Annotated in this window: 60 protein-coding genes and 2 tRNA genes (2 of these 62 only partly in view); 34 read left to right on the top strand and 28 right to left on the bottom strand. The window is 60.4% G+C overall.

Going from position 1 to position 53569, the window contains the following annotated elements; all coding sequences use genetic code 11:
• On the top strand, positions 1–1791 hold the 3' portion of the coding sequence (thiC, locus tag AC0V6X_RS00795) for a phosphomethylpyrimidine synthase ThiC (protein ID WP_486182690.1). It extends 72 nt beyond the left edge of the window; only the last 1791 of its 1863 coding nucleotides appear in the window; its start codon lies beyond the left edge, outside the window; its stop codon occupies positions 1789–1791.
• A 103-nt stretch (positions 1792–1894) separates the two neighbouring features.
• On the opposite strand, the gene AC0V6X_RS00800 is transcribed toward thiC, so the two are convergent.
• On the bottom strand, positions 1895–4243 hold the full coding sequence (locus tag AC0V6X_RS00800; RefSeq protein WP_486182691.1) for a YadA family autotransporter adhesin: 2349 nt from the start codon (positions 4241–4243) through the stop codon (positions 1895–1897).
• A gap of 338 nt (positions 4244–4581) precedes the next feature.
• Between AC0V6X_RS00800 and AC0V6X_RS00805 the strand changes: the two genes are divergently transcribed.
• Positions 4582–5622 carry a hypothetical protein gene (locus AC0V6X_RS00805; RefSeq protein WP_486182692.1) on the top strand — a complete coding sequence of 347 codons (1041 nt, stop codon included), beginning with the start codon at positions 4582–4584 and terminating at the stop codon, positions 5620–5622.
• 185 nt (positions 5623–5807) lie between these two features.
• On the opposite strand, the gene AC0V6X_RS00810 is transcribed toward AC0V6X_RS00805, so the two are convergent.
• Positions 5808–5972, bottom strand: coding sequence for a hypothetical protein (locus AC0V6X_RS00810; RefSeq protein ID WP_486182693.1), 165 nt, complete (start codon positions 5970–5972; stop codon positions 5808–5810).
• A 112-nt stretch (positions 5973–6084) separates the two neighbouring features.
• On the opposite strand from AC0V6X_RS00810, the gene AC0V6X_RS00815 reads away from it, so the two are divergent.
• The gene (locus tag AC0V6X_RS00815; protein ID WP_486182694.1) at positions 6085–6924 is read left to right on the top strand and encodes a hypothetical protein; all 840 of its coding nucleotides are present in this window, start codon (positions 6085–6087) and stop codon (positions 6922–6924) included.
• Positions 6925–6941: 17 nt separating this feature from the next.
• Here AC0V6X_RS00815 and AC0V6X_RS00820 read toward each other — a convergent pair whose 3' ends face one another.
• Both AC0V6X_RS00820 and AC0V6X_RS00825 read right to left on the bottom strand, forming a co-directional pair.
• The gene (locus tag AC0V6X_RS00820; protein WP_486182695.1) at positions 6942–7439 is read right to left on the bottom strand and encodes a YaiI/YqxD family protein; all 498 of its coding nucleotides are present in this window, start codon (positions 7437–7439) and stop codon (positions 6942–6944) included.
• On the bottom strand, positions 7436–8008 hold the full coding sequence (locus AC0V6X_RS00825; RefSeq protein ID WP_486182696.1) for a lipocalin family protein: 573 nt from the start codon (positions 8006–8008) through the stop codon (positions 7436–7438). Before AC0V6X_RS00825 ends, AC0V6X_RS00820 begins: the two co-directional genes overlap by 4 nt.
• 120 nt (positions 8009–8128) lie before the next feature.
• Here AC0V6X_RS00825 and AC0V6X_RS00830 point away from each other — a divergent pair, with 120 nt between their 5' ends.
• The 4 genes from AC0V6X_RS00830 to AC0V6X_RS00845 all read left to right on the top strand — a co-directional run bounded on the left by AC0V6X_RS00830 (position 8129) and on the right by AC0V6X_RS00845 (position 9514).
• Positions 8129–8665, top strand: a complete 537-nt coding sequence (locus tag AC0V6X_RS00830) for a hypothetical protein (RefSeq protein ID WP_486182697.1) — start codon at positions 8129–8131, stop codon at positions 8663–8665.
• Positions 8666–8827: 162 nt separating this feature from the next.
• Positions 8828–8903 (top strand) — tRNA-Met (locus tag AC0V6X_RS00835).
• Between the two features lie 17 nt (positions 8904–8920).
• Positions 8921–8997: transfer RNA gene (locus AC0V6X_RS00840), tRNA-Arg, on the top strand.
• 172 nt (positions 8998–9169) lie between these two features.
• Positions 9170–9514: an HPF/RaiA family ribosome-associated protein gene (locus AC0V6X_RS00845; RefSeq protein WP_486182698.1), complete on the top strand. Its 345-nt coding sequence runs from the start codon at positions 9170–9172 to the stop codon at positions 9512–9514.
• A gap of 56 nt (positions 9515–9570) precedes the next feature.
• Here the strand turns inward: AC0V6X_RS00845 and AC0V6X_RS00850 are convergent, their stop codons facing one another.
• Positions 9571–10827: an FAD-binding domain-containing protein gene (locus AC0V6X_RS00850; RefSeq protein ID WP_486182699.1), complete on the bottom strand. Its 1257-nt coding sequence runs from the start codon at positions 10825–10827 to the stop codon at positions 9571–9573.
• A 153-nt stretch (positions 10828–10980) separates the two neighbouring features.
• Here AC0V6X_RS00850 and AC0V6X_RS00855 point away from each other — a divergent pair, with 153 nt between their 5' ends.
• The 3 genes from AC0V6X_RS00855 to AC0V6X_RS00865 all read left to right on the top strand — a co-directional run bounded on the left by AC0V6X_RS00855 (position 10981) and on the right by AC0V6X_RS00865 (position 12722).
• Positions 10981–11538, top strand: coding sequence for a fasciclin domain-containing protein (locus AC0V6X_RS00855; protein ID WP_486182700.1), 558 nt, complete (start codon positions 10981–10983; stop codon positions 11536–11538).
• A gap of 143 nt (positions 11539–11681) precedes the next feature.
• A complete protein-coding gene (locus AC0V6X_RS00860; RefSeq protein ID WP_486182701.1) occupies positions 11682–12149 on the top strand; it encodes a COG3650 family protein in 468 nt (155 codons plus the stop codon).
• Between the two features lie 162 nt (positions 12150–12311).
• Complete coding sequence (locus tag AC0V6X_RS00865) at positions 12312–12722, top strand: response regulator (protein ID WP_486182702.1); 411 nt, start codon at positions 12312–12314, stop codon at positions 12720–12722.
• A 51-nt stretch (positions 12723–12773) separates the two neighbouring features.
• On the opposite strand, the gene AC0V6X_RS00870 is transcribed toward AC0V6X_RS00865, so the two are convergent.
• Positions 12774–14294, bottom strand: coding sequence for a S41 family peptidase (locus tag AC0V6X_RS00870; protein WP_486182703.1), 1521 nt, complete (start codon positions 14292–14294; stop codon positions 12774–12776).
• A 253-nt stretch (positions 14295–14547) separates the two neighbouring features.
• Between AC0V6X_RS00870 and AC0V6X_RS00875 the strand changes: the two genes are divergently transcribed.
• Both AC0V6X_RS00875 and AC0V6X_RS00880 read left to right on the top strand, forming a co-directional pair.
• Entirely contained in the window at positions 14548–15138 is a 591-nt protein-coding gene (locus AC0V6X_RS00875; protein WP_486182704.1) for a YbhB/YbcL family Raf kinase inhibitor-like protein, read from the top strand.
• 39 nt (positions 15139–15177) lie between these two features.
• Positions 15178–15420 (top strand): SWIB/MDM2 domain-containing protein, encoded by a 243-nt coding sequence (locus tag AC0V6X_RS00880; RefSeq protein ID WP_486182705.1) that lies wholly within the window; start codon positions 15178–15180, stop codon positions 15418–15420.
• Positions 15421–15524: 104 nt separating this feature from the next.
• On the opposite strand, the gene AC0V6X_RS00885 is transcribed toward AC0V6X_RS00880, so the two are convergent.
• The 5 genes from AC0V6X_RS00885 to dapD form a co-directional block, all read right to left on the bottom strand.
• A complete protein-coding gene (locus tag AC0V6X_RS00885; RefSeq protein WP_486182706.1) occupies positions 15525–15917 on the bottom strand; it encodes a DoxX family protein in 393 nt (130 codons plus the stop codon).
• A complete protein-coding gene (locus AC0V6X_RS00890; protein WP_486182707.1) occupies positions 15914–16390 on the bottom strand; it encodes a cupin domain-containing protein in 477 nt (158 codons plus the stop codon). Before AC0V6X_RS00890 ends, AC0V6X_RS00885 begins: the two co-directional genes overlap by 4 nt.
• The gene (locus AC0V6X_RS00895) at positions 16374–17003 is read right to left on the bottom strand and encodes a hypothetical protein (protein WP_486182708.1); all 630 of its coding nucleotides are present in this window, start codon (positions 17001–17003) and stop codon (positions 16374–16376) included. Before AC0V6X_RS00895 ends, AC0V6X_RS00890 begins: the two co-directional genes overlap by 17 nt.
• Before the next feature lie 37 nt (positions 17004–17040).
• A complete protein-coding gene (locus AC0V6X_RS00900; RefSeq protein WP_486182709.1) occupies positions 17041–17199 on the bottom strand; it encodes a hypothetical protein in 159 nt (52 codons plus the stop codon).
• Positions 17200–17265: 66 nt separating this feature from the next.
• Positions 17266–18102: a 2,3,4,5-tetrahydropyridine-2,6-dicarboxylate N-succinyltransferase gene (gene dapD / locus AC0V6X_RS00905; RefSeq protein WP_486182710.1), complete on the bottom strand. Its 837-nt coding sequence runs from the start codon at positions 18100–18102 to the stop codon at positions 17266–17268.
• Positions 18103–18401: 299 nt separating this feature from the next.
• On the opposite strand from dapD, the gene AC0V6X_RS00910 reads away from it, so the two are divergent.
• Positions 18402–20768, top strand: coding sequence for a S8 family peptidase (locus AC0V6X_RS00910; RefSeq protein WP_486182711.1), 2367 nt, complete (start codon positions 18402–18404; stop codon positions 20766–20768).
• An 8-nt stretch (positions 20769–20776) separates the two neighbouring features.
• Here the strand turns inward: AC0V6X_RS00910 and AC0V6X_RS00915 are convergent, their stop codons facing one another.
• From AC0V6X_RS00915 to AC0V6X_RS00925, 3 genes are all read right to left on the bottom strand, one after another.
• The gene (locus tag AC0V6X_RS00915; RefSeq protein ID WP_486182712.1) at positions 20777–21871 is read right to left on the bottom strand and encodes a phosphotransferase family protein; all 1095 of its coding nucleotides are present in this window, start codon (positions 21869–21871) and stop codon (positions 20777–20779) included.
• Positions 21872–21944: 73 nt separating this feature from the next.
• A complete protein-coding gene (locus AC0V6X_RS00920) occupies positions 21945–23279 on the bottom strand; it encodes an acyl-CoA dehydrogenase family protein (protein ID WP_486182713.1) in 1335 nt (444 codons plus the stop codon).
• Positions 23280–23365: 86 nt separating this feature from the next.
• On the bottom strand, positions 23366–24931 hold the full coding sequence (locus tag AC0V6X_RS00925) for an MFS transporter (RefSeq protein ID WP_486182714.1): 1566 nt from the start codon (positions 24929–24931) through the stop codon (positions 23366–23368).
• 115 nt (positions 24932–25046) lie between these two features.
• On the opposite strand from AC0V6X_RS00925, the gene AC0V6X_RS00930 reads away from it, so the two are divergent.
• The 4 genes from AC0V6X_RS00930 (at position 25047) to pip (ending at position 29353) form a co-directional block, all read left to right on the top strand.
• Complete coding sequence (locus tag AC0V6X_RS00930; RefSeq protein WP_486182715.1) at positions 25047–26240, top strand: acyl-CoA dehydrogenase family protein; 1194 nt, start codon at positions 25047–25049, stop codon at positions 26238–26240.
• Positions 26241–26323: 83 nt separating this feature from the next.
• A complete protein-coding gene (locus tag AC0V6X_RS00935; RefSeq protein WP_486182716.1) occupies positions 26324–27463 on the top strand; it encodes an acyl-CoA dehydrogenase family protein in 1140 nt (379 codons plus the stop codon).
• A 115-nt stretch (positions 27464–27578) separates the two neighbouring features.
• A complete protein-coding gene (locus tag AC0V6X_RS00940) occupies positions 27579–28382 on the top strand; it encodes an SDR family oxidoreductase (protein ID WP_486185492.1) in 804 nt (267 codons plus the stop codon).
• 17 nt (positions 28383–28399) lie between these two features.
• Complete coding sequence (gene pip / locus AC0V6X_RS00945) at positions 28400–29353, top strand: prolyl aminopeptidase (protein WP_486182717.1); 954 nt, start codon at positions 28400–28402, stop codon at positions 29351–29353.
• On the opposite strand, the gene AC0V6X_RS00950 is transcribed toward pip, so the two are convergent.
• Genes AC0V6X_RS00950 through AC0V6X_RS00965 form a run of 4 tightly spaced genes read right to left on the bottom strand, consistent with a single transcriptional unit; the run spans position 29350 to position 31438 of the window.
• The gene (locus AC0V6X_RS00950) at positions 29350–29748 is read right to left on the bottom strand and encodes a dihydroneopterin aldolase (RefSeq protein ID WP_486182718.1); all 399 of its coding nucleotides are present in this window, start codon (positions 29746–29748) and stop codon (positions 29350–29352) included. The genes pip and AC0V6X_RS00950 overlap by 4 nt on opposite strands.
• An 11-nt stretch (positions 29749–29759) precedes the next feature.
• Complete coding sequence (gene gmk, locus AC0V6X_RS00955) at positions 29760–30428, bottom strand: guanylate kinase (protein WP_486182719.1); 669 nt, start codon at positions 30426–30428, stop codon at positions 29760–29762.
• A 52-nt stretch (positions 30429–30480) separates the two neighbouring features.
• Entirely contained in the window at positions 30481–30891 is a 411-nt protein-coding gene (locus AC0V6X_RS00960) for a hypothetical protein (RefSeq protein WP_486182720.1), read from the bottom strand.
• A 25-nt stretch (positions 30892–30916) separates the two neighbouring features.
• Complete coding sequence (locus AC0V6X_RS00965) at positions 30917–31438, bottom strand: SspB family protein (protein ID WP_486182721.1); 522 nt, start codon at positions 31436–31438, stop codon at positions 30917–30919.
• A gap of 162 nt (positions 31439–31600) precedes the next feature.
• Here AC0V6X_RS00965 and hisB point away from each other — a divergent pair, with 162 nt between their 5' ends.
• The 13 genes from hisB to pal all read left to right on the top strand — a co-directional run bounded on the left by hisB (position 31601) and on the right by pal (position 40604).
• Positions 31601–32206, top strand: a complete 606-nt coding sequence (hisB, locus tag AC0V6X_RS00970) for an imidazoleglycerol-phosphate dehydratase HisB (RefSeq protein WP_486182722.1) — start codon at positions 31601–31603, stop codon at positions 32204–32206.
• Between the two features lie 119 nt (positions 32207–32325).
• Complete coding sequence (gene hisH / locus AC0V6X_RS00975) at positions 32326–32952, top strand: imidazole glycerol phosphate synthase subunit HisH (RefSeq protein WP_486182723.1); 627 nt, start codon at positions 32326–32328, stop codon at positions 32950–32952.
• A 109-nt stretch (positions 32953–33061) separates the two neighbouring features.
• Positions 33062–33790: a 1-(5-phosphoribosyl)-5-[(5-phosphoribosylamino)methylideneamino]imidazole-4-carboxamide isomerase gene (gene hisA, locus AC0V6X_RS00980; RefSeq protein WP_486182724.1), complete on the top strand. Its 729-nt coding sequence runs from the start codon at positions 33062–33064 to the stop codon at positions 33788–33790.
• A 262-nt stretch (positions 33791–34052) separates the two neighbouring features.
• Positions 34053–34358 carry a hypothetical protein gene (locus AC0V6X_RS00985; RefSeq protein ID WP_486182725.1) on the top strand — a complete coding sequence of 102 codons (306 nt, stop codon included), beginning with the start codon at positions 34053–34055 and terminating at the stop codon, positions 34356–34358.
• On the top strand, positions 34355–35137 hold the full coding sequence (gene hisF / locus AC0V6X_RS00990) for an imidazole glycerol phosphate synthase subunit HisF (protein ID WP_486182726.1): 783 nt from the start codon (positions 34355–34357) through the stop codon (positions 35135–35137). Before AC0V6X_RS00985 ends, hisF begins: the two co-directional genes overlap by 4 nt.
• 52 nt (positions 35138–35189) lie before the next feature.
• Entirely contained in the window at positions 35190–35510 is a 321-nt protein-coding gene (locus AC0V6X_RS00995) for a phosphoribosyl-ATP diphosphatase (RefSeq protein WP_486182727.1), read from the top strand.
• Between the two features lie 5 nt (positions 35511–35515).
• Positions 35516–35896, top strand: coding sequence for a histidine triad nucleotide-binding protein (locus AC0V6X_RS01000; protein ID WP_486182728.1), 381 nt, complete (start codon positions 35516–35518; stop codon positions 35894–35896).
• A gap of 101 nt (positions 35897–35997) precedes the next feature.
• Positions 35998–36471, top strand: a complete 474-nt coding sequence (locus AC0V6X_RS01005) for a YbgC/FadM family acyl-CoA thioesterase (RefSeq protein ID WP_486182729.1) — start codon at positions 35998–36000, stop codon at positions 36469–36471.
• A gap of 3 nt (positions 36472–36474) precedes the next feature.
• On the top strand, positions 36475–37197 hold the full coding sequence (gene tolQ / locus AC0V6X_RS01010) for a protein TolQ (RefSeq protein ID WP_486182730.1): 723 nt from the start codon (positions 36475–36477) through the stop codon (positions 37195–37197).
• 133 nt (positions 37198–37330) lie between these two features.
• Positions 37331–37780, top strand: a complete 450-nt coding sequence (locus AC0V6X_RS01015; protein WP_486182731.1) for an ExbD/TolR family protein — start codon at positions 37331–37333, stop codon at positions 37778–37780.
• An 11-nt stretch (positions 37781–37791) separates the two neighbouring features.
• Positions 37792–38598 (top strand): cell envelope integrity TolA family protein, encoded by an 807-nt coding sequence (locus AC0V6X_RS01020; protein WP_486182732.1) that lies wholly within the window; start codon positions 37792–37794, stop codon positions 38596–38598.
• On the top strand, positions 38599–40008 hold the full coding sequence (tolB, locus tag AC0V6X_RS01025; RefSeq protein ID WP_486182733.1) for a Tol-Pal system beta propeller repeat protein TolB: 1410 nt from the start codon (positions 38599–38601) through the stop codon (positions 40006–40008).
• 62 nt (positions 40009–40070) lie between these two features.
• Positions 40071–40604: a peptidoglycan-associated lipoprotein Pal gene (pal, locus tag AC0V6X_RS01030; protein ID WP_486182734.1), complete on the top strand. Its 534-nt coding sequence runs from the start codon at positions 40071–40073 to the stop codon at positions 40602–40604.
• 47 nt (positions 40605–40651) lie between these two features.
• Here the strand turns inward: pal and AC0V6X_RS01035 are convergent, their stop codons facing one another.
• Entirely contained in the window at positions 40652–40807 is a 156-nt protein-coding gene (locus AC0V6X_RS01035; RefSeq protein WP_486182735.1) for a hypothetical protein, read from the bottom strand.
• A 180-nt stretch (positions 40808–40987) separates the two neighbouring features.
• Here AC0V6X_RS01035 and AC0V6X_RS01040 point away from each other — a divergent pair, with 180 nt between their 5' ends.
• On the top strand, positions 40988–41521 hold the full coding sequence (locus AC0V6X_RS01040; protein ID WP_486182736.1) for a J domain-containing protein: 534 nt from the start codon (positions 40988–40990) through the stop codon (positions 41519–41521).
• Positions 41522–41526: 5 nt separating this feature from the next.
• Positions 41527–42054, top strand: a complete 528-nt coding sequence (locus AC0V6X_RS01045; protein ID WP_486182737.1) for an NADPH-dependent FMN reductase — start codon at positions 41527–41529, stop codon at positions 42052–42054.
• Here AC0V6X_RS01045 and AC0V6X_RS01050 read toward each other — a convergent pair.
• From AC0V6X_RS01050 to AC0V6X_RS01075, 6 genes are all read right to left on the bottom strand, one after another.
• The gene (locus tag AC0V6X_RS01050) at positions 42051–42896 is read right to left on the bottom strand and encodes an SDR family NAD(P)-dependent oxidoreductase (protein WP_486182738.1); all 846 of its coding nucleotides are present in this window, start codon (positions 42894–42896) and stop codon (positions 42051–42053) included. The two genes, AC0V6X_RS01045 and AC0V6X_RS01050, sit on opposite strands and share 4 nt — an antisense overlap.
• A 41-nt stretch (positions 42897–42937) precedes the next feature.
• Positions 42938–44257: a cystathionine gamma-synthase family protein gene (locus AC0V6X_RS01055; RefSeq protein WP_486182739.1), complete on the bottom strand. Its 1320-nt coding sequence runs from the start codon at positions 44255–44257 to the stop codon at positions 42938–42940.
• Positions 44258–44418: 161 nt separating this feature from the next.
• On the bottom strand, positions 44419–45855 hold the full coding sequence (locus AC0V6X_RS01060; protein ID WP_486182740.1) for an SLC13 family permease: 1437 nt from the start codon (positions 45853–45855) through the stop codon (positions 44419–44421).
• A gap of 15 nt (positions 45856–45870) precedes the next feature.
• A complete protein-coding gene (locus AC0V6X_RS01065) occupies positions 45871–47025 on the bottom strand; it encodes a DUF547 domain-containing protein (protein ID WP_486182741.1) in 1155 nt (384 codons plus the stop codon).
• 154 nt (positions 47026–47179) lie between these two features.
• Complete coding sequence (locus AC0V6X_RS01070; RefSeq protein ID WP_486182742.1) at positions 47180–48256, bottom strand: DUF547 domain-containing protein; 1077 nt, start codon at positions 48254–48256, stop codon at positions 47180–47182.
• A 255-nt stretch (positions 48257–48511) separates the two neighbouring features.
• A complete protein-coding gene (locus AC0V6X_RS01075; RefSeq protein WP_486182743.1) occupies positions 48512–49645 on the bottom strand; it encodes a DUF547 domain-containing protein in 1134 nt (377 codons plus the stop codon).
• 350 nt (positions 49646–49995) lie between these two features.
• Between AC0V6X_RS01075 and AC0V6X_RS01080 the strand changes: the two genes are divergently transcribed.
• Complete coding sequence (locus tag AC0V6X_RS01080; RefSeq protein ID WP_486182744.1) at positions 49996–50595, top strand: GNAT family N-acetyltransferase; 600 nt, start codon at positions 49996–49998, stop codon at positions 50593–50595.
• A 3-nt stretch (positions 50596–50598) separates the two neighbouring features.
• On the opposite strand, the gene infC is transcribed toward AC0V6X_RS01080, so the two are convergent.
• Both infC and pdeM read right to left on the bottom strand, forming a co-directional pair.
• Entirely contained in the window at positions 50599–51117 is a 519-nt protein-coding gene (gene infC / locus AC0V6X_RS01085) for a translation initiation factor IF-3 (RefSeq protein ID WP_486182745.1), read from the bottom strand.
• A 97-nt stretch (positions 51118–51214) separates the two neighbouring features.
• Entirely contained in the window at positions 51215–51937 is a 723-nt protein-coding gene (gene pdeM, locus AC0V6X_RS01090) for a ligase-associated DNA damage response endonuclease PdeM (RefSeq protein ID WP_486182746.1), read from the bottom strand.
• A 106-nt stretch (positions 51938–52043) separates the two neighbouring features.
• On the opposite strand from pdeM, the gene hemF reads away from it, so the two are divergent.
• The gene (gene hemF, locus AC0V6X_RS01095; RefSeq protein WP_486182747.1) at positions 52044–52901 is read left to right on the top strand and encodes an oxygen-dependent coproporphyrinogen oxidase; all 858 of its coding nucleotides are present in this window, start codon (positions 52044–52046) and stop codon (positions 52899–52901) included.
• A 4-nt stretch (positions 52902–52905) separates the two neighbouring features.
• Here the strand turns inward: hemF and AC0V6X_RS01100 are convergent, their stop codons facing one another.
• Positions 52906–53569: the end of an ATP-binding protein gene (locus AC0V6X_RS01100; protein WP_486182748.1), read on the bottom strand. Its footprint extends 1121 nt past the window's final position; 664 of the gene's 1785 nt are visible here — the last part of the coding sequence; the start codon falls outside the window, past its right edge; it ends in the stop codon at positions 52906–52908.

Consider the following 53569-nt stretch of genomic DNA (forward strand, 5'->3'; position numbering starts at 1 on the left):
GTCGGCGCGCGCACTGGCTCTGGCGTTCAGGTCGCCATGCGCGAGATTGATCTGGAGGGCGGCGAAGCGCCTGTGCGCGTCTACGACACCTCCGGTCCCTATACCGATCCCAATGTCGCGATCGACATCAATGCCGGCCTCGCCCCCCTTCGCTCTGACTGGATCAAAGCGCGCGGCGATGTTGAGGAATATGACGCGCGTGAAGTGAAGCCCGAAGATAACGGCCAGCTCGGCCCGGACCGCTCTGGCGGCGTTCCGCAATTCCCCAACACGATTTCGCGCCCCTTGCGCGCCAAAGCGGGCATGAACGTCACGCAAATGCACTATGCCCGCAAAGGCATCATAACACCGGAGATGGAATACGTCGCCGAGCGTGAGAATCTCGGCCGTGAAATCGCCAAGGATTTCGTGCGCGACGGGCAGGATTGGGGCGCGTCGATCCCAGACGTGATCACGCCCGAATTTGTCCGCGATGAAGTCGCTCGGGGCCGCGCGATCATTCCGAACAACATCAACCACCCTGAATCAGAGCCCATGGCTATCGGGCGCAATTTCCTGGTCAAGATCAACGCCAATATCGGCAATTCCGCCGTCGCCTCTGACGTCGCGACTGAAGTCGACAAGATGGTCTGGGCAACCCGCTGGGGCGCGGACACGATCATGGATTTGTCGACTGGCCGCAACATTCATGACACGCGCGAATGGATCATCCGCAACTCCGCCGTGCCGGTCGGCACTGTGCCGATCTATCAGGCGCTCGAGAAAGTCGGAGGAGTCGCCGAAGACCTCACCTGGGACATCTTCCGCGACACTTTGATCGAGCAGGCCGAGCAAGGCGTCGACTATTTCACGATCCACGCTGGCGTCCGCCTGCCTTACGTGCCGCTGGCGGCCAAGCGCGTCACCGGCATCGTCAGCCGCGGCGGGTCGATCATGGCGAAATGGTGCCTCGCGCACCACAAGGAGAGCTTCCTCTACGAACACTTCGACGAGATTACGGAGATCTGCGCCGCATACGACATCGCCTATTCGCTCGGCGACGGCCTGCGCCCCGGCTCCATCGCCGACGCCAATGACGAAGCGCAATTTGCCGAGCTCTACACTCTGGGCGAGCTGACCAAGCGCGCTTGGGCGCAGGACGTGCAGGTGATGATCGAAGGGCCGGGCCACGTGCCCATGCACAAGATCAAGGAGAATATGGACAAGCAGCTGGAAGCCTGCGGCGAAGCGCCGTTCTATACGCTTGGGCCGCTCGTGACCGATATTGCGCCGGGTTATGACCACATCACCAGCGGCATCGGCGCGGCTCAAATCGGCTGGTACGGCACCGCGATGCTCTGCTACGTGACGCCCAAGGAGCACTTGGGGCTTCCTGACCGCGACGATGTGAAAGTGGGCGTTGTGACCTACAAACTCGCCGCCCACGCCGCCGACCTCGCCAAGGGCCACCCGGCCGCGCAAGTGCGCGACGATGCTCTGTCAAAGGCGCGCTTTGAGTTCCGCTGGAGGGACCAGTTCAATCTCTCCCTCGACCCCGACACGGCCGAGCAATATCACGATCAGACGCTCCCGGCAGAGGGTGCCAAGACAGCCCACTTCTGCTCCATGTGCGGACCGAAATTCTGCTCGATGAAGATTTCTCAAGAGGTGCGCGAATTCGCCGCCAAGCAGAACAGCGATCCCGATGCGTTCATCGCAGCAGAGGACGCTGAGAAGGGTATGGAAGAAATGTCCAAGCTCTACGAAGAGAAGGGCAAACAGCTCTACCTGCCTGAAGACGCAGCAGAGTAAGCGAGAGACTGCGCAGCGCGCCCGCCATGCGGACCAACAAAAAAGGGGGAGGCAACCGTTACTGGTTGCCTCCCCCCTTCGTTCGGATGGCCTGTCGCAAGGCTTAGAACTGGACGCCGATCCCGGCATTTGCGCCGGCATTGCCACGGCCATCAAAGGTCGCGCCGACCTTGATCACGGTGTCTCCCGTTGCATGCGAAGCACCGAAGGAGAAGGCGACTTCGCCGCCCCATGTCGCCGTGCCCATGCCCAGCATGGTCCCGCCCGCATTCATCGGTTGCGGAATGCTGGCAACGGCCATTGCGCCCGCGATACCGGCATTGGAGTCATTGATCGCATCTTCGAGCCGGAAGTCGAGGTCAGCAACGCTTGTCGACAAAGTGGCAAACTGGGTGTTGAACGCATCCTGCAATTGCAGCGTCTGCGCATCGAGCCCGGCCTGGAGCTGACCCAGATTGACAGCGTCGGTGGCAGCAGTGCCTGCCGCTACATTGACGACCCGGCGCTGATTGGTGGTCGATCCGACAGAGACGACATTCTCTTCGTCCGCGACAGAACCCGCTCCGATGGCAACGCTGGAAGCAGCCAAGGCCTGAGCGTTGTCGCCAATCGCCAAAGCGCTGTCTGCTGATGCGACCGACTGGTTACCGATGGCAGCAGAGTTGAGCCCAGTGGCTTGGTTCCCGCGACCGTTGGCGAGGCTGTTCTGCCCGCTCGCCGTGTTCGCCCAGCCAACTGAGGTCGCAAATTGCGCGGTTGCCTCGCTCTCTCCACCAACAGCGGTCGCGCCGAAATCGCTGGCGACGACCTCATAGCCGAACGCCGCAGATTCGAGACCGGATGCGGTTGCACGCACGCCGACCGCGGAAGCTTCTTCCCCGCTCGCCACAGAGCCTGTGCCCACTGCCGTGCTGCCCTCGCCGGTGGCCGCAGCATTGTCGCCTACAGCAAGTGCGCTCGCGCCGGACGCGACCGACTGGTTGCCGATCGCAGCAGAGTTGAGGCCCGTGGCTTGGTTCCCGCGACCGGTGGCGAGGCTGTTTTGCCCACTGGCAGTGTTCGCCCAGCCGACCGAGGTTGCGAACTGCGCAGTAGCCTCGCTTTCGCCGCCCAGTGCGGTCGCGCCAAATCCGTCTGCAACGACCTCATAGCCAAAGGCTGCGGATTCGAGCCCGAGAGCGGTAGCGCGTACACCGACCGCTGAGGCTTCCTCGCCACTTGCAACCGAACCTGTACCAACAGCGGTGCTGCCTTCGCCGGTCGCCTGCGCGTTGTCACCCACGGCAAGAGCGCTTGCGCCGGATGCCACGGACTGATTGCCGATGGCAGCAGAGTTGAGGCCGGTCGCTTGGTTGCCGCGTCCTGTCGCAAGGCTGTTCTGCCCGCTGGCGGTGTTGGCCCAGCCAACCGAGGTTGCGAATTGCGCAGTAGCCTCGCTTTCGCCGCCCAGTGCGGTCGCGCCAAATCCGTCTGCAACGACCTCATAGCCAAAGGCTGCGGATTCGAGCCCGAGAGCGGTAGCGCGTACACCGACCGCTGAGGCTTCCTCGCCACTTGCAACCGAACCTGTGCCAACAGCCGTGCTGCCTTCGCCGGTGGCCTGAGCGTTGTCACCCACGGCAAGAGCGCTCGCGCCGGATGCGACCGACTGGTTGCCGATCGCAGCAGAGTTGAGGCCCGTGGCTTGGTTCCCGCGACCGGTGGCGAGGCTGTTTTGCCCACTGGCCGTGTTCGCCCAACCGACCGAGGTTGCGAATTGCGCCGTGGCCTCGCTTTCGCCGCCAATAGCGGTTGCGCCGAAATCGCTGGCGACGACTTCATAACCGAATGCAGCGGATTCGAGACCGGATGCGGTTGCGCGCACGCCAACTGCTGAGGCTTCTTCCCCGCTGGCAATAGATTCAAGCCCCACAGCCGTGCTGCCTTCGCCCGTTGCCTGAGCGTTGTCGCCCACCGCAAGCGCACTGTCTGCTGATGCGACGGACTGATTTCCAATCGCAGCGGAGTTGAGGCCAGTCGCCTGATTGCCGCGACCTGCGGCAAGGCTGTTTTGCCCGCTCGCGGTGTTCGCCCAGCCCACTGCGCTGGCAAATTGGTTGGTGGCTTCGTTCTCCCCGCCCAGTGCCGATGCGCCAAAGCCATCGGCGAGGTTTTCATAACCGATGGCTGAGGATTCCAGCCCATTTGCGGTTGAGCGTACGCCCACTGCCGTCGTTTCTTCGCCAGTGGCGGTCGTGCCGGAGCCCACTGCGACCGTTTCGTCTCCATCCGCGACGGTGTCGGGGCCGCACGCGAGGCTGTTCGCACCGGTTGCGCTTGCCGGAGTTCCGCTGCCGGTGGTGTCGCAGGTCTGTTGTGCCTGTGCGGGGGCCGCAATCACTGCAGCGGTGAGGATGGTCGAGCCGAGCAGCGCAAAGCGCGCCATAGACGTGTGAAATGTCTTGAGTTGCATGATGAATTTCCTTGAGTTGGACCGTTGATGCGATCCGGGCCGCAGACACCCATGCTTTTGCTCTTCGGTCCAAAGAACCAGAGCGCCCGCGACCCTTCACGCGCCGCGACCCGAAAGGTCAGCAGCACGGCTTGGCTAGCGGCAGGCTGTGGTAACGAGCGTTGGAGCCAGCGTGGAATCGACGCGAGGCGAGCGTTGTATTTGAGGTTGGGGAAGGGAGTGGTGGCTATCGGTTGTCAGCCAAGGCCTCAGCCTTTCCGGTTCAATTGATTCTTGACCTCAACTTCGCCACCGACGATGATTTTTCGCAAGAAGATCCAGTGAGGGGTTTGGAAGAAATGGCCGAGAAGATATTGGCTAGCGGCATGGCCGCCGCTTTTTCGATTGTGGCGCTGGCCACCAGTACCACCCCCGCCGCCGCGCAGCAGATGACCGGGCATCTCGACCCGCAGCTTTACGCCAACATCATCATGCAGATGAACCAGGGCAACAACGCTTGCGGCCCTATGTCCGAGAGCGAGATTGATGAGGCGCGGTTGCCGGCTCCGGGGATCATGCAGGGTTACTTTGACGCGGCGCAGGCAGGCGAGCCGATCTCCCCGCATTTCAAACTCAACCGCCGGACCAGCTGGGCGGCGCGCAATGGGCGCGGGGACCAGGATACGCTGGATGCGCAGAGCGATCCGCTCGCGGTGCCGGGCAATCGGCTCGATCCTGAAACGCTGCGTTTTTTCCGTGCGGGCACGCATCAGACAGCGCAGGGGCAGTGGCTGGTGCTCGGCCCGGATGATAGCGTGGTGGGCGTCTACACCGCCATGTTTGAACGGGAGCGGGGGGAGTGGAAGCTGCTCAAGCTGACGGTCCATGATGCCGATCATAGCGTCTCACCGATCCTGCATTATTGCTCCGAGCCGGGGGACTTGGTGCAGCGCCGAACGCAGGGTCTCAGATCGCGGGTCGATCAGCTTAGGCAGCGCGTCACAAGCCGTCGGGACCGGCTGGAACGCGCCAATGAACGGTTGGGAGAAGCTCTTGCGAGCGCCGCTGAAAACCCCAATTCCTCGCGCCGAGAACGCCGCGTTGCAGAACGCCGAACTCAGGTGCGCGAACGCCAGGAAAGTTTGTCCGAAGCGTTGGTCGAGTGGGCGGAAGCGCGCCAAGACTTGAGCGAAGCGGTCGCTGAAAGGTTCGAGATCATCGCGCAAACGACGCAGGCCCGCAACGCCCGCTCTTTCCGTCTGCTCGGCGATGACGGCCTGCCGATGGAGGGTTTAGAGGTGCCAGCAAGCGCGGATCGGGTGCCGAGTGAGACCCAATACCAGGACCCAATCTCAACCAAGGCGTGGGAAGAGCAACAGCGACTGAAATCGAAGCAGTGAGCTGAGGGTATGCCGGGCGACGTTGGGGCATCAAGAAACGCGCAAAAGCCAACAGAAAAGCCACGCCAAGTTGGACTTGGCGTGGCTTTCTTTTGGCTTCCTTGTCACGAATTGCCGCCTTTGGGGTCACATCGGGGCGTATCCCAAAGGCGTAGTGCAATTCGCGAGTTCGGCCTGGTTCCGGCTTACTTCCGGCGCGTCACATTGACCAGCTTGCCGGGCCCGAACATGCCGCCTTCACGGCGTGTCACCGACTTGCTCGACCCATTGTTGTAGCGCGTGGTGCGCGTCTCATAGGTCTTGCCATCGCGGCCCTTGTGACGAGTGTAAGAACTGCTTCCCATTTTCATTACCTTTCTTCTTTGCGACGTCTTGTTGACGACGAGGCTTTTATGGGGGGAGTGCCCGGCAATGGTCATCCATTTGAGTTGACAATTTTCTGGAACGATCCAGAAAAACCGTATGATTTCTGGATTTCGCGTCGACCGTCTGTTTTTTGACAGAAGCCGGGTCAACACTGTCCTCGATGGGCTTGATATCAAGCTTGAGCGTCTGGCGGCGGATTGGGAAGTCCGGGCCGAAGACCTTCAAGGTGGCTACCCTCCAGCTCCCTCGCGCGCATCGATCAACAGTTGGTTGGCTGACGGCTTTCCCGGCTTCAAGCGGGAGCGCAAGAACCCCGACACGAAGCTGACTGAAATCAACCCTCGCTTCTATCAGGCGCTGGCCTTTTGCGGGCTGCTTGATGTGGACCCACTGGCGATCTTCGACCTCGACCGCAACGGTTACAAATCAAGCTTTGCTAAGCTGCGCAAGCTTTTGCAATATGGCGTAGGTGGCCTGGGTGCCTATGCGCCATTGTTTGATCTCTACGCGCCCGATGAAACTTGGCCCAACGACATCTTGGCTCAGAAGTTTTGGGGCCGCGACTGGTGCTCGGCTGAGTTCAGCAACGAGAAGGAGTTTCAGTCCGACGACTACGCTCTTGTACAGGTCAGTTTTGATGAGCCGTCACGCGGCAGCCCGCGCGCTGTGCACATCGCTTACCGGCGCTGGGACGTGCATCGCAAGGACACGATGTGGCGCTTCTATGGAACCGTGATCGCCAATGGCGACAATTTGGAGCTGTTCAATGAAGGCGGGCTCTATTGGCCCATGCAAAGATTGCCGGGCTCTGACATTCAGTTCCGGACCTATTTTGGGGGGCGCAAAGTGGAGTTTCGGCTGGTCAGCTTGCACCCTTTTAAATGGGATTTGGAGTTTCCCTTCAACGACAAGGAAGTCATCGGCTTCAATTGGTGAATAGCGACGCGCCCCCACTAACCCCGCGCCAGCTTCACCATCACCCGGTCGAGCTCTTGCAAGAAGCGGGATCGGTCGGCTTTTGAGAAGGGCGGCGGTCCGCCCCCTATGCTTCCATCCATTCCGGCCATCCCCGCGCGCAGGTCTTCCATGATCGCGCGGGTTGCGATGGCGCTGCCGATGCTCGCCTGGTCGAACGGCTTGCCATTATGGGCGAGCACCGTGGCGCCCGCTTTCAGGCAGCGCTCGGCGAGCAGAATGTCTGCGGTGATGACGACGCTGCGGGTGTTGGCGTGGTCGGCGATCCAGTCGTCGGCTGCGTCAAAACCATCGTCCACCACAACGCGCTTCACCCGCTCGCTGACAGGCACACGGAAGGGCGAATTGCTGACGATCCGGACCTGCACATCGTGAGGGGGCGCCTTGTAGCGATCTGCGACGCGATAGACCTCGTCCTTCACCGGACAGGCATCGGCATCGACGAGGATGGTGACGGGATCGGGCGCTGAGTTCATGCTGGTGGCTGCTGAGTAATCCGCACGAGGCTCCAATCATAGCCCAGCTCGCGCACCCTGCGCTCCAGCAGCGCGCGCAACTCCGCATCAGGCTGCGCTTCGCGGGTGAGGAGCCAGAGATAGCGGCCCGAAGGCTCTCCAACGATGCTCCATTGATAGAGGCCATCACTATCTGGCTCTGACCGGTCGAGCACCCAATAGTCGCCGAAGAACGGGCCGAAGAAGCTCACGCGCAATTTCGCGCCGTCTGAGCCTTCGACAACTTTGGCGCGGCCTGTCGCCTCGTCATACTCGCCGCCGAGGCCACCCTTGTAGCAGCCATTGACCACACGGATATTGCTCTCGCCGGAGGTCTCTCGCAGCGAGTAGTCCGCCGTCACCCCTTCGCAACCCTTTTGGAAGGGGGCTTCGTAGCGGGCATATTCGTGCCAGCGGCCAAGATAGGCGGCAAGCTCCACCGGTTTCGCAGGCTCAGGCACCGCGACATTGCCGACCGGGCCGGGCGAGCCAACGCAGGCGGCCAGCGAGAGGGGCAGCGCGACAGTGAAAAGAAGAGCTTTGATACGCATGCAGGTCCCATAGCAGGCATGAGCTCGCTCGTCGCTGAACGTCAGGTGGTTCAACCTTAATTGGACAGAGGGGGCGATTTGAGCGAAGTTCGGATCGCAGCGAATTTGGGGAATCAACGCATGATCACAAAAGCTTGCCGCCAAATCCTTTCAGGCTTGGCCGTCTTCCTGGCCTTCGCCGTTTTCCCGACACAGGCCAAAGCGGGCGACGTGATCGTCTGCAACAAGACGCAAACGACCTATTACATCGCCTCTTTCTGGAAGACGGGGCCCCTAAGCTGCGCGATTTCAGGCACCAATTGTTCGATCAGCTCTTCGGGCTGGTGGACCGCAAGGCCGGGGCAATGCATCCGGCCAACCACCGCGATCTATGCCGAGACCCACCTCGCCATTGTCACACGAGATGCGAACAATGCGCTTTACCCGGCAGAGGCTCCGGTCAATGCCCGTGTGCTCAACACCCCGCGCCGCCGTGGCAGTTCGGGGCTGGGCGGGCAGATCAACGCCTGCGTTAAGCGCGGCAACTTCAACCGCACGGTGCGCGGCAATTGGGGAGCCGCCTTCAACCAGCCATGCCCGGCGGACTATTTCTCGATCCCGCTCACCATGCTGGTTCGAGCGTCAGGTGATGGCAACGAGATCATCAACCTGCGCTAAGGCGGCGTACGTGGGAGCAGGTCAAAGGGGGCAGATTGCCCTTGCACTTCCTGAAAGACCCAACTAATTGCCCGCGCCATGACTATTCAGACGCTTTCCACTGCGACGCGAATGCACCCCGTCTTGCGACGAGGGTGAGCGTCCTTGCGCGCTGCCTATTCGTGCAGCGTAGCTCAGTGGTTAGAGCGCGGTTCTCATAAAGCCGAGGTCGCCGGTTCAAGTCCGGCCGCTGCAACCAAATCACCATTGCACATTGCCCCGGTAGCTCAACTGGATAGAGCGTCCGCCTACGAAGCGGGAGGTTGCAGGTTCGAACCCTGCCCGGGGCGCCAACCCCCTTCCAACACCCCCGTTCTCCACCCAGCCTAACCTGCATGGCCAAGGCCTCTTGGCAGGCACGCTCACCCGCCCTCCATTTCGGGCCAATCCTTTGTCCCAAGGACTAGAAATCGCCGCATTTGGCTCCCACATATCATTGTGAGAGACGAGAAGGAGAACAGCCTCATGCAATTCCAGTTCAACTCCGACAGTTCGGTTATGGGCACAGAAAATGTCGCCACCCGGATTGAGGCTATGGTCCGCGAAAAGCTTGCGCGTTTTGATGAGCGGCTGACGCGGGTTGAGGTTCACGTGCGCGATGTGAACAGTTCGAAGCACGGGGCCGATGACAAGGAATGCATGATCGAAGCGCGCCCGCGCGGTGGCAAGCCGATTGGCGTCCACGGCAAGGCGGCCAAGGTCGACGATGCTGCGCGCAAAGCGGCGAACACGCTGACCCAGCGCCTGGAGCGGATCTTTGGCAAAAGCGAGCGTCACGCCCACGATCCGCGCCCTGATAAGGTGCTGTAAGGCACTCTCGGATGCTCAAAAAATGGGAGGTGTTTACCTACACCTTCCTCCGCATCTCAGGTGATGCCGAGTTCGCGCAAGACGGTCGGGATCGCTTTCTTCACCTTGAAGAAGCCGGCGCGCGCTTGCGGCCATGTGGAGCGGTTGAGATCGCTCAAGATCGTGGTCACGCGGCCCTGTGCGATCAGTGGCTCCAGCTGCGGCATGAGAGCGTCCCGCGTCCAGCCCACGGGCAGGTATGGAACGACGAGGCGCTGAAGACCCGCTTCCTCCAAGATCGCGGAGAGTTCGCCTTCCGCCCCCCATTCGTGCGCCTCGCATCCAAAGGCCTTTGCAGCCTCTTCCATCCCACTAGCAACAGCCTTGTGCGCAAAGTCGCGGGCGAGGTCTCCGATGGGTTGCGGCGAACGCGCCTTGGGCCGGGCTGTGCCGATGATGAGGGCGGGGGAGGTCGCGCTTCCTTGACCGTTGAAGAGGTCCAGCGCCGCATGATGCGCGGCCTCGTCATGGAGTAGCAGGGCATAGGGTTCGGACAGCTCTGCATGGGCGAAAAGGTCTGACGGGCCGGGCAGGTCGAGGTTGATGCGGGCATGCTCGACAGGCTCGCTTAGCGGCTCGGCACTGTGGGCCAGGCTCTCAGCCGACAGCGGGCCATCGGCCATCCGTTCGGTATAGCGGGCGATATTGTCGGGGCGGGCGAGGTAGGTCTTGCCCTTGGTGTGCAGCCCTCCGACCCAGCGCCATGACAGCGTGTTGGAGGCGGCATCAGCGTCGATCAGATGGCGCAAGAAAAAGTCCGCGCCCAGCTCCCAAGGAAGCTTCAGGGTGAAGATCCAGATGCTGGCAAACCACATGCGGGCATGGTTGTGGAGGTAACCGGTCTGGACGAGTTCGCGCGCCCAATGGTCAAAAGCCTCGATGCCGGTCGCCCCGGCACAGGCGCGCTCATAGGCTTTCGCCTTGGCGGGCGTTGCGGCGAGCTCTTCGAAAGCGGCGTCGCGGCCGGAACAATAGGCGGACCAGATGGACGGGCGCTGTTCGAGATAGCCCTTGAAATAGACCCGCCAGAACACCTCGGCGATGAACTTTTCAGAAGCGCTGGGGGAGTGCTGGGCAAGGGTCGCGGCCAGGACCTCGCGCTCGCTCAGGAGCCCGGCATGCAGCCACGGGGAAAGCTGCGAGACATTTTGGCGCGCTTCACCGTCAACATGGCCGTCGTCAAAATTGCGCTGTGACGTGTAACGCTTGCCTGCGCTCGGCACGAATTCCTGGAGCCGCGCAAGGCCAGCGTCTCTGTTAGCGGTCCAGTGCATGTGGGTCCTTTCGCGTTTCCTACAGGCGAGTTACGCAAAACCTACATCCAAGGATGAGGCCCTTACGTACATCTAGGCAGGAGCCCGGCGGCGAGCGCCAAGCTCTCACCTGCGAATGAATTAGACAAAGCAGACCAATAAAGGATCCCAACAATGAACATGCTGAAAATCTCCCTCGCCGCTGGCGCGGCTCTTGCCCTTACGGCTTGCGGTTCGGAAGCCGAGACCGAAGACACAGTCGTGGTCGAAGAGGCTGTTGCACCCGGCACGATTGCTGAAGTCGCCACCGCTGATGAAGCCACTTTCTCGACCCTCGTCGCAGCCGTCACCGCAGCTGGCCTTGGCGACACGCTGAGCGGCGAAGGCCCGTTCACGGTTTTCGCGCCGACCAACGACGCTTTTGCGAAGATCGACGAAGCGACGCTGACCGAATTGACCACCAACGACACCGAGACGCTGACCGCGATCCTGACCTATCACGTGGTCGAAGGTTCGGTTGACGCTGAAACGCTGATCGCAGCCATCGGTGAAGCCGGTGATGCAGGCTACACGATCACCACAGTCGGCGGCGGCGAACTGACCGCGACCATCGTCGAAGGCGCAGTTGTGCTGACCGATGCGACCGGCGGCACTTCGACTGTGACCGCGACCGATGTGGAGGCCTCCAACGGTCTGATCCACGTGATCGACACGGTCCTGATGCCTGCCTAAGCGCTTGGCAAATACGAACGGTTTGAGGGGCGGTTCTGCATCGGCAGGGCCGCCCCTTGCTCTTTGTGCCTCACCTTTGAAGAAGCGCGCCCTGGCCAAACCCCGTTTCCCACTGAGCCGTGCATCTGTTAGGCACGCTACATATGAAGCGCTCGATCACACCAAACGCTGCAAAAGCGGCCTCCCTCACCCTTCTTTTGTCGCTCGCGGCCTGTGCGTCTGAGCCCGGAGAGATCACCCGCGACACTGAGCCTTTCTCTCAGATCTCGCCAAGAACGCAGATCTCTGTGGTCGGAACAGAGCCCTTCTGGGCGATTGATCTGGAGCCTGCTGGCGCTGACTTTGCTGACTACAAGGCGACCTATTCGAGCCCGGAAAACCTCGAAGGCAGCGACTTTGAAGCCACGCGTTTTGCCGGCAATAATGGTCTCGGCTTCTCCGGCGAGCTTGATGGAGAGGGGCTCCAACTGGTTGTCACTCCCGGCGATTGCAGCGACGGGATGAGCGACCAGACCTATCCCTATTCCGCCACCATGGTGCTGGGTGACAGAACTTTAATTGGCTGCGCTTACACCGGCGATGAGCCTGCAAGCCCCTCCGAAAACCCCTAAAGTACAAACATCTAGGTGATTTTTCTTGGATCAGCGCAGGCGGATACTCAGGGTGAGGGACCACATGGTCAGGAACACCGCTTGTGCAGCCACGTTAGGATGGCGCAAGGTCTTGGCGCATAGGGCGCTTGGTTACGTCATTTGGAGGCATTGGGCTTGAGCATGGCTGGTGAAACACTGGGCAGATCGATCCTGTTGCTTGATGATGAAACGATGATCCTCATGGGCCTGGAGGACGCTGCTCTGGCCGCTGGCATGAGGCCTTTGCCGGTCATTGACTGTGAAGAGGCGCTGGAGATCATCCATTCGGGCCAGACCATCGACACCGCAGTGCTCGACTTCCGTCTAGCGGGCGGGAAGACTTGCGCCAGCGTGGCGAACGGTTTGCGAGAGCTTGGCGTGCCGTTCCTGTTGCACTCTGCCGATGTCGATCATGTCGAAGCGACGCCTGAGCTTGCGGATGTGGTTCGCATTGCGAAACCCTCGACCTCTAAAAAGGTGATCGAGGCTGCGAGCCAATTGCTGCAGAACGCAGAGACAAGCCTGAAACAGACAGCACGAGTGAACCGGTAAAGCGCCTCGTCCGCAATCAGCGGCTTTGAAAAGGCGGCGCTAGAACAGGCCTTAAAACAGTCCTGGAACTTCACGCTGAGCCGGGCTGGGTTCATCCCCACTCAGGGTGACAAGCTCTGCCCCGTCTTGGCCAAATGTAAAGCTCGCGCTCTGGCCCGCATTCTGACCTGAGCCTTGGGTCCCAGCATCAGCTGTACCGCTGATCGCCGTGCAATTGCGTCCGGCGAGGAAGTCGAGCGCGGTGGCGATTGAGTCCTCTTGCGCGTCGCCCAGTGGCTGAGTGATATCATCGGTCGCGCTGCACGTATTGGGAATAGTCCCGGCAAGGCCGTTGAAATAGTCGCCTTCGTCATCGGCGTTGACCGTCTGGAAGGTCACCGCCCGGATGCGCAGATCGCACTCGGCAAGGTCAAAGGCGAATTGTCCCACTGGCTTACCCGAAGTGTTGCGCCCGATCAGCGCGACATTGGCCGGGTTAAGGTAGGGGAGCATCGAGTTGATGACGAGCTCACTGGCTGACGCTGTGTTGCCCGTGCCGATGAAAGCGATCTTGGTCGGGGCGAGGGCTTGAACCTCGTTCTGGATAAGCCGCGTCTCATTCTCCGACGCCTTGGAAGCGCGCAAAGTGGTGCGGCTCCAAACCTGCCCGCCGCGTCCATCATTGAGCAAGTCGCCAAACGTGTTCGCAAGCGAAACAAGCCCGCCGCCATTATAGCGGAAGTCGATGATCAGCTCGTCCACGCCATTGGCATTGAACAGCTGGAACGCGTCGCGCAATTGGCCACCGGCGCTGGAGGGGAAGAAGGTGCGGAAGTTGAGGTAACCGACATTCTTGCCGCCATCATTAATGACGACCGCGCCGTATCGGTCAGAGATCGGGTCGAGCGAAAACTCGGCCTTCACAATCGCGCGCTCGATCACATTGCCGTTCGTCTGGCGGAAGCGGATGACGCGGGAGACACCGGGATCGCTCGATCCCAGCGCGTTGACAACGGCCTGCGGACCGCCGCTTGCCATCAGGCTGCTGACCAGTTGAAGGTTGCTCGTGTCAGTGCCGATGGCGAGCAGTTCTGTCCCGCGGTCCATTCCAGCCTGGAAACCTGGTGCGTTCTCGAACGCTTCGAATAGGAAGACTCGGTCATTGGCGGTGTCATAGGCAAGGCGGATGCCGAAGCCTGCGCTCGCGCCTGAATTGATCAGCGCGTTTTCTTCTTCAATCGAGGTCGCAAAGGTAAAGCCTTTGTCACGCGACTGGGCGCGGGCAGGGGCAACGCGCGCATCGAGGAAGCTCTGCACAGTCGTGAAGTTTGCCGCGTTGACATTGTTATCGAGCAGATTGGGGAACAGATACCATTCGTCCAGCACGTCATCGGCAAAAGCGATCTGGTTTGAAATCGCACAGGGACCTGGTGTCGGGGTTCCACCGCCGCCGCCACCACCGCCGCCTGCGACCGGGTTCTGGCCTCCACCACCTCCGCCCCCGCAGGCAGCCAATGACACAGCGAGGATTGCGGACAGGGCCGCGCGACCGGTTGAGACAGAACGGCCGGTGGAAACGGTTTCAGAATTCATGAGTACGGGCGACTCCGGAGGTGTTTTCATCGTGATAAGGCGTCAATTGAGCCTGTTTTTGCCTCGCAAACATGCACGGGAGGTGAAGCTTGGGCAAGATCAAGTGACTTGTCCACGGCTCTAGAGGGCGTTGTGGCACTGAATTTGTTCCTTTTTCTGGGGGTTTTCCTCAGAAACCGGGGCAAATCGCGGCCCTCTCTCTCGTTTTGCCTCGGCGAAGGGACTAGCTACGAAGGGATGGAAAGACAGAATCATGCCTGACCTACCGGATTGGATCGCAGCCAAGCTTCCCGAAAGCGCGCGCCATCCCGGCTTGGCCATTGCCGAGCTGGGAGAGGCGAAGACGTTTGAGCGCGGCGGCTTCACACTCATGAGCCCCGCCTTCAAACCGGGCGAAGAGCTTGATCCGTGCTTCACCGCGAAAGAAGAAGACGCAGTCGCCCCTCCGCTGGAATGGACCGCGCCGCCTCCCGGCTCGCAAGAGCTGGTTGTGATTGTGGAGGATGCCTCCACCGAAGGCGACACTCCGCAGGCGCATTGGTTGGTCTGGGGTCTGCCCGGTCAAAAGGGCAAGCTGCTCGAAGGCGAAGTTCCGCCGCGCGCGGGTAAGAACGCTCATGGCAATTCGGAATGGCTGCTGCCTGACCCGCCCGTGGGAGAGAAGCGCGACTATGTGTTCCAGATTTTTGCCACCGATTTGCCGCTGACTTTGATGCCGGGGGCAAGCCGTGATGATCTTATCGCGGCGATCAAGGGATTTGTGACCGGATGCGCGGTACTCCACGCGCCGTTCACAGGAATTGAGGCCGATGACGGCTTCATCGACGACGAAGACTTTGAATAAGACCTTCGAATAACTGCCATAACCCAAGGGAGAATGACCATGGCAAACGCACTGCAAACACCCAAGAACCTGTCGAGCGAGCTCGAGGCGATTGTCGGCAAGGGCCCTATGCCCCGCACCGAAGTCACCAAGAAGGTTTGGGACTACATCAAAGCGAACAACCTTCAGAAGGAAGGTGACAAGCGCACCATCCAGCCCGACGCCAAGCTGGGCGCTGTCATCGGCAACGACGACATCAACATGATGAAGATGACCGGCAAGATCTCGGCTCACATCAAGTAAGAGCGTTCTTCGCTTAAGTTTGGCGGCTCGGCCGGCTGCGTTTGATCCCTTCGCGGATCGGCGCCGCTGACCGGGCCGTTTTTCTTAAGGGTCCTGACCCTAAGCTAGCTTTTACGTCTCAGGGACACTTCGCCGACCCACAGGGCGAGCCAAATAATCACCGGCTGCGCGATCATGCGGGGGATGTGATAGGCGAGGCCCAGGCCCTGATCGGGGCGCGCCATATCCATCATCATATGATTGATGTTCGCAGGCCACACGCACAGCGCATACAGAGCCAAGCCAATCCCCGCCGCCTGACGCAGCTTCAGATGGAACGGCTGGAGCAGGGCCAAGGCCCCCACAATCTCAGCCACACCCGTCCACCACACGACCTCTTCGGCGAAGGGAACGGGCGGCGGCATGATTGTCAGAAATGGGCCGGGGTAAGCGAGGTGCATCACCCCCGCAAAGGCGTAGAATATCGCCAAAATCACGCGCATGATTGCTTTGGTCATACGATCGTGTCGCTGCCTGAAGACCAGCCAGGTGCCCAATCCTTCGGAGCAAGCTCAAACCCGGCAAAGTCAAAACCCGGCACCACGACACAGGAGACGAGGCAATAGCCCGCTGCGGCCTCGGCTGGAGATGCAGGGCTCGCCGCCTGCCAGGCGTGGGCTGGGACGAGCCCTTGCAGTGACTGACCCACCGCCGCATCGCCGCCCAAAGTGATAGTCCGGACAGGGCCTGCATCGCAGTCAGCAATCGCCAGTTCGAGCGGATCACCGCCCTGCCACAGCCACAATTCATCTGCGTCAACGCGGTGCCAGTGCGAGCTTTCGTCTGCCTTTAACAGGAACAGGATCGCAGTGCCTTTGGCCCGGCCATCGGCGCCAGCCTCAGCCCGCCAAGTTTCACGATACCAGCCGCCCTCGGGATGCGGGGCGAGCTCAAGCTGTTCGATCAGCTCAGCGCTATTTGGTCTTGGCATCGTTTGCGTTGCTGTCGTTCCCGCTATCGGCCTCTTCCTCGTCGCCCACTTGGATCACTGAGCATGAATACCCCTCAGCCGGGCGGAAGGTCCAAAGCGCGAGCTGATAGATCGGCTCCTGCCACATCTCGAACACGGTTACGCCCGGCATCAAAGTGCACACGCTGGTGCGGTCGGGGCCGGTTTGCGGGTTCACTTTGAGCGCGGCATATTCGAGCGGCTCGGAATATTTGCTCAGCACCGTCAGCGTCACCCGCCCGCGGGTAATGTCGGAGAAGGTGAAGCTGATCTCTCCTTCTGCCAGCGCGCTTTCCTCAGCCGCTTCGCCAGCGCGCGCCAAACGGGGTTCTAGCCCGTCTTCGACCTCAGCCAGAGTGACGATCACTGTTTCACCCGGAGTGAGCAGCACATTGCCCTGTGTCACCCATGGCAGCTCATAGCCGATAGGCAGGCGGACGACTTCGCCGTCGGGATCTTCATAGACCCATTCTTTGAGGAAGCGGCACGCGCCTTCTTCTTCGCACGGATCACCGTCCTGTGCTGCGAGTTGCGCAGGTAAAGCCAAGGCCGCAAGCGCGGCAAATGTCGAAATGATGTGTTGAAGGCCCCTCATCACCGCAGCTTGCGCTGGGGGGAGGGGGCAAGTCAACCTAGCCGTAGATCGCGGGGATGATCCAAACAAGGCTCATCGCAACCAGCGCTGCGAACAGTCCAATGCCCAGCACATAACGCATGTGGCCGGTCGTGTGCGCACCGCGTGCGTCATCATCTTCAATGTGGATTGCGCCGTCGTCGTCTTGCTCAGCCATGGTCCTCGCTCCGTTCTTGGGGGTGTCCTACCTAACTCAACGGAGGAAACTAAGCGAAGTTCCGGATTAGTCGCGCAACAGCTCGTTAATACCGGTTTTGGAGCGGGTCTGAGCATCGACTGTTTTGACGATCACGGCGCAATAGAGCGAGGGGCCGGGTGTACCATCGGGCAGCGGCTTGCCGGGCAGTGATCCGGGCACGACGACCGCATAGGGCGGCACTTCACCGCGATGCACTTCGCCTGTGGCGCGGTCGATGATCTTGGTCGATGCGCCAAGGTAGACGCCCATGGAGAGCACAGCCCCTTCGCCCACGCGCACGCCCTCTGCGACTTCAGCGCGCGCGCCGATGAAAGCGCCATCGCCGATAATGACGGGCTCCGCCTGCAAAGGCTCCAGCACGCCGCCAATGCCAGCGCCGCCGGACAGGTGCACGTTCTTGCCGATTTGCGCGCAGGAGCCAACGGTCGCCCATGTGTCGACCATCGTGCCTTCGCCGACATAAGCGCCGATATTGACGAAGCTGGGCATCAGGACCGCACCTTTGCCGATGAAGCTACCCTGGCGCACCACCGATCCGGGCACAGCGCGGAAGCCTGCATCACGGAAACGGTTTTCGCCCCAGCCTGCGAATTTGAGCGGCACTTTGTCAAAGGCCGCCTCGCCCGCGCAGCCGCCTTCCATCACGCGGTTGTCGTTGAGGCGGAAGGACAGGAGCACGGCCTTCTTGAGCCATTGATTGACTTTCCACTCACCACTCTCGGTTGGCTCCGCCACACGCGCTTCGCCGCTGTCGAGCAGGGCGAGCGCTTCGGCCACAGCGGGGCCGACGTCACTGCCAGGCGTGATGGTGTCGCGATTTTCCCAGGCTGCTTCGATCTGGGCGATGAGAGTGTCGGTCATAAGTACTCCGCGTAGGGCGTGGGAATGAGACCCAAGAGAGGGTCGGTCCGCGAATGATTGCTTGGTGCTGCTAGCGGTGGAAACGGGTCGCGGCAAGCTCAGCTACGGGCCTATCCTTAGTGCGAACGCGCATGCGCCTCTTGGCGTTCCAGCCTACTTTCGATCGCAAAGTTGGTTTCGGGGGATTTCGACAAGGAAAACGCATGCCGCCAGCCACTTCACGACCCAGCAGCACGACACGGTCTCAACCATGCCCGGTGGCAATTTGCCGTGTCGATCCGGAAAAGCCCGCAGGAGCCGTGCCTGATTGGAAGAGTGTGATGGCGGCCTTTGCCTGCATCGCTCTGGCTGCTTGCGGCGGAGCGAGCGGTGCGACCCCGCAGACGATCTCAGACCAGCCGCCACCACCCCCACCGCCGCCGCCACCTCCTCCGCCTCCGCCCCCACCGCCGCCTCCACCGACCAACTTCAACACAGCAGAGTTTCGTCGTTCGGATGGTCCCGCCTTTCACGGGGCGGACGACGCATGGCGTGCAGGGGCCACGGGCGCGGGAGAGCTGATCGCGGTGATCGACACCGGGATCGACAGCGACAGCCCCGAATTTGCTGGCCGCATCAACACCGCCTCTCAAGACCTCGCGGCTTCGCGTGGGATCGATCCAGAGGATGATCACGGCACCAATGTCGCTCTGATCGCCGCGGGTGGACGGAACAATTCAGGCGTATTGGGCGTGGCATTCGAGGCTGATGTTTTGGCGCTGCGTGGTGACATGCCCGGCTCATGCGGAGCCGATACGCCGCAGGATTCAAGCTTGGGCTGCCTGTTCAGCGACTCCGTCATCGCGCAAGGGATCGACGTGGCGATCGCCAATGATGCGACCGTCATCAATCTCAGCCTTGGCGGAGGCAGTGCATCGGCAGAATTGCGCAATGCGGTCGCGCGCGCAGCCGATGCCGGGATCGTGATCGTGATTGCTGCGGGCAACGCCGGCGCGGGCGATGACCCCGATATCGACCCCGATCAGCCCGATCCCTTCGCGTCCTCCCTGCGCCAAGCGGGCGGGAACAACGTCATCATCGTCGGCTCGGTTGATGAAGACAGCAACTTCTCCGATTTCAGCAACCGCGCAGGCAATTTTGCCAATGGCTTCCTTTCAGCGCGCGGAGAGAGGGTCTGCTGCGTTTACGACGATGGCGAGCTGTTTGTGGAAGAGATTGATGGCGGGCAGTTTGTCACTTTGTTCTCCGGTACCAGCTTTGCTGCACCCCAAGTGGCAGGGGCAGTGGCTCTGCTGGCTCAGGCCTTTCCCAATCTGACGGGTGAGGAAATTGTCGAGATCTTGCTCACCAGCGCGCGCGATGCAGGTGATGCGGGAACTGACGCGGTGTTCGGCACCGGCATCCTCGACATTGCGCAGGCGTTCCAGCCGCAGGGCACCACAAGTCTGGCTGGCACGTCTACCAGCCTCAGCTTTGCCGATGAGTTCGCGATTGGGTCCGCGGCGATGGGCGATGCGCTGTCTTCGGCCTCGCTTTCAACGATTGTGACCGACCGCTTTGACCGGGCCTATTCCTACGACCTAGCCGGGCGCACTCGCAATGCCGTGCAAGTCCAACGGCTGCGCCGCACAATTGAGCAGCGCGGGATCACCAGCGCGGCGGGCAATAACAGCCTCTCCTTGGCGGTAACGGTGGGAGAGCAAAACCTTGGCGGAGGGCTCGGCTGGTCGCAGGCCCTGCAATTGACGCCAGAGGATGCGCGCGCTGCCCAAATGCTTGCCGCGCGGATCGCCGCCCAAATCGCACCGGACACACAGGTCGGTTTTGCCTTCGCACAATCCGCAGACGGTTTGGTCGCACAGATGCAGGGCGCGGACAGAGCCGCCTTTATGGTCGCGCCTGAGGCAGGGCATGATGCCGGCTTCCTCCAATCGAGCGAGCTGGCCTTCGCCGTCCGTCACGAATTTGGCGGCTTCGGCCTGACCGCATCAGGCGATCGGGGCCGTGCGTGGTCAGGCCAGTTTGAGGACACGTTGGAGGTCCTGCCCGGCATTCGGGAGCGTCGACCCACTTCGCGATTCAGCCTTGCCGCCGACCGCGCCTTTGGCCGTACCGATGCAAGCGTCTCGCTCACATGGTTGTCCGAGCAAGACACTTTGCTGGGTGCCTTCTTCAACCCCTCGCTGGGTGTTGAGGGGGCGGAGACCGTCTTTCTTGATGGCCGAGTGTCTCGGCAGTTGGGTGAGGCGTGGCGAGTGGGGGCGGCCTATCGTGCCGGCATGACCCAGCCGCGCGGCTCAGCGCTCATCGGCGATGGCTCGCAATTGTTCACGCAAAGCTGGTCGTTCGACGTCAGCCGCTACGGTGTCTTCCAAGCCCGCGATGTTGTCGGCTTCCGCGTCAGTCAGCCTTTGCGGGTCAGCGGAGGGGCGCTCAATTTCGACCTGCCCACCGGCTTCGACTACGCGACTGAAACCGCGATCATCTCGCGTCAGGCGCTCAGTCTGACGCCAGAAGGGCGCGAGATCATGAGCGAGCTCAACTGGAGTGGCTCCATGGGCGCAGCGCAGCTTTCGACCAGCCTCTACTTTCGCGAGCAGCCCGGCCATTTCCAAACCGCGCCGGACGATGTCGGAGCGGTGGTGAGCGTGGGCATGCGCTTCTAGCGCGAGGCTTATTCTGGCATCCCGGCTGCCAGAGCGAACTGGTAAGCGCGATCCACTAGCGGCGCGACGCGTTCGCTCATCTGCTTCGCATGGGCCGAGGACGCAGTGCCGTCGATCACGCGCTTTTTGATGCCTTGGATGATCCCTGCGAGCCGGAACAGATTGTAGGCAAAGTACCAGTCCATCGGCGGCACGGGATAGCCAGTGCGCGCGACATAGCGCTCGACCGCTTCCTCGACCGATGGGATGCCCAGAGCCTCCAGATCGGCGCCCAGCAACCCAGCGCGCCCGTCCGCAGGCTGGAACCAGTTGAGCATCAGGTAGGAGAAGTCCGCAATCGGATCGCCCAAAGTCGACAGCTCCCAATCGAGCACCGCGATAATGCGCGGCTCATCATGGGCGAAGATCACATTGTCGAGCCGGTAGTCGCCATGGACAACGCTGCTTTCATGCTGCGGCGGGATCGTCTGCGGCAGCCATTCGATCAACCGCTCCATCTGCGGCATATGCTCGGTCTCAGACAGCTTGTATTGCTTTGACCAGCGCGCAATCTGCCGCGCGCAATAATCAGTCGGCTTGCCATAATCGCCAAGGCCGATTTCCTCGGGCTTGTTGAGGTGCATGTCGGCCATCGTGTCGATCAGCGCATGATAAATCGCGCGCCGCTCTTCCGGCTCCATTCCGGGTAAAGCGCCGTTCCATAGGCTGCGGCCATCCGCCATGCTCATCACGAAGAATTTGGAGCCGATGACTTCCGGGTTTTCACAAAGCCCATAGGTCTTTGGCACCGGAAAGCCTGTCGGATAAAGCCCCGTCATCGCCGCATATTCGCGGTCGACGGCATGCGCGCTGGGGAGCAATTTGCCGAAGGGCTGGCGGCGAAGGACGTAATTGGTCGCGGGCGTTTCGATCTTGTAGGTCGGGTTGGACTGGCCGCCCTTGAACTTGGTGTAGCTTATCGGGCCTTCAAAGCCTTCGACATTGGCATCAAACCACGCGGTGAGCGCGTCGAGGTCGAGCTTATCTCGCTCCTCCACCTCAACCGTGCCGACCATCTCCTTGTCGAAATCAATGTCGGGCGCAGCGCCCTGATTGTCTGACATCACCAGTACCCGTCCCAATGTGTGAAGGATGGGCCGGGAGGCGTCCAACGCGCTCCCGGCAGCTCCTCATCGTTTAGCGAGCAACGCCCATGTCGCCCGAGCTGAACGAGCCAGCATCATTCGCCGCGCTGTTGCCATCGCGCAGGGCGTTGGCGGTCGGGCCTTCGTTTGGCAAGTGCTTGCCGAATTCCATGCGGGCGATGGAGCGTGCGTGGACTTCATCGGGACCATCGGCAAGACGCAGAGTGCGCTGGTGGGCATAGGCTTGGGCGAGGCCGTAATCCTCTGACACGCCGCCGCCGCCATGCGCTTGGATCGCATCGTCGATGATTTGCAGAGCCATGTTTGGTGCCTGCACCTTGATCATCGCGATTTCCTGCTTGGCCGACTTGTTTCCGACCTTGTCCATCATGTCGGCCGCTTTCAGGCAGAGGAGGCGGGTCATGTCGATATCGATGCGAGCACGCGCGACGCGCTCTTCCCAAACCGAGTGCTTGTAAATCGGCTTGCCGAAGGCTTCACGCTCTTGCAGGCGGCGGCACATCTTGGCGAGCGCTTCTTCCGCAACGCCAATTGTGCGCATGCAGTGGTGGATACGGCCCGGGCCGAGGCGACCTTGCGCGATTTCAAACCCGCGTCCTTCGCCCAGCAGCATGTTGGAGACTGGGATGCGAACATCCTTCATCTCGACTTCCATGTGACCGTGCGGAGCATCGTCATAGCCGAAGACCGGCAGGTGGCGGATGATATTCACGCCCGGCGTGTCAATCGGCATCAGGACCATCGATTGCTGAGCGTGACGCTTGGCCTCGAAGTCGGTCTTGCCCATCACAATTGCGACCTTGCAGCGCGGATCGCCAAGGCCTGATGACCACCACTTGCGACCATTGATGACGTATTCGTCACCATCGCGTTCGATGCGGGTTTCGATGTTCGTGGCGTCAGATGAGGCGGTGTAGGGCTCCGTCATCAAGAAGGCTGAGCGAATCTCGCCATTCATAAGCGGCCCGAGCCATTCTTCCTTCTGCTCACGCGTGCCATAGCGGTGGAACACTTCCATGTTGCCGGTGTCCGGCGCGGAGCAGTTGAAGACTTCCGATGCCCAGCCGATCCGACCCATTTCCTCTGCGCAGAGCGCGTATTCGAGGTTGGTGAGGCCGGGGCCGTCAAATTCGTAAGTGTCGTCGACATGGTGATGGCTGTCATTGCGCGGCGGCATGAACAGGTTCCAGATGCCTTCGCTCTTTGCGATAGCCTTCTTGTCTTCGATGATCTGGATGACTTTCCAGCGATCCCCTTCGGCATCTTGGGCCTTGTAGGTCGCCATTTCGGGGCGGACGTGCTTTTCGATAAAATCGCGCACGCGGCCGGCCCAATAGGCTTGGCGTTCAGTGGGTTCAAAATCCATCGCGGGGGTTCCTCTCGTCTCTCAATCAGTTCGAATCTGCAACTGTAATTGGCACGGCTGGTCTCCCGCGCCAAGGGTTCATTTGGTCAGGGCGCCGCGGTCTCGGGCGAGTTTTCAAGCCGCTTCTTCGTCAGCGCTTCAACACGCGCTTCGTGGTCTTCACGCGTGATCGGGAAGCGGCCAAGCCAGAAAGCTGCAATCGCCATCAACACGGTGGTCGAAAGCGCATAGATCAGAATCAGATTGTCGATCACAGGCACTGGCACCTCCCCGGGCGCTGCATCGCGGGAGAAGCTGATCAGCGACAGGATCTGTCCGGTCAAAAAGATGCCTAAGCCAGTCGCGCATTTCTGGACCAGCCAATTGCCCGAGTAAAACGCTCCCTCGGCGCGCTTTCCGGTGCGCTCCAGATAGGCCTCGACAATCTCAGCGATCATGGAGCTGGCAGAGATCAGGACCACGATGCCCAGAGTGTTACCAACGATCAGAAGGCTCAGCAGCATGATACCGGACAATGCTGTGTCGAGCGCGGGCCAGAGGCCGGCATAGAGCAGCATGTAAGGAACCAGCGTGAAGAACGCGGTCCCCAGCGCAGAGACAGCGGCGCTTTTTGGCTTGCCCAGATGTTTGTGCATCGGTCCAACGACGAAGAACATCGCAATGGCCGAGATAAACAGCGCCAGCGGATAGAGGCTAAGCGCCGTCACACCCTCTGGCAGGAAGGGCATTGGCGAGGTGTCAAGCCGCCAGACATAAAGGGTAACGTAATTGGTGAGCGAGAAGGTGAGGCCTTGGTTGATATAGGCCGCCAGTCCGCCAGCTGCGAAGATCAGGAAAGCGCGTTCTCTAAACGCCTCGACAATCTCGGCGAAGCATCCCGAAATCGTGAACGGCTCTGGCTTTGTCTCCGGCAAATGCGCCACCAGCTTGTGCTGACCCCAGGCCGAGCCCATTACGGACAGCACGATCAAGCACCCGCCTGCAATCGCCCAATTGCGATATCCCTCGCGATCAAGCAGGCCGCCTTCGCCCGGCATAAAGACGGTGTAGGCGAGCACCATCATCAAGATTCCGCCCAGCCAGCCTGAAACATAGCGGAACCGGAACAGCGTGGTGCGTTCGTCATAGTCGCTGGTGATCTCAGGCAGGAGGGAGATCGACGGGACTTCGCAGGCGGACAGCAGGATCCGGACGACCACGGCGATCCCTAACAGGCCCCAGAAGGTTGGCGCTTCGGCTCCAGGAGGAGACCACATCATCACCCAGGCAAAGGCGAGCGGGATGGGCGCGGCATAAAGCCACGGCAAGCGTCTGCCCCACTTTGTGTAAGTCCGGTCCGACAAATTGCCGAGGATCGGATCGATCACCGCATCAACCAGCAGCGCGCATAGCAGTGCCAGACTGACCAGAGCAGCGTCCATGCCCATGACCTGACTGTAGAAAAACAGCAGAAAGAACTGGAAGCCGGTATCCTTGACCCCGAACGCCACTGCGCCAAAGCCGTGAATCAGTTTCAGGCGAAGCGGCAGCTTGCCTTCAACAAAGCCTACCACGCCGCGCACCTCGATGGCTGCGTTGCTGCGAATCCGGTGTTCATTTTGTCTCTCTCCAATTGACGCAAACGTAACCGAGCGGGCCTCTGCGTCAATCATTTGTCGTTGACGCTACGGCAACCGACTTTGGCATGAACGTGCTTGCGGGTGCGGACCAAATCCCGCTAACGTAAGCGTCAAGTGAGAGACCTGATTGAGAGAGGAAACGGGACCCATGTCCGATCTGGAAGCCTTCCGCACCGAAACCAAAGCCTGGCTGGAGGCAAACTGTCCGCCCGAAATGCGTCAGCCTGTGCGCGATGATGCCGACGTCTATTGGGGTGGGCGCAACGCGACCTTCAAGAATGACGCGCAAAAGGCCTGGTTCGAAGCGGCCCGAGACAAGGGCTACACCGTGCCAAGCTGGCCCAAGGAATATGGCGGCGCAGGCCTGTCCGCTCCCGAAGCCAAGATCCTGCGGCAGGAAATGGCGGCCATCGGCGCGCGTCCTCCTTTGTCGAGCTTCGGCATCTGGATGCTCGGCCCAGCGCTGCTGCAATTCGGCACGGAAGGCCAGAAGAAGCGCTTCCTCAATGAAATTGCGCGCGGCGAAATCCGCTGGTGTCAGGGCTATTCAGAGCCGGGCAGCGGCTCCGACCTTGTCTCCATGCAGACCTTTGGCGAGGACAAGGGCGATCACTGGATCGTCAACGGTCAGAAAATCTGGACCTCCTATGCCGACCAAGCTGACTGGATTTTCTGCCTCGTCCGCACTGACAAGGACAACAAGTACCAAGGCATCACCTTCATGCTGTTCGACATGGCGGGCGAAGGCGTCTCGACCAAGCCGATCCTGCTGATCAGCGGCAACTCGCCCTTCTGCGAAACCTTCATGGACGATGTCCACGTGCCCAAGTCCTATGGCGAGGATTGCCCCGGCTATGTTGGCGAAATCAATCGCGGCTGGGATGTTGCGAAATATCTGCTGGGCCATGAGCGCGAGATGATCTCCGGCATGGGCGGCGGTGAGCGCACTGCGGCTATCGGTGCCTCGATGAAGCGCCATGCCGGCAAAACCGGCGATGACATCGACCCAGTCCTGCGCGGAGAACTGGCTCTGTTCGACGTCGATGCGCTCGCCTTCACTGCGATGGCGGAGAAATTCATGGACGAGATGAAGGCTGGCAAGGGTCATCCGGCGCAGCCCAACATGATGAAATATGTCGGGACCGAGCTGAACAAGCGCCGTCACGAGCTGATGATGTCGGCGGGCGGTTCGCGCAGCCTCGAATGGGAAAGCGAAGAGACGAGCGGCGGCAAGCCCTCGCGCAATTGGCTGCGGACCAAGGCGAACTCGATCGAGGGTGGGACCAGCGAAGTCATGCTCAACGTGATTTCGAAGCGCATTCTCGACCTGCCGGGCGCTTGATCGCACAGGCGACGCAATAAAGGGCCGCGCGCGCCGGATCGGGCGCGGCCTCAATATAATTTCCAAGAGAGGGACGGGCAATCATGCCACTGTATCACGACGAAGATCAGGCGATGCTGGCCGACACGGCGAGCGGCTTCATGGCCGATGAAGGCAATATCGCAAAGCAGCTGCGCCACTATCGCGACGGCGGCTGCCCCGACGGGTTCGGCCATAAGCTGTGGCACCAATTTGCAGAGATGGGCTTCACCGGCATGCTGGTGGACGAGGATGATGGCGGGCTTGGCATGGGCCATGTTGAGGCTGGGATCGTGCTCGAAGAGATCGGCCGCAACTTGTCGCCTTCGCCTTTCCTGACCTCTTCGGTTCTGGCGGCCACAGCGCTTAAGCACGGCTCGGCGGATATGCGCGGCCGCTATATTCCCGGATTGATCTCGGGCGAGAGCGTTTTCGCTGTCGCCATCGACGAAACCGCCAAGCACCGCCCTGACCGGATCGCATGCCGGGCTGAGAAATCGGGCAATGGCTTCAAGCTCTCCGGTTCCAAGAGCTTCGTCATCCACGGCTCCAGTGCCGACATGATCGTCGTTGCCGCGCGCACAAGTGGCGCGGACGATGACGCGGACGGCATCACGCTCTTCGCCGTGCCCAAGGACGCAGCCAATATGGAGCTCGACCCAGTGCGTCTGGTCGACAGCTCGGTTGCCTCTCACATCAAGTTTGACGGGGTGGAGCTGGATGGCGACGCCGTCATCGGCGAAGTCGATGGCGGGCGCGAGATCCTGAACGCAGTGCTCTCCGCAGGCCGTATCGGCGCAGCGGCAGAAGGCGTGGGCGTCGCTCGCGGGGCGATGGACATGACCATCGACTACCTCAAACAGCGCAAGCAATTCGGCAAGGTGATCGGCGAATTCCAAGCACTCCAGCACCGCGCCAGCCACCTCTATTCCGAGGTCGAGATCGCCCGCGCGGCGACGATCAAGGCCCAGCAATTGCTCGATGGCGGCAGCGAACGTGCTGAGCTGATGATCTCTGTCGCCAAGGCCAAGGTCGCCAAAGCCGCAGGCCTCGCGGTCAAGGAAGGCGTCCAGATGCATGGCGGCATCGGCATGACCGACGAATATGACATCGGCCTCTACATGAAGCGCGACCGGGCTTTGCAGGAGTTCCTGGGCGATGCCTATTTCCACGCCGGACGCGTGGCTGAACTGAGCGGATACTGAATTGGAACGGCGTGGCTTGCCGCGCCGCAAGGCCGACTGGCCGCCGGCCGGTTAGGCCGCCCCTCGGAGGCGATCGGCGCAGCCGATCTGCCGTGAGAGAAAGGAAGATTGCATGATGGACGTAGCAAAACTCTTCAGCCTCGAAGGCCGTATCGCTCTGGTCACCGGCGGATCGCGCGGGATTGGCAAGATGTTCGTCGAAGGCTTGCTCGCGGCGGGCTGTTCGAAAGTCTACATCTCGGCCCGCAAGGTCGAACAGATGCAGGAAACGGTCGACGAATTCGGCGCGGATAAGGTCATCGCTGTTCCCGCCGATCTTTCGCAAATGGACGGCATCGAAGCGCTGGCGAATGCGGTGAAGGAAAACGAGAGCAAGCTCGACATCCTGATCAACAATGCGGGCGCGGCCTGGGGGCAGGACTATCTCGAATTCACCGAGGCTGGCTGGCACCGCACTATGGACTTGAACGTCAAGACGCCGTTCTTCCTCACCCAAAAGCTCCACGACCTGCTGGTCGAGGCGGGCAAAGGCGATCATCCGGCGAAGGTGATCCACGTTTCGTCCATTGACGGCCTGCGGATCAATCCGTGGGAGACCTATCCCTATCAGGCGTCAAAAGCGGCGGTGATCCAGCTGACCAAGCGGATGGCCGCACGCCTGATCAAGGACAACATCATCTGCACCTCGATTGCGCCCGGTGCCTTTGCGAGCGAGATGAACAAGGCGGCGAAGAACGCACCAGAGACGTCGGCTGCGCATATCCCTTCGGGCCGAATTGGCACGCCTGAGGACATGGCAGCGGCGGCGATCTATCTGGCCAGCCGAGCAGGGGATTATGTGGTGGGGACGACGATCCCCGTTGATGGCGGCGTAGTGAACGCGTCGCTTCCTTCCGCGTTCAACGATCCGGCAGGGTGAGCGCGGGGAGGCGGGCAATGAACTACGACCACGCCTTCCTCTACCCTGAGATTGAGCCCTATGAGAGCGGCCATTTGGAGGTCGCTCCGGGCACGACCATCTATTGGGAGACCTGCGGCAATCCCAAAGGCCGCCCCGTGGTCTATCTCCACGGCGGTCCCGGAGCAGGGACCAACCCAGTCGACCGGCGCTACTTCGATCCAGAGCATTATCGCATCGTTCTGCTCCATCAACGAGGAGCAGGCCTCTCCCGACCACTTGCTGTGACCGAGGGAAACACGACGCAATCGAACGTTGCCGATCTGGAAGCCTTGCGCGAGCATCTGGAGATCGATCGCTGGTTCGTAACCGGTGGCAGCTGGGGCTCGATCCTCGGCCTAGCCTATGGCGAGACGCATCCTGATCGGTGCCTTGGGTTCGCTTTTCGCGGCGTGATCCTTGCACGGCAAAGGGACATTGACTGGTGGTGGGAAGGCACGCGGATGCTGTTCCCCGATCACTTCGATGCGATGTGTGATGGGATGTCGGAAAGCGAGCGGGCGGAGCCGTGCCACAGCCTCTACACCCGTCTGATGGATGAAGACCCGGCGGTGCACGGCCCCGCTTCAGAGGCTCTCGCCCGGTTCTCCTTCGCGACGGTTGCGATGCACCCGATCCATGTCCCGCAGGCCAAGTTTAAAGACCATGCCTTTGCGTTGCCACTGGCGCGCTTTTTCACGCACTATTGCGAAAACGGCTTCTTCCTGAAGGACGCCCCGCTGCTGGATAATGTACCCAAGATCAATCACTTGCCCTGCCATATCGCGGCTGGGCGCTATGATGTGACGACGCCGGTTGAGTCCGCCTGGCTGCTGCACAAAGCTTGGCCCGGATCGACCTTGAACATCGCCCAGCGCGGAGCGCATGCCCTGGTCAATGCGGGATTGGCGCGGGCGTTTTTGGCAGGAATCGAGAAGTTGAAGGACGCTTAGCCCTCAAGCAAAGCGTCGAGTTCCGACCGGTCGAGCGAAAGCGTCACGCCCAGAGTGCCCGAACCCTTGCCATCGGCATCGCGCAAAACGGTGCGTTTGTAGAGCTTGATCTGTGCCGCTTCGATCACGCGGTAGCCTGCACAAGCCTTCGCAATCCGCGTCATCAGATATTCCTGCGTCTCGTAATGGCCATCGCGCGCCAGTCGGTCGATCTCGACCATCAACGGGTCATAGTCGAAGACATAGGACATCCGATCGCGCGGGATCAGCACCAGCGTGGGATCAATCGTCAGCGTCAGGTCCAGCAGATGCGCGTCGGGCTTAACGTCTCCGGGGCCATAGGTCCCAAGGTCCAGCGCCAGTTCGAGCGCTTCCAGAACAATCGTGCTGTGCATCCGAGTGTCCGTTAAGAGCCCATCAGCTCACGTACGAAGGGGATCATTCCGGTTTGGCGTTTCCTCAGCATGCGCTCTGCATGGAGGATTTCGCGGACCTTGGCGAAGCATTCGTCTACATCATCATTGATGACGACATATTTGTATTCGGCCCAGTGGCTGATCTCGGCCTTCGCACGCTCCATCCGCGCATCGATGACGTCAGCGGAATCCTGCGCGCGGCCCTCCAGGCGGTTGCGCAGTTCTTTGAGGCTGGGGGGAAGCACGAACACAGTGACTACATCCTGATCGTCCTTTTGCTTCAGCTGCTGCGTGCCCTGCCAGTCAATGTCGAAGAGGTAGTCCTGCCCCTCTTTCAACCCTTCACGGATTGCGCCTTTGGGCGTGCCATAGCGGTGGTCGAAGACATGCGCCCATTCGTAAAAGTCGTCCGTCTCGACCATCTCGTCAAATTTGTCATCGGAGACGAAATAATAGTCTTTGCCATCCTCTTCACCGGGGCGCGGAGGTCGCGTCGTGGCGGAGACCGAAAGCTGGATTTCATCATCCGCCTCCAGCAGCATGCGCGACAAGGTCGTCTTCCCCGCTCCCGACGGCGATGAGAGGATGAAAAGAAGCCCGCGGCGGTGCAGCTTGTCGGCTTCGGCGTCAGCGGTGTGAGGATCAGTTGGTTCGCCCATGCACAGCCGTTGCCGCATGTAAGGGGGCGAAATCAAGGGGAATGCGCGCGGATTATTCCTCTTGCGGCGGCTCAGCCTCTTTCGCCTCACGCATTTGCCGCGCTTTTCCGCGATCATAGAGCGTCTTTGCGACCAACCCTCCGGTCAGCAAGGCGAGGCCGGGGAGCGAACGCCCCGCAATTTTGCTCGCGCCATACAGACCAAGTGTTGTCAGGATGGCCTTTCCATCCAGCTTGGAAAGGCTGCCTTTGGTGGGATTGCCAATCTCATCAATGCGCCGGCGGACATCAGCGCTGAACAGGCCTGAGGCGCCTTTGACGATGACATAGGCAAGCATCAGGTTGGTGCCGGGATTGTCGCTGGGCAGAGGAACGGCCTCTTTCATCGCAGCAAGCGCGCCGCCTGCGTCATCTTCGGCCTGATCTTGGTCGGGGGGAGGCGTTTCCGGTTTGCGCTTGGTCATAGGTCCGATGCCCTTTGAAAAGCGCTTACTTCTTGCGACCGAAATCGACCGTCACAACGTTGGAGCCGCCATCCTCCTCGCTTCCGGCTGTGCCTTCAGCTGCGGGTGCTTGTGCGCTTTGGCCCGCACCATCATTCTCCGCATCTTCATGCTCTTCGGGAGCCATCTCTGAGATAGAGGCCTGAAATTGCAGGCCAAAATCAACCGCTGGATCGACGAAGGCGGTGATCGCGGCGAAGGGGATGCTGAGCTTGGCAGGAATCTGGTTAAACGAGAGACCCACACCAAAGCCATCTTCGCGTACTTCCAAGTCCCAGAACTTGTTCTGGAGAACGATGGTCATCTCATCGGGAAACCGCTCACGCAGATGGTCGGGAATATCGACATCGGGCGCGCCGGTTTTGAAGGTTATGTAGAAGTGATGATTGCCCGGAAGCTCACTCCCGCCCCGCTCAATCTCACCCAGCACACGGCCGACCACAGCGCGCAGCGCTTCCTGCACGATCTCATCATACGGGATCAGGCTATCTGGTGTGTCTTCAGTCATCACTTTCTGAATCGTGACTTCGCATTGGGCGCGGGTCAAGCGTTTCGTGATTTGTACTTGAAGATTGTTGCGCGTTTCATCGCATTTAGCTTGGACCGGCGCCTTTGCGACCTTCGCATGGCGCTTGCACCTCGCACGAGTGCGCTTATAGCGCGAGGGGTCATGAGCAAAGCTGCAAGAACAGGAAGCGTCCAGCGCGCCACCGCTGAGACCAAGATCGACATCGCCGTCAATCTCGACGGGACCGGGACCTATGACGTGTCCACCGGGATCGGTTTCCTCGATCATATGGTCGAGCAGTTCTCCAAACACTCGCTGATCGATGTGACGATGAAGGTGGAGGGCGATCTCCACGTCGACCAGCACCACACGACTGAGGATTCAGCGATTGCGCTGGGACAGGCTCTGTCCGAGGCGCTGGGCGATAAGGCCGGGATTGGCCGCTATGGCAGTGCCTATTCGCCGATGGATGAGACGCTCAGCCGCGTGGCGCTCGATATTTCGGGGCGGCCCTATTGCGTGTGGAAGGCCGCTTTCTCGCAAGAGAAGTTGGGCGAATGGGATACCGAACTGATCCGCCACTGGTTTGAGAGTGTCGCGCAGTCCGCTGGTCTGACGCTCCACATCGAACTGCTCTATGGTGAGAACAACCACCATATTTGTGAGAGCATTTACAAAGGCTTTGCCCGCGCAATGCGCATCGCGGTTGAGCGCGACCCGCGCAAAGGCGAGGCGATCCCCAGCACGAAGGGGCAATTGGGTGGCTGATTGGAGCCAAACGGCTGCTCAGCAGCCGCAAGGGCGACCGCCCGCCCGCAGCGGGCCTGTAGCGAAGCGGAAGGCGTCTAGCGAGGACGCAGCCCCGGATGGGGCTGCGCAAAGCAAAAATGCCTGAGATCGTTGCTCTTGTAGATTACGGCGCGGGCAATCTCCATTCGGTTCACAATGCGCTGAAAGCGGTCGGAGCGAATGTCTCCGTCACTGCTGATGCCAATGTCGTGCGCGCAGCAGACCGGATCGTGTTGCCCGGAGTGGGCGCGTTCAAGGCATGTGCAGATGGGCTCAATGCCGTGCCCGGTATGGTAGAGGCGCTGACCGAGCGGGTGCAGATGGGCGGAGCGCCCTTCCTCGGCATTTGCGTCGGGATGCAGCTGCTCGCGGATCGGGGCCTCGAATATGGCTCGCATGAAGGCCTAGGGTGGATTCCCGGAGAGGTCCGCCTGATCGAACCGCATGATACGAGCATCAAGGTACCGCATATGGGCTGGAACGATGTGGCGATCATGCCCCATGCGCGCGGCCATGAGGTGATCGAGGAAGGGGAGGCCTATTTCCTCCACTCCTACCACTTCGTCGCTGACGATCCGCATCACATCGCCGCTTTGACCGACCACGGAGAGGGCCTTGTCGCCGCCGTTACACGCGGCAATATTGTCGGCGTGCAATATCACCCTGAGAAGAGCCAGGCCTATGGACTGGCGACGCTAGAAAGGTTTTTGTCATGGCGGCCGTGAAGCCTATTTGTCATTCCCGCGAAAGCGGGAACCCAGTGCGGCACGCGCGGTGCCCGGACACCCTGGGTCCCCGCTGTCGCGGGGATGACCGATTAGGGGAACTGAGATCATGATCGTATTTCCTGCCATCGACCTCAAAGGCGGCGAAGTCGTGCGGTTGGCCGAGGGCGATATGGACCGCGCCACAATCTATGGCGACGATCCTGCCGCCCAAGCGATGATCTTTGCCGAGGCCGGGGCTGAACACCTCCATGTCGTCGATCTGGACGGTTCCTTCGCGGGAGAGGGGCGCAATGTTGAGGCGGTCAAATCCATCGTCGAGCGCTTCCCGGGCTACGTCCAACTCGGCGGAGGAATCCGTGACGCCAAGGCGGTCGAAGGTTGGTTCAACCTCGGCGTCGCACGCGTGGTGATGGGTTCAGCCGCGCTCAAAGACCCTGAATTCGTCAAGGAAATGGCGCGCGAATGGGAGGGCGGCATCGTCGTCGCCGTGGACGCGAAAGACGGAATGGTCGCGACCGAGGGCTGGGCGGAAGTCTCTGACGTGCCGGTGGCAGACCTCGCCCGCCGGTTCGAGGATGCAGGCGTCGCCTCGCTGCTGTTCACCGACATTGGCCGCGATGGATTGCTCAAAGGCGTCAACATCGATGCAACCGTGGAACTGGCGCAAATGGTCGATATCCCCGTCATCGCAAGCGGCGGCGTGAAAGGCATCGCAGACATCCACGTCCTCTCGATCCAAGCGCATCTCGGCATCGAAGGCGTCATCACAGGCCGCGCTCTGTATGAAGGCAAGCTGGACCTCGCCGCAGCGATCCAGATGGGCGCGCGGGCGTGATGCTCGAATCGCTGGTTCAGTTGTCGCTCAGCGCTATCTTCGCAACCAATTGCTATCGGTCGCTCAAGTCAGGGCACGCTGGCTTCGCGCCTAAAGATCTTGAGAGAAGTGATCAGCCGCTGGCGTACTGGGCATGGGTTGGCCTTTGCGCCGCTCTGGCGGTTGCGACTGCTTACTATGGCATTGAGGGCTTGCTAGCTACTCCCGACTCCTCTCCATACCCTGTCTTGACCAAAGTGAACGCAATGGGTGCAGGGGTCTAATGTACCGCTTCATCGGCTCCCTCTTTCTGATCCTCACTGCTCTGGGTGGGTATACAGTGTCGGGCGGCTACTTGTTCATCGCGCTTATCAACGTGGTTGTGTTCCTGCTGCTCGCGCTGGGCGTTGCGCATTATGTTGCGCCTAAATATGGGCGCGAGGGGTTGGTCTATGGGATGGGTGGAGCGTTCTTGCTCAGCCTGCTTTGGCCGATTGCCGCGATGCCTTGGCTGGTGGATGAAGACGAGTGCGATGGCGATGACTGCGAACGCACATACACCTTAACCTTAGAGGCCGCTCCACAATGACCGTCCGCATCCGTGTCATCCCATGCCTTGACGTGGCCGAGGGCCGCGTCGTCAAGGGCGTCAACTTCGTCGATCTCAAGGACGCCGGCGACCCGGTTGAGCAGGCGCGCGCCTATGATGAAGCGGGGGCGGATGAGCTGTGCTTTCTCGACATTTCCGCCAGCCACGAAGGGCGCGGCACGCTGCTCGATATCGTCAAGCGGACAGCCGAGGTGTGCTTCATGCCGCTCACCGTGGGCGGCGGGGTGCGCAGTGTCGAGGATGCGCGCGCGCTGCTGCTGGCGGGTGCGGATAAGGTGGCGATCAACTCGGCGGCGGTGGCTCGTCCAGAGCTGGTCAGCGAGATCGCCGCCAAATTCGGCAGTCAATGCGTCGTCGCGAGTGTCGATGCGCGCCGCGTTGTGCCGACCATAGGCGAGCCGGCTCCCAAGTGGGAGATTTTCACCCATGGCGGGCGCAAACCCACCGGTATCGACGCGGTTGAATATGCGAAGAAGGTCGCGGAATTTGGCGCGGGAGAGCTGCTCGTCACCTCGATGGATGGGGATGGGACGCAGGCAGGCTACGATCTCGACCTCACCCGCACCATCGCCGATGCCGTTAGCATTCCAGTTGTAGCAAGCGGAGGGGTGGGGACGCTCGATCATCTAGTAGCGGGCGTGACCAAAGGCAGGGCCAGCGCGGTCCTGGCCGCCTCGATCTTCCATTTCGGCACTTACTCGATCAGCGAGGCGCATGCGGCCCTCCGAGCGGCGGGCCTGCCCGCCCGAGGCGTCTAAGATGCGCGCAGCAGGCTTGCCCGTGCGCGGGGTTTGAGAGAGAAGCGACCCGATGAGCACACTAGAACGCCTTGAACAGACTATCGCCGAGCGCCGCGCGGCGTCTCCGGATACGTCCTACGTCGCCAAATTGAACGCCAAGGGCTTGCCCAAAATCGCGCAGAAGCTCGGCGAGGAAGCCACCGAAGCGGTGATCGCGGCGGTCTCCGGCAGCAATGAAGAACTGGTGAGCGAAAGCGCCGACTTGCTGTTTCACCTGCTCGTCCTGCTGCAGGCCAAGGGCGTGAGCCTTGACCATGTGCTCGCCGAACTGGACCGGCGCGAGGGGCTTTCGGGCCTCGAAGAGAAGGCTAGCAGGAGCCCAAAGGACTAAGACGCATGCCGATCGACCCGACGCTTCCCTATGACGATGACAACATTTTCGCGAAGATCCTGCGTGGGGAAATCCCCTCGAACAAGGTGTACGAAGATGACTGGGCTTTCGCGTTCGAGGACATCAATCCTCAGGCCGAAATTCACACGCTGGTGATACCCAAAGGCAAATATGTCAGCTGGGACGACTTCTCGGCCAAGGCTTCCGCTGATGAGATCGCAGGCTTTGTTCGCGCGGTCGGCGAGGTTGCTCGCATGAAGGGGCTGGTCGAACCCGGCTACCGCCTGATGGCCAATATCGGCGCGCATGGCGGTCAGGAAGTGCCTCACTTGCACGTTCACATCTTTGGCGGAGAGCCGCTGGGCCCGATGATCTGGAAAAAGTAGGTTCAACTCGCCGTTTCAGACCCTTCGTTCTACCAATATTCATCGCACAAACCGCATTTGCCGCTGGCATGCCGGATTCGCTTGCGTTAATTGGCCCGCAAATGGTTCAACCCCCCTCTTCTGCCCCCAATCCTCCTGATGGTGTCATTGACGGCACGCGGCACCTTTACGCGGTGCGTGTCTATTATGAGGATACTGACCTCTCGGGCATTACCTATCACGCCAACTATCTGCGCTGGTTTGAACGAGCGCGGTCGGACTTGCTGCGGATGCTGAAGATCGACCAGCGGGCTGAGATAGAAGCGGGAGAGGAAGGCGGGGCCTATGCGGTCTCAGAGATCCACCTCAAATATCTGCGCCCAGCAAAGCTTGACGATGATGTGGTGATCGAAACCACTTGCACGAAACTGGGTGCGGCGAGCTGCGAGATGCACCAGATAGCGCGGCGCGGCGAAGAAGCGCTTTGCGAGGCCACTTTGCGTGTCGGCTACATTTCGCTCGCCGGACGCCCCAAGCGTCAGCCGCGCGAATGGCGGTCGGCGTTTGATCAATTTATGACGGGAAAGGACGCTTAGAACGTGTCATTTAATCTGCTTAGCGCGGTTGCAACACAGGCCGTGGAGACCGCGGCTGGCCCTGCGCGGCTTGATCCAATCGAGCTTTTTTTGGACGCCGATATCGTCGTTCAGGCGGTGATGATCGGGCTGATCCTTGCCAGCATCTGGAGCTGGGCGATCATTGTCTCATTCAATCTGCGCATGAGCGGCCTCAGCAAGAAGTCGCGCGAGTATGAGGAGGATTTCTGGAGCTCCAAGGATCGTGAGGCGGTGCTGTCGAAGAAGTACCGCTCACAAGTGCCTTCTGCGCGAATTGCGGGTGCGGGACTCGACGAATGGAAGCGCTCGACCAAGGCGGCTCCCGTCGATCGTGAGGGCACTCGCCAACGGATTGGTTCGGCGATGGAAGGGCAGGTCGCAGCGGAAGCGGATGATCTGGCCTCCAAACTCACCTTCCTTGCAACCACCGGTTCGGTCGCGCCTTTCGTGGGGCTGTTCGGGACCGTCTGGGGCATCATGAACAGCTTCTTCCAGATCGGCGACCAGCAAAGCGCTTCGCTTACCGTGGTGGCGCCCGGCATTGCAGAGGCCCTGTTTGCAACCGCAATCGGTCTGTTCGCAGCGATCCCGGCCGTTATCGCCTACAACCGCTTCACCGCCAGCGTAAATGTCTATGAAGCCAAGCTGCAACGCTTCGCCGACCGCGTGCACGCTGGGCTGAGCCGTGAATTGGATAAAGCGTGATTTGCTTTTCGCACACCCATCCGGGCGCGCGATCCTCGCTAGATGCGCAGCAGATCTGCGCCCGCTGCGGGCGGGCGGTCGCCCTTGCGGCTGCGATGCAGCCGATGACGAGTCCCTCTTTGGAAGTTCTTAGATGGCAGTAAGTCTATCCTCCTCCTCACGCGGAAAAGGCCGCCGCTCTCGCCGCGCGGCGATGGCGGAGATCAATGTCACGCCGCTGGTCGACGTGATGCTGGTCTTGCTCATTATCTTCATGGTGACGGTTACTCTGCCCGCTGTCGGTGTTCCGATTGAGCTGCCCGACAGCCGCGCCAATGCAGCGCCGCAAGTCCCCGACCAGATCAACATCACGATAGATAGCGAAGGCCGCATCTACATCGAGAATGAGCCTGTGCCCGTCGGCGGCTTTCCCGATGCTCTCGCCGCGATTGATCGGGGCGCGGATGGCGAGATGCCGCCGATCGTCCTGCGCGGTGACGAGGCGCTCGATTACGGCAGGGTGATGGCGGTTCTCGGTGAGCTGAGCCGCGCGGGGATCACCGAGATAACGCAAGTCACCGACAGTTCAGATAACGTGCCATAGCGGGTTAGCTAATGGGAGAAACGGCATTCCGTACAGAGGACAAGGTCGGCCTTTTGGTCGCCTTGCTGCTGCACGTCCTGCTGGCGGGCGTTCTCTTCGTGCAGATGTTCATCGCGCCCGACCCATTCACCCCGCCAGAGCGTGTCTCCGTGAGTTTGGCGAGCGAGGTCAGCTTGGAAGCGACCGCGCCCGATCCCGCCTCCGAAAGCCGCGCCGCGATTGCTCCAACTTTGGCTGAAACGCCCGAGGCACCTGTGCCTGAGAGCGACCCGGTTGAGGCAACACCGCAAGCGCTCACGTCTGCTCCTGAAACGCGCAGCAACAACCGTGCGACATCGCGCAACACTGTGCCCGAGCGTCCTCGTTCGCGCCCCGACCGTGAGCAGCAAACGCCCGCTCGCAATGCAAGCCAAGGGGGCGGCAGCCGCATCGGCGACAATTTCCTTGAAGGCAGCGGCTCCTCGACCAGCACCGACAACACCAGCGCACCTGCACCCACATTCGGGCGGCGAGAACGTGCCTCGCTTGCCGCCGCTATCTCCCGCCAATTAAGCCGCCACTGGCGTCCGCCCAGCGGAGTGGATGCCGACAAACTGCGCTCCATCGTTTCGTGGGAGCTGAGCCCCGACGGCTCGCTCAAGGGAACGCCGCGCTGCCGCAACATCTCCAGCAGCGTCACCCCGGGAAACAGCCCACAAGCCGAACTCCACTGCGACCGCGCTATCCGGGCGGTTCGTCAAGCTGCACCTTTCAACCTGCCCGAGCAGTTCTATAATCGATGGGACGATCTCGAGTGGGAATTCAACATTGAGCTTTAGATGAAAAAGACAGTCACCATCCTTTTTGCATTCGCCCTCATCGTCGGAACGCCGGCATGGGCTCAAGACCTTGGCGAACCGCTGGCTGAAGGTGGTCAGGTCGAAGACGTCATCATCGAGGGTGCGGAGGACGATGACGACGGTCCTTTGCGCGGCACCGTCTCGGCCCAGGGGGATTTTGACGATCTCGGTATTGCGATCCCTGCCTTCGCAACCGACCGCAACTCGCCGACCCCTGCCAATGCCGATGGAACGCGGGCTCTGGGGCTAGAGATCGCGCGGGTCATCACCGCGAACCTGCGTAACAATGGCCTGTTCAAGCCCACCGGCCCGGATAGCCTTCCTTCGCCCGATTTCCTTCAAGTGAAATCGCCCGTCTGGGCCAGCTGGTCTGGGCGCGGGGCAGAGATGCTGGTCCATGGCTTTGTCCAAGCGCGCGAAGATGGGCGGCTGGTTGTCGGCTGCTACCTCTATGACGTCGCGCTTCAGGAAGAGCTGATCCGCGAAGGTTATGTCGTGCGCCCTGCCGATTGGCGGCGCGCGGCGCATAAGTGCTCCGACATCATATACGCCCAGCTAACCGGCGAAGACCCGTTCTTCGATAGCCGCATCGCGTATATCGCCGAGACCGGACCGAAGGATAACCGGGTCAAGCGGCTCGCTGTGATGGACTCAGACGGGGCGAACCACCGCTTCATCACACTGGGCAGCGCGACGGCTCTCACCCCGCGTTATTCGCCTGATTATTCGAAGATCCTCTACCTCTCCTATGTCGATGGGAACCCACGCATCTATGTCTATGACATTGGCAGCGGGCAGCAGACCTTAGTGACGGAGAACCGCAATCCGACCCTTGCCCCGCGTTGGTCGCCGGATGGGGAGCATATCCTCTATTCCATGGCCGTGGCGGGCAACACCGACATTTACCGCGTGCCCGTAACCGGTGGGCAAAGTGTGCGGCTGACCAACACGCCGGGCATCGATATCGGCGGCAGCTACTCCCCTGACGGATCACGTATCGTGTTTGAAAGCGACCGTTCGGGCACGCAGCAATGCTATGTGATGGACGCCGATGGCTCCAACCAACGCCGCATCACCTTTTTCGGAGGGCGCTGTGCGACACCAGAGTGGAGCCCGCGCGGCGACCAGATCGCTTTCACGCGTATTGCCGGCGACTTCAACGTCGCCGTCATGACGCCATCGGGAGGCGGTTTGCGCGTCCTGACGAGCGGATGGCAGGACGAAGCGCCGACATGGGCGCCCAATGGGCGTATCATCCAGTTCTTCCGGACCACTCGCGATTCGGGTCGGTCCTCGCTTTGGCAAGTCGACCTTACCGGTCGCAACGAGAGGAGACTCCCGACGCCGGTGGACGCGTCAGACCCAGCCTGGGGACCAATTCGAGACTGATCCTTTTCCCTTTATGCCCGCCGGAGCGGGAAACGCACGGCAAATTATAGGAGTCCAAAACGATGACTTTTTCCCATTCAAAGACTGCCACGGTCGTACTGATGACATCGGCTCTTGCTCTTGCTGCCTGTAACAAGAAGGCCCCTGAAGAGCTTCCCCCGGCACCAGTGACTACCAACACAGCCACTCCGACTGCAACGCCAACGCCGACGGCTCCGACCGGGCCGAGCGTGGGTTCACAGAGCCACTTTGAACAGGCTGTGGGTTCCTCCAGCGTGATCTATTTCGACACCGACCGGTTCAACATCGACTCGACCGATGCAGCGGCTTTGCAGGCGCAGGCGCAGTATTTCGCGCGCTTCCCGCAGCTGACTTTCACGATCGAAGGCCACACCGATGAACGCGGCACGCGGGAATACAACCTCGCTCTGGGTGAACGTCGCGCGAACTCGGCGAAGAACTACCTCGTCAGCCTTGGCGTCGATGCCAACCGCATCCGTACCGTCAGCTATGGCAAGGAACGCCCTGTGGCGCTCGCGTCCAATGCTGCCGCCTGGGCGCAGAACCGCCGCGCGGCGAGCATCATTATCAATTGATGTGAAGGATGTTTCCCGCTCTGCCTCCTCGGGCAGGGCGGGGGCTCCTACCCCAGGTCGATCACGGCCTGAATGGGTGAGGAAGACGGAGCGCTGAGCTGCGCTTCGCTGTGCGTACCAATGGCATCCACCCGCACAAACAGCACAAGCATCACCAGCGCCAAGGCTGAGAATAGGCTGGATATGGTCAGTTGGTGGCTCATAGGGGGGCGTAGTCGTCTCAAATGTTGAGCGCGTCTTTAGCGCCCGAAAGGTTTCCGATTTATTGCAATGCAACATTTCGAATAGAAACTGGTTCCCACATCTTTGCATTATGCGCCAGCCCCTCTAGATTAGCGGTGTGACTTCTCCGACCAACGACATAGTCCTGAGCCAGGCTGACAATGCCTAAGGCGCGCCGTTCCAACGATTGGGGCTTCCCCCGCTGGCGTGGCTATGAAGCCTCGCGTGAGACGACCAATGTTCGCATCTGCGACCGCGAGGGCTGTAATGAGCCGGGCGATTGCCCCGCGCCCAAATCGCCCAACAACCCGGAAAAGTGGTATTTCTGCCAAAAGCACGCGGCTGAATACAACCAGAAGTGGGACTATTTCGAAGGTCTGGAAAAGGCTGAGAAAGAGGAACGCGCCAAAGCGGAGCGGCAGGAAAGCGCCGGTTATGCCGAGGCATCGCATTACGGCTGGGCAGGATCAGGCGACGGATCGCGCAGTGCAGATGAAATGCGCGCGCTCGAGCTGTTGGAGCTGGAGGCGGACGCTGATTTCGCTGCGATCAAGAAAGCCTACCGCGCCAAAGCCAAGCTGGTGCACCCCGATGTGAAACCGGGAGACGAGGAGGCCGCGCAGGAGTTCCAGAAGCTCCAAATTGCTTATGAGGTCTTGCGAACCGCCGAAGAGCGCCGGACCTGGAAGGGGTAACGAATATGCGCATTCTCGCTTTTGCTGCGAGCAATTCCAGCGTCTCCATCAACCGCCAATTGGCGGAATATGCGGCGAGCCTAGTTGAGGGTACCGAGGTTGAGACGCTCGACATCCATGACTACGAAATGCCGCTCTATCGCCATGACCGCGAAGAGGCAGACGGCATTCCCCAATTGGCGCATGACTTCCTCGCGCGTATTGCCGCGGTAGACGCTGTAATCATCTCGTTTGCCGAGCATAACGGCGCCTATACCGCCGCCTTCAAGAACCTGTTCGACTGGTGCAGCCGCGTCGGGCGCGAGGTTTGGCAAGGCAAGAAACTGGTCCTGCTCGCCACTTCGCCTGGTGGGCGCGGCGGGCAGAGCGTGCTGGAATTTGCTGCTGGATCAATGCCACGCTTTGGAGCGGAAGTGGTCGGGCATTTGTCGGTACCAAGCTTTGGCCAGAGCTTTGATAGCGAGGCCGGCAAGCTCGTGGATGCCGATCTTGACGCTGAATTGCGCGCTTTGCTGGCGAAACTAGTGGACTAGTCGCGCTTCGGATTCCTGAAACCCGGCTCTGCCGAACTGGTGTTGATCGCGCCTTGTGGATTGTCATTCCACCAAGGCACATCGGTCCAGGGACGCACATCGACTTCAAAGCTCCAGCATGACCGGTGCTGGTGGGCGAGATGCCAATAGGTCTCGGCCAAGGCGGCTGGGTCAAGCACCCCGTCCTCGCCCTTGGACGCTTTGTAAGCCTCGAACTTATCGCCCAGCAGTTTGCCCAGAGTGTCAGGCGCATCGACGGGGCCGTCGACCACCATATGGGCGATATGGATGCCTTGCGGTGCGAATTCAGCGTTGAGCGTCTGGCACAACATCCGCCGCCCTCCGATGGCCGCTGCGTGGCTGTGCTGCCCGGCATTGCCGCGCATGGCGGAGGTCGCAGAGGTGACGAGCAGCGTCCCACGGCCTCGCGCCACCATCGCAGGCAACATCGCCTGAGCCAGCCGGAACAGGGCAAAACTTGTCATCCGCCAGCCCAGCTCGAACGCCTTGTGCGGCGTGTCGAAGAATTTGCGGTTGCCGATCTGCGCGCCGAGGTTGAATAGGCACACTTCGATCGGGCCAATGTCGCTCTCAATGCGCTCAACCAGTTCCTCGATAGTGCCATCGTCGACGGCGTTGAGAAGCGTGCCTGTGGCCGAGCCGCCCTCCGCTTCGATCTCGGCGATCAGGCGGGCCAGCCCCTCCTCATCAGAACGCCGCGCAAGGACCGCATGATAGCCACCTTTCGCAAACCTCTTGGCCGTGTTCCCGCCAATCCCGGCACCTGCGCCAAGGATCAGGGCCACGGATTTCGGATCGCCCATGCGGATGGAGTCTGTCATGTCGTTCCTCTCCCTTGTGATGGGAGAAGTTAGTCTGGCTTTCAGACGTGGTCCAGAGCTTGCTCAAAGTCCGCGATCAAGTCGTCCGGATCCTCAATCCCGATACTGATCCGCACCAGACTGTCCGTTATGCCAAGCGCCTCACGGCGTTCGGGCGCAACCGACAAGTGGGTCATCGAAGCGGGGTGGCTAGCGAGCGTCTCTGTCCCGCCCAGGCTCACCGCGAGCTTTGCGATGGTGAGATTGTCGAGGAACCGGAAGCACTCCGCCTCGCCGCCCTTGATGAAGACGCTGAAGGTGGAGCCTGCGCCCTTGCAGTGGCGGTCGTAAATGTCCTGCTGGCTCGGATCGTCAATCATGCCGAGATAGCCGAGGCCCGATACCTTGGGGTGCTTGGCGAGGAATTCGCAGACCTTCGCCGCGTTCTCTCCCGCACGTTGCATTCGCAGTTCCACGGTTTCGAGCGAGCGCAGCAGCATCCAAGCGGTGTTGGGGTCGACGATCCCGCCCATCGTGTTCCGAAGCGCGCGGACCGGGTCCATCCACTTCTTCGCGCCAGCAATGCTGCCTGCGACAAGGTCGGAATGGCCGCCGACATATTTAGTCAGCGAATAGGCGACGATATCCGCGCCCTGATCCAGAGGACGCTGCCACAGCGGTCCAAGGAACGTGTTGTCGATTGCGATAGGGCACTCTTTCTTGAGGACTTTCTCTCGCGCCGTAGCCACAGCCTCGATATCGACCAAAGCGTTGGTCGGATTGCCGGGGCTTTCTAGGTAGATCATCGCGACCTTGCCGCCGTTCTCGCCCGCTTGGCACTTGGCCTTGGAGAGGACCTCTTCGATCTCCTCAGGCGACGCGCCTGCGGGGAAGTCGACATAGGTGACGCCAAATTTGGACAGCACCTTCGCAACGAAGCCTTCGGACGCTGCATAGAGCGGGCCGGAATGGACGATCACGTCTCCCTGGCTGACATAGGCCATCATCAGGATGCAAATCGCGGTCATGCCGCTGGAGAAGGTCAGTGCGTCCTCAGCCCCGTCCCAAATGGCGAGCCGGTCTTCGAGGATTTCCTGATTGGGCCCGTTGAAGCGCGAATAGACGAGGCCGTCGGCACCGCCCGGTCGCTTGCCCGTGATACCTTCAAAGTGCCGCTTGCCGTCCGCTGCGCTTGGGAAAGCAAAAGTCGAGGTAAGGAAGATCGGCGCTTTGAGTGATCCCTCTGACAGGTCCGGGTCATAGCCGTGCCCCATCATCAGCGTCGACGGCTTCAAAGGCCGACCATTGATTTCAGTGCGTTCGGGTTTGGGTTTGCGGCGCGGTGTAGGCGTATCGGTGGCGTCGACTGGTATGTCCGTCATATGCGGATTCCTCCCTGTACAGCGCTCCCAGGAAGGCAGGAGCTGTCCCAAAGACGAGGCGTGGGCCACCCGCTTCTAACCTCCGCAGAAGCGCCTCTCCCACACCCGCCATGTGGTGGTTTGACTAACGCGCGCTGGTTTCATGTGCAACCGGTTTGCACTCAAATCAGAGCGGAAATCCCCCACACCATAGCCACGATCAGGCCGATGCCAACTAGGTCGAGGATCAAGCCAGCGCGCAAGAGTTTCGGGATGGTCAGACGACCGGTGGCCCATGCGATGGCATTGGGTCCGGTGCCTGCCGGAAGGATAAAGCCCCAGCTCGCCGCCATCGCAGCGGGCAGGGCGAGCAGGATCGCATCCTCTCCCAACCCCAAACCAGCGGCGAGGCTGGCCACAACCGGGATGATCGCGCTGGCTGTCGCGACATTGCTGGCGAATTCTGTGACCAGGATGACCATGGCAACGATGGCGAGCGCAATGATGACGAGCGGGAAAACTTCAAGCGGAAGCAAGGCCTCACCCAGCCATCCGGCAAGGCCCGAAGCCTGCATCCCGGCCGCCAGAGCAAGTCCCCCTCCAAACATCAGGATCACGCCCCAAGGTGCGCGGTCAGCCTCGCTCCATTTGAGTAGAGGGCGGCCTGTTCCGTCAGGCAAGACGAACAACGCAAGCGCTGCAAGGACGGCGATTGTCCCGTCGGTCCAGCTGTCTTCCGGCAAATAGGGGGCGACCCAGCGGCGCGTCATCCACAACGTGAAAGCAATCGCGATGATTGGGACAAGGCGCTTCTCAGCGCTGCTCCAAGCTTTGTCCTCTTCGATAGAGGCGCGCGCGGCGGCAACATCGAAGGGGTGCGCGTTCACTCGCTGCACCCACGCGATAATGGCCGCAGCGAGAGGAATGGAGACGATGACGATTGGCAAGCCAAACAGCATCCACGTCGCAAAACTTATCTCCAGCCCGATCATGTCGTCGAGCAATTGCACGGCTATCCCATTGGTGGGCGATCCAATGATCGTACCAAGCCCTCCGATAGAGGCAGCGAAAGCGATGCCCATAGGAAGCGCGCCGGACAGGCCATCAGTGCTTATCTGCCCGGCGGTCGTCTGACCGGATGCGCTGGCTCCTCCAGCCAATACAGCCAGCGCCATCGGCATCATGATCAGCGATGTCGAGGTGTTTGAGATCAGCATCGACAAGATCGCCGCGCTGACCATAAAGGCGAGCAGCAGACGCACTTGGCCGCCCTCTGATCCGATTGCCTTCAGGATCGCGAGGCTCAATCGCCTGTGCAGTCCGGTCCGTTCAATCGCAAGCGCAAGGAAGGCGCCGCCCAGCAGCAGGAACAGGATCGGTGCATAGTAAGCGCTCGCCGTGTCGCGCGCGCCCATTACGCCGCCCAAGGGAAGGCAGACAAAGGGCAGGAGGGCAGTGGCAGAGAGCGGGACGGCTTCGGTCATCCACCAGACCGCCATCCACACAACAAGACCAGCCACCAGCCAGCCTTCCGCACTCATGCCAGCAGGTGGCATAGTCAGCGCAGTGAGCGCAAAGACCAGCGGGCCAAGGAAGAGGCCGATATGGCGGATCGTCATTCTTGAAGTGCGCCCTTATTGCACCGCGTTCTTATTCGGCGGGTCGCCCGGCAGGTCGATGGTTGAGAAGATCACGCGGCCTGTTGGATCATCTCGGCGGCGCATATTGCGTAGCTTTGTGGCACGTTGCTGGAGCAGCCGGGCAAGGCCCTGCGGGACGCGGGCAGACTCACCGTCGATAAACAGGTAAGAGGCCAAGCGTCTGCCGCCGGACAGATCGGCGATGTCATGTTCCCGAATTGTTGCTTCTACCGTGTCAGTTCTCGCCAGCAGCTCTATCACATCTTCTTCTGCGTATTCAGCGATATGGGCGCGCACATCCGTTTCGAAATCGGGAAAGTAAAAACGGGCTGTCTCTTCGTAGAGAGTGGAGACTTGCAGCCGGTCTCCGCGCTTTTGCGTTCCCCGAAGCGAGTTCACGAAATCCACCGCAGCCACATCAAGCAACGAGCTGACATTGCCACCCGTGTATGCGGCGCGTTCCAGGGCGGGACCGCCAATCTCTCCACGCCAGAAACCATAGATGACTTTGGGGCTTCGCCAGTTAGCGTAGACGACCTTCTCGCGCAGTTCTCGCAGGCTCATGGAGACGCCCTGCACGTTCAGCAGCTTGGCATCATCGAGCAACACCCCGTCAATCTCTAACGCGCGCGGCTGGCGCAAGGGCCAGTGGACCGCGAGCTGCTCCAGCATCGTTACATTGTGCAGGTTGATCCAGTACGCCAGCTGTTCGTTGCGCGGGATCATAGCGAGGTCGAGCGTATCAGGCAGCGCTTCCAATTCTTGTCGATATGCTGCGAGATCGCTGCGCACTTCGTCATCAAGCCAAAGGAAAGAGACCAGCGACCCTTCCAGGCGATAGCGCGAATTGTGCCCCTGCTGGATGCGCGTGCCGAAAGCGGGCGGCAGGCTGCCAGCGGTTTGACGATTGGAAGGCCCCATCGAGATTACAATGTTCTGGAGGATCCAATCGAACGCTTCGTAGTCAATCCGATGACGGATGGGATCGGTCGTGGGTGTGAACTTTGCGAAGGGGTTCGCCTCATGAACGGGTGTCGCTTCGACAGCTATCCCTTGCGCAGCGACCGGTGCTGCACTGATAGCTGCGGGGAGCAGCATGACGGCAGAGACGAGAGCAAGGGATTGTAAGGACGGCGGATTGTTTGTCATGCGAACCTCATAGCCTGCTGTCAGATGATACCATAACCGATGTGGCGATAAAGCGAGAGTGTCTCATAATGCGGTGACTATATTCGGCATGAAGCAAAAGACCGCCAAACCCAGGATTCGACGGTCTCTTAGGAATTGGCAGGATAGCGGCTTGCTATTGCACTTCGGGCGGGGTTTCGCCTTCGGCATATCGGCCATCGCCGTAAATGACGGTACCCAGCCGAATTCCACGGCGCTGCGCGGTTTCAAGCTTTTCAGCGCGCTCGCTCATGAGCCGGATGATCGCTGGATTGAAGCGAGTGGGAGCGACGGTTGAATCGTTCACAGCAACAGAAATACCACTACCGTAATTGATAGGATCGTGGATCTCCGACAGGAAGTTCACAGACGGATCGCGTGGGCCGTAGGAAAGGTCAGCAATGTCACCGTCATACCGATTATAGCGGGTGTCATCTGTGCGTCGGATCAAACGCTTGACGTCATCGCCCGCGAACTGGGTCAGGTGCGCTCGTAAAGTATCGAAGTCCTCGAAATAGAAGGGCGACGCCTCTTCATAAATCTTTGAAACCTGAAGCGCGCCGGAATATTTCTCGACCCCGCGCAGGGAGTTGACGAATTCCTCAGCGGAGTAGGAAAGCAAAGCGTCGACATTTGCACCGCTAAAAGCGAGCCGTTGTAAGGATGGACCTCCGATCTCGCCACGCCAGAAACCGTAAATGACCTTTGGGTCTTGCCAGTTGGGATAGACGATCTTCTCACGAATATCCCGCGGGCTCAGTTCAATGCCTGCGACCGTGACGAGCTTGGCATCCTGAAGCCCCGCTTCGTTCGAGCCAAAGCGACCGTCTTGCGGGTGACGGATGGGGCCAGCATGGGCGAGCGCCTCCAGCACTGCAACATTGTGCAGGTTCAGCCAGAATGCGAGCTGTTCATTGCGGGGGAGCGAAGTGATGTCCAGTTCGCTCCCGATCCGCTCCAGATCCAAGCTGTATTCGGTCAAGGACTGCTTGATGGCAGGTGTCGCAAAGCTCAGAGCAACGCGGTTGCCTTCCAGCCGATAGCGAGACGTGTGACCGTATACGCGCCGTGAGCCTGTACGTGCATCGACCGTGGGAGCACCTTCGCGGATTGAAGGACCCATCGGGATCACCAACCAGGTGAGGGCTTCGTCCCAATGCTGATAGTCGATCCGGTGGTCACGCTGATCCGCTTTGGGGCGAAACAGCGCCATTGGCGATTCAGAGTGCGCGCTATGTGCTTCTTGAGCAGCTTGCTGCGCAAACGCTGCCGGTCGCGGTTCAGCTTGCGCTGCGCTGGCGAGAAGACTGGCGCTAAAAATAGCACAGATTGAACGGGAGACGATAGGCTTGGACATGGCTAACCTCTTGCTTTGCGGACAACCCTCCAGTCCTTGCAAGAATGCGTTGTTTGGATGGCCCGGTCAATAGTCGCAATTACTAGCCAGCCAGCCTAGGCCGATGCACGATTACTGTACTTCGCTTGCCTCGCCTGTGTCGCCCGGCAGAGTGATATTGCTGAATGTCACCGTACCCGTCCGACCTTGGCGGATGATTCGGTCGAACTTTTCCTGACGCTGCTGAAGCAGGCGCACCATGCTTTGAGGGATGCGGAAACTTTGCGATGTACCGTTGGAAACGATGTCATTGTAGCTTGGTTCGCGCAGGCCACCGGCAAGGTCGGCGATATCGTATTCGTTGATGCGCGCTTCGACATCGGTGGTTTCCGCAAGAAGCTTCTCAGTGTCTTCGTTGGCATATTGCGCCATATGAGCCCGCACGTCGTTCTCAAAGTCAGTGAAGTAGAACGGCGCCACTTCTTCAAACAGCTCAGACACTTCCAGCGTCGAACCGCTTTTTTGTGAACCGCGCAGTGAGTTCACGAAGTCACGCGCGCCGCGGTCGAGCAGGCGGGCGACATTATCGGCGTTGAAAGCTTCGCGCTGGATCGACGGTCCGCCAATCTCACCGCGCCAGAAGCCGTAGATGACCTTGGGGTCGCGCCAATTGGCAAAGACGATCTGCTCGCGAATGTCGCGCGGGCTCATTGCAATGCCTTCAACCGTGATGAAGCGAGCTTCATCCAAAGGCACGCCATCAATCTCGATTGTGCGCGGCTGGCGGACTGGCCATGCGTTCGAGATTTGCTCGATCATGGCGACGTTGTGAAGGTTGATCCAATAGGCAAGCTGCTCATTGCGCGAGAGCGACTGAATGTCGACAATATCGGCGGTGCGCTCCAGATCCTGGCGGTATTCGGTGAAGCTAGCGCGCACTTCTGGATCGAGGAAGCTGAACATCACGCGTGACCCTTCAAGCCGATAGCGCGACGTGTGCCCATAAATGCGGCGGCTGCCAAAGCCAGGCTCGGCAGCACCCGCGCTTTGGCGGAGTGAAGGACCCATGGAAATGACGAGGTTCTTCATCGCCTCATCCCAGATCGAATAGTCGATGCGGTCAGCGTTAGGTTCGCCAGTGGGCACAAACGTCTCAAACTGAGAGCTCGAAGCAACAGAGGCCGAAGTGTTGTCCTGCGCCATCGCCGTGGTCGCAGTGAAGGTCAGCGCCGAAGCGGCAGCCAGAAATGTGGAAGTGCGCAGCATGGGTCTCGGGTCCTTGTTCCTTGAAGGGGCAGGCATCAGGGCATTAACGCGGGTCTTCAAACAGTGAGTGGGACCGGCCCTGGCTTGCGGGGATCACTCGAGCCACGGGGGAAAGCTCAAAGTGGCAGAGGGCCGGTCCGCGCCTCTTCGAAAGTGTATAACCTACAAAAGGCTACGGATGTTCCCAATGATCGGACGCATTCTCAAACTCGTCGAATGCGCTTGTCGTTCGTCGGTCCCGGTGGGCGCTTTGTAGCTGACACCTAGCCATACAGTCCGAAGCGCTACGGATTTCTTACAAGCTCGTTCAAAAATTCGCTGATCTATGCGCTTTGGGCTATGGTGGCGTGATGAGCGTGTCCCGTATCGTCGAGCAGGTCAGTCCGTCCAGCGCCAGGGACACCAGCATCGCGCGCACACTGAGTGATGCGTTTCAGGATGATCCCGGCCTATCCTACGTGCTCCCCGATAAGCTGACGCGCCAAAAAAGCCTGCCGCGCTTCTTCGCCATCAGCGCCGAGCAGTCCTTTCGTCGCGGAACTGTTCTCGCCTCGCCCGAGCGCCATGGGGCGGCTTTGGTCTATCCCAGCGGGGTTGTGAAAGATGACGACCTTTGGACCTCGCTCCGCCTGCTCGCGGTCTTCAAGGCGAGCCTCCCGCGCGGGCTGAAAGTGGCCGAGGCCATGCACGCGCACCATCCTGATCCGCAGCCTTACACCTATCTGCGCTATGTCGGCGTTGCACGCGATGCGCAGGGCAAGGGCTGGGGCGGAGCGATGGTCCGCGCCGTGATCGAGCGCGCAGCTGCGATTGGTGAGGGCGTGCTGCTAGAGACCGCAACGCCCGAGAACGTCGCGATCTACACGCGTTTGGGTTTTGAGATTGTCTCGGAGTGGGAGGTGCCGGGCGGAGGTCCAAAGTTCTGGACCATGATCCACCCGGCTCCTTGAAACCTACTTCGGTGCAAGCACCATCAGCATTTGCCGGCCTTCGAGGCGCGGGAATGCTTCGACCTTGGCGGTTTCTTCAACGTCTTCCTGCACCCGCTTGAGCAAGTCCATGCCCAGATGCTGGTGCGCCATTTCGCGGCCGCGGAAGCGCAAGGTCACTTTGACCTTGTCGCCATTGTCGATGAATTTGTTCACATTGCGCATCTTCACGTCGTAATCGTGCGTGTCGATGTTGGGACGCATTTTGACCTCTTTGATGTCTTGCGTCTTTTGTGTCTTGCGCGCCGCGTTGGCTTTTTTCTGAGCCTCGTACCGGTACTTGCCGACATCGAGGAACTTGCACACCGGCGGGTCGGCATTGGGCGACACTTCGACAAGGTTCAGACCCTTGTCATTTGCCTGCTCCATCGCTTCGCGGGTGAACATCACGCCAAGGTTTTCGCCTTCGTCATCAATGACGCGGACCTTGGGGACTTGAATAAACTGATCATAACGAGGGCCGCTTTTCGTAGGCGGGGCCATCTGACGCCGAGGTGGACGGGCTATGTGGGTTCTCCTGAGGTAGCCAAATATGGAGAGCGCAATATAGGCGCAAACGCCTCACACTTCTAGGTGAGTCTTACGCAGCGGCGCGATAAAGCGGAAACGTTGCCAATTTACCCTTCGCCGGCAAAACGGCGTCGATCCGGTCCGCTGGGCTGAGCGCGGCGATGATCTCAGGCGAACCTGCATCCATCCCGCCTGTATAGGCGCCGAATGCTGGCGCGATCAGGCGGTCTCCCGTCCTTGTCGAGCGGCTCAGCACACCGCAGGGGCGCGCAATATGACGGTTGCGGACATTCACCCGCATTTTGGGATGGTAGTGGCCGGACAGTTCAGGCCGCGTCTCACCCGCTTTGGCTTCGTGGCGCAATATGATGCCCGAGACTTCCATTTCCTGAGTGAGGTGCGCTCCGAACGCGCGGCCCATTTCCTCGTCATGGTTGCCGGTGATCCATACCCAATCGAGCGAGCGGATGAGCGATTCGAGCATTCCAGTGGCATATGCGTCCAACCGGCTGGTTCCCGCATCATCGTGGAAGTTATCGCCCAGAGTTATGACTCGCCGCGCACCTGTTGCCTTCACCGCGTCCGCCAATCGCTCCAGCGTCTCGCGACTGTCATAGGGCGGCAGCATTTGCCCGTGCTGGGCAAACCAGCTGCCTTTCTCCAAGTGCAGGTCGGCCACCAGCAAGGCTTTCTCTCTCGGCCAATAAAGTGCGTTCGATTTGGTCAGCACAAATTCCTCTCCTGCAAAAGGCAGGGGAGCGCCAAGATCGCCAGAGAACGAAAGGTGAACCATCGGTCCTATCTGACTGTGCTTGCTGCATTTGGCAAGTGTCAAACTGACTGGACACAGTGAATGTCATAAGGCAAAGCTCAGGGATGGACGGGAAGGGATCATCACGATGAGCGATTGGGAAGCGCATACGCAGCGCGCCAAAACTTGGTTCGAAAGCCTGCGCGATCAAATCTGCGCCGCTTTTGAAAGCATCGAGCGCGATTGCGGCTCTGATGCCAGCTTCGAATACACGCCCTGGAGCCGTGAAGAAGAAGGCAATGCTGACCCCGGAGGCGGCGTTCAGGGCCTGATGAAGGGCAAGGTGTTCGAGAAGGTCGGCGTCAACGTCTCAACCGTGCGCGGCAGCTTCTCCGAACAGTTTGCGGCCCAGGTGAACGGCGCTTCACCCGAGCATCCTGAGTTCACCGCCACCGGGATCAGCCTGGTTGCGCATATGACCAATCCCAAAGTTCCGGCCGTGCATATGAACACCCGCTTCCTGACAACGCAGGCGGCATGGTTCGGCGGCGGCGCGGATCTTAATCCGCCAATCCCGTTTGAAGAGGATACGGACGAATTCCACGCCTCAATGCGCGCGGCCTGCATGGCCCACAATCCGACCTACTATGAACGCTACAAGAAGTGGGCGGACGACTATTTCTACATCCCCCACCGCGAGGTCCATCGCGGCGTTGGCGGGATTTTCTACGATCACCTCGAATGCGAGGATGATCCCAGCTTTGACCGCAATTTCGCCTTCACACAAGACGTCGGCAAAGCTTTCCTCGACATCTATCCCAAGCTTGTGCGCAAGCGGATGAATGACGACTTCGATGATGCCGACGTCGCCCAGCAGCTGGAATATCGCGGGCGCTATGCCGAGTTCAATCTCGTTTATGACCGAGGCACAATCTTTGGCTTGAAGACCGGCGGCAATATCGACGCTATCCTGATGAGCCTTCCGCCACGCGCGACGTGGAGCTAAGCGACTAAGCCGCGCCGCGAAGACCCGTCTGCTGGCTATCGTTGTGCCGGTTTAGCCAGCGCTTCAGGACGTCATCTAAGCCCGCCAAGTCGACGGGTTTGGCCACATGCTCCTGCATGCCAGCGTTGAGGCAGGCATTGACGTCGTCTTCAAAAGCATTGGCGGTTAGCGCGATGATCGGAAGCGTCTGCGCATCCACTCCGCCTTCGCGAATGGCGCGGGTCGCGGCCAGTCCGCCCATCTTTGGCATCTGCAGGTCCATTAGAACTAGCGAGTAAGGCGTCTTTGATGCGTGCGCATCGAGCACCTTTTGGACCGCTTCCTCCCCATTTTCTGCAAGATCAAATTCATATCCCAATTGCTTGCCCATTTGGCAGATGAGCTCCTGATTGATCTCATAGTCTTCTGCGAGGAGAATACGGGCAGTGTCAGCTGTGCTCGGGTTGCTATCGGACTGTGCGGGCAGATGCACGGGGCGAGTGGTTGCGCCATTGGCCGCTTTGTATGGCACCTGGAGCATGAACGAGGACCCTTTATCTGGCATGCTGGTCACGTCCAATGTGCCACCCATCAGCTCTGCCAGTTGGCGCGCGATCGCAAGGCCAAGGCCGGTGCCGCGACCGCTTTTGTCGCCTTGGCTCACGTCTTGAGAGAACGGGTCGAAGATG

Source organism: Erythrobacter sp. S267, from assembly GCF_057365045.1.

Bases quoted from the DNA above. Each gene is read 5' to 3' on its own strand.
- AC0V6X_RS00800 (WP_486182691.1), bottom strand. From the start codon at position 4,243: ATGCAACTCAAGACATTTCACACGTCTATGGCGCGCTTTGCGCTGCTC.
- AC0V6X_RS00805 (WP_486182692.1), top strand. From the start codon at position 4,582: ATGGCCGAGAAGATATTGGCTAGCGGCATGGCCGCCGCTTTTTCGATT.
- AC0V6X_RS00810 (WP_486182693.1), bottom strand. From the start codon at position 5,972: ATGAAAATGGGAAGCAGTTCTTACACTCGTCACAAGGGCCGCGATGGC.
- AC0V6X_RS00815 (WP_486182694.1), top strand. From the start codon at position 6,085: ATGATTTCTGGATTTCGCGTCGACCGTCTGTTTTTTGACAGAAGCCGG.
- AC0V6X_RS00820 (WP_486182695.1), bottom strand. From the start codon at position 7,439: ATGAACTCAGCGCCCGATCCCGTCACCATCCTCGTCGATGCCGATGCC.
- AC0V6X_RS00825 (WP_486182696.1), bottom strand. From the start codon at position 8,008: ATGCGTATCAAAGCTCTTCTTTTCACTGTCGCGCTGCCCCTCTCGCTG.
- AC0V6X_RS00830 (WP_486182697.1), top strand. From the start codon at position 8,129: ATGATCACAAAAGCTTGCCGCCAAATCCTTTCAGGCTTGGCCGTCTTC.
- AC0V6X_RS00845 (WP_486182698.1), top strand. From the start codon at position 9,170: ATGCAATTCCAGTTCAACTCCGACAGTTCGGTTATGGGCACAGAAAAT.
- AC0V6X_RS00850 (WP_486182699.1), bottom strand. From the start codon at position 10,827: ATGCACTGGACCGCTAACAGAGACGCTGGCCTTGCGCGGCTCCAGGAA.
- AC0V6X_RS00855 (WP_486182700.1), top strand. From the start codon at position 10,981: ATGAACATGCTGAAAATCTCCCTCGCCGCTGGCGCGGCTCTTGCCCTT.
- AC0V6X_RS00860 (WP_486182701.1), top strand. From the start codon at position 11,682: ATGAAGCGCTCGATCACACCAAACGCTGCAAAAGCGGCCTCCCTCACC.
- AC0V6X_RS00865 (WP_486182702.1), top strand. From the start codon at position 12,312: ATGGCTGGTGAAACACTGGGCAGATCGATCCTGTTGCTTGATGATGAA.
- AC0V6X_RS00870 (WP_486182703.1), bottom strand. From the start codon at position 14,294: ATGAATTCTGAAACCGTTTCCACCGGCCGTTCTGTCTCAACCGGTCGC.
- AC0V6X_RS00875 (WP_486182704.1), top strand. From the start codon at position 14,548: ATGCCTGACCTACCGGATTGGATCGCAGCCAAGCTTCCCGAAAGCGCG.
- AC0V6X_RS00880 (WP_486182705.1), top strand. From the start codon at position 15,178: ATGGCAAACGCACTGCAAACACCCAAGAACCTGTCGAGCGAGCTCGAG.
- AC0V6X_RS00885 (WP_486182706.1), bottom strand. From the start codon at position 15,917: ATGACCAAAGCAATCATGCGCGTGATTTTGGCGATATTCTACGCCTTT.
- AC0V6X_RS00890 (WP_486182707.1), bottom strand. From the start codon at position 16,390: ATGCCAAGACCAAATAGCGCTGAGCTGATCGAACAGCTTGAGCTCGCC.
- AC0V6X_RS00895 (WP_486182708.1), bottom strand. From the start codon at position 17,003: ATGAGGGGCCTTCAACACATCATTTCGACATTTGCCGCGCTTGCGGCC.
- AC0V6X_RS00900 (WP_486182709.1), bottom strand. From the start codon at position 17,199: ATGGCTGAGCAAGACGACGACGGCGCAATCCACATTGAAGATGATGAC.
- dapD (WP_486182710.1), bottom strand. From the start codon at position 18,102: ATGACCGACACTCTCATCGCCCAGATCGAAGCAGCCTGGGAAAATCGC.
- AC0V6X_RS00915 (WP_486182712.1), bottom strand. From the start codon at position 21,871: ATGTCAGACAATCAGGGCGCTGCGCCCGACATTGATTTCGACAAGGAG.
- AC0V6X_RS00920 (WP_486182713.1), bottom strand. From the start codon at position 23,279: ATGGATTTTGAACCCACTGAACGCCAAGCCTATTGGGCCGGCCGCGTG.
- AC0V6X_RS00925 (WP_486182714.1), bottom strand. From the start codon at position 24,931: ATGATTGACGCAGAGGCCCGCTCGGTTACGTTTGCGTCAATTGGAGAG.
- AC0V6X_RS00930 (WP_486182715.1), top strand. From the start codon at position 25,047: ATGTCCGATCTGGAAGCCTTCCGCACCGAAACCAAAGCCTGGCTGGAG.
- AC0V6X_RS00935 (WP_486182716.1), top strand. From the start codon at position 26,324: ATGCCACTGTATCACGACGAAGATCAGGCGATGCTGGCCGACACGGCG.
- AC0V6X_RS00940 (WP_486185492.1), top strand. From the start codon at position 27,579: ATGGACGTAGCAAAACTCTTCAGCCTCGAAGGCCGTATCGCTCTGGTC.
- pip (WP_486182717.1), top strand. From the start codon at position 28,400: ATGAACTACGACCACGCCTTCCTCTACCCTGAGATTGAGCCCTATGAG.
- AC0V6X_RS00950 (WP_486182718.1), bottom strand. From the start codon at position 29,748: ATGCACAGCACGATTGTTCTGGAAGCGCTCGAACTGGCGCTGGACCTT.
- gmk (WP_486182719.1), bottom strand. From the start codon at position 30,428: ATGGGCGAACCAACTGATCCTCACACCGCTGACGCCGAAGCCGACAAG.
- AC0V6X_RS00960 (WP_486182720.1), bottom strand. From the start codon at position 30,891: ATGACCAAGCGCAAACCGGAAACGCCTCCCCCCGACCAAGATCAGGCC.
- AC0V6X_RS00965 (WP_486182721.1), bottom strand. From the start codon at position 31,438: ATGACTGAAGACACACCAGATAGCCTGATCCCGTATGATGAGATCGTG.
- hisB (WP_486182722.1), top strand. From the start codon at position 31,601: ATGAGCAAAGCTGCAAGAACAGGAAGCGTCCAGCGCGCCACCGCTGAG.
- hisH (WP_486182723.1), top strand. From the start codon at position 32,326: ATGCCTGAGATCGTTGCTCTTGTAGATTACGGCGCGGGCAATCTCCAT.
- hisA (WP_486182724.1), top strand. From the start codon at position 33,062: ATGATCGTATTTCCTGCCATCGACCTCAAAGGCGGCGAAGTCGTGCGG.
- AC0V6X_RS00985 (WP_486182725.1), top strand. From the start codon at position 34,053: ATGTACCGCTTCATCGGCTCCCTCTTTCTGATCCTCACTGCTCTGGGT.
- hisF (WP_486182726.1), top strand. From the start codon at position 34,355: ATGACCGTCCGCATCCGTGTCATCCCATGCCTTGACGTGGCCGAGGGC.
- AC0V6X_RS00995 (WP_486182727.1), top strand. From the start codon at position 35,190: ATGAGCACACTAGAACGCCTTGAACAGACTATCGCCGAGCGCCGCGCG.
- AC0V6X_RS01000 (WP_486182728.1), top strand. From the start codon at position 35,516: ATGCCGATCGACCCGACGCTTCCCTATGACGATGACAACATTTTCGCG.
- AC0V6X_RS01005 (WP_486182729.1), top strand. From the start codon at position 35,998: ATGGTTCAACCCCCCTCTTCTGCCCCCAATCCTCCTGATGGTGTCATT.
- AC0V6X_RS01015 (WP_486182731.1), top strand. From the start codon at position 37,331: ATGGCAGTAAGTCTATCCTCCTCCTCACGCGGAAAAGGCCGCCGCTCT.
- AC0V6X_RS01020 (WP_486182732.1), top strand. From the start codon at position 37,792: ATGGGAGAAACGGCATTCCGTACAGAGGACAAGGTCGGCCTTTTGGTC.
- tolB (WP_486182733.1), top strand. From the start codon at position 38,599: ATGAAAAAGACAGTCACCATCCTTTTTGCATTCGCCCTCATCGTCGGA.
- pal (WP_486182734.1), top strand. From the start codon at position 40,071: ATGACTTTTTCCCATTCAAAGACTGCCACGGTCGTACTGATGACATCG.
- AC0V6X_RS01035 (WP_486182735.1), bottom strand. From the start codon at position 40,807: ATGAGCCACCAACTGACCATATCCAGCCTATTCTCAGCCTTGGCGCTG.
- AC0V6X_RS01040 (WP_486182736.1), top strand. From the start codon at position 40,988: ATGCCTAAGGCGCGCCGTTCCAACGATTGGGGCTTCCCCCGCTGGCGT.
- AC0V6X_RS01045 (WP_486182737.1), top strand. From the start codon at position 41,527: ATGCGCATTCTCGCTTTTGCTGCGAGCAATTCCAGCGTCTCCATCAAC.
- AC0V6X_RS01050 (WP_486182738.1), bottom strand. From the start codon at position 42,896: ATGACAGACTCCATCCGCATGGGCGATCCGAAATCCGTGGCCCTGATC.
- AC0V6X_RS01055 (WP_486182739.1), bottom strand. From the start codon at position 44,257: ATGACGGACATACCAGTCGACGCCACCGATACGCCTACACCGCGCCGC.
- AC0V6X_RS01060 (WP_486182740.1), bottom strand. From the start codon at position 45,855: ATGACGATCCGCCATATCGGCCTCTTCCTTGGCCCGCTGGTCTTTGCG.
- AC0V6X_RS01065 (WP_486182741.1), bottom strand. From the start codon at position 47,025: ATGACAAACAATCCGCCGTCCTTACAATCCCTTGCTCTCGTCTCTGCC.
- AC0V6X_RS01070 (WP_486182742.1), bottom strand. From the start codon at position 48,256: ATGGCGCTGTTTCGCCCCAAAGCGGATCAGCGTGACCACCGGATCGAC.
- AC0V6X_RS01075 (WP_486182743.1), bottom strand. From the start codon at position 49,645: ATGCTGCGCACTTCCACATTTCTGGCTGCCGCTTCGGCGCTGACCTTC.
- AC0V6X_RS01080 (WP_486182744.1), top strand. From the start codon at position 49,996: ATGAGCGTGTCCCGTATCGTCGAGCAGGTCAGTCCGTCCAGCGCCAGG.
- infC (WP_486182745.1), bottom strand. From the start codon at position 51,117: ATGGCCCCGCCTACGAAAAGCGGCCCTCGTTATGATCAGTTTATTCAA.
- pdeM (WP_486182746.1), bottom strand. From the start codon at position 51,937: ATGGTTCACCTTTCGTTCTCTGGCGATCTTGGCGCTCCCCTGCCTTTT.
- hemF (WP_486182747.1), top strand. From the start codon at position 52,044: ATGAGCGATTGGGAAGCGCATACGCAGCGCGCCAAAACTTGGTTCGAA.